General features: G+C 66.4%; 49 protein-coding genes and 4 tRNA genes (1 of these 53 running past the window's edge). 30 read left to right on the top strand and 23 right to left on the bottom strand.

Annotated elements, in window-relative coordinates; all coding sequences use genetic code 11:
* Positions 1-921: the 5' portion of a DNA replication and repair protein RecF gene (recF, locus tag KF785_14265; GenBank protein ID MBX3147925.1), read on the bottom strand. Its footprint begins 174 nt before the window's first position; only the first 921 of its 1095 coding nucleotides appear in the window; it begins with the start codon at positions 919-921; its stop codon lies beyond the left edge, outside the window.
* Positions 922-939: 18 nt separating this feature from the next.
* A complete protein-coding gene (locus tag KF785_14260; protein MBX3147924.1) occupies positions 940-1725 on the bottom strand; it encodes an enoyl-CoA hydratase/isomerase family protein in 786 nt (261 codons plus the stop codon).
* Positions 1726-1832: 107 nt separating this feature from the next.
* Between KF785_14260 and glpK the strand changes: the two genes are divergently transcribed.
* On the top strand, positions 1833-3308 hold the full coding sequence (gene glpK, locus KF785_14255; GenBank protein MBX3147923.1) for a glycerol kinase GlpK: 1476 nt from the start codon (positions 1833-1835) through the stop codon (positions 3306-3308).
* 64 nt (positions 3309-3372) lie between these two features.
* Here glpK and KF785_14250 read toward each other — a convergent pair whose 3' ends face one another.
* From KF785_14250 to KF785_14235, 4 genes are all read right to left on the bottom strand, one after another.
* On the bottom strand, positions 3373-4818 hold the full coding sequence (locus KF785_14250) for a hypothetical protein (GenBank protein ID MBX3147922.1): 1446 nt from the start codon (positions 4816-4818) through the stop codon (positions 3373-3375).
* Between the two features lie 25 nt (positions 4819-4843).
* Positions 4844-6343, bottom strand: a complete 1500-nt coding sequence (locus KF785_14245) for a hypothetical protein (GenBank protein ID MBX3147921.1) — start codon at positions 6341-6343, stop codon at positions 4844-4846.
* Complete coding sequence (locus KF785_14240; GenBank protein ID MBX3147920.1) at positions 6340-8385, bottom strand: hypothetical protein; 2046 nt, start codon at positions 8383-8385, stop codon at positions 6340-6342. Before KF785_14240 ends, KF785_14245 begins: the two co-directional genes overlap by 4 nt.
* Before the next feature lie 63 nt (positions 8386-8448).
* Positions 8449-10017: a hypothetical protein gene (locus KF785_14235; protein ID MBX3147919.1), complete on the bottom strand. Its 1569-nt coding sequence runs from the start codon at positions 10015-10017 to the stop codon at positions 8449-8451.
* Between the two features lie 480 nt (positions 10018-10497).
* Here KF785_14235 and KF785_14230 point away from each other — a divergent pair, with 480 nt between their 5' ends.
* From KF785_14230 to KF785_14210, 5 genes are read left to right on the top strand one after another with little or no spacing between them, the layout of a single operon-like run.
* Positions 10498-11091: a hypothetical protein gene (locus KF785_14230; GenBank protein ID MBX3147918.1), complete on the top strand. Its 594-nt coding sequence runs from the start codon at positions 10498-10500 to the stop codon at positions 11089-11091.
* A gap of 40 nt (positions 11092-11131) precedes the next feature.
* Entirely contained in the window at positions 11132-11557 is a 426-nt protein-coding gene (locus KF785_14225) for a cytochrome c maturation protein CcmE (GenBank protein ID MBX3147917.1), read from the top strand.
* A gap of 28 nt (positions 11558-11585) precedes the next feature.
* The gene (locus KF785_14220; GenBank protein ID MBX3147916.1) at positions 11586-13625 is read left to right on the top strand and encodes a heme lyase CcmF/NrfE family subunit; all 2040 of its coding nucleotides are present in this window, start codon (positions 11586-11588) and stop codon (positions 13623-13625) included.
* Positions 13625-14227, top strand: coding sequence for a cytochrome c-type biogenesis protein CcmH (locus KF785_14215; GenBank protein MBX3147915.1), 603 nt, complete (start codon positions 13625-13627; stop codon positions 14225-14227). Before KF785_14220 ends, KF785_14215 begins: the two co-directional genes overlap by 1 nt.
* The gene (locus KF785_14210) at positions 14227-14712 is read left to right on the top strand and encodes a zinc ribbon domain-containing protein (GenBank protein MBX3147914.1); all 486 of its coding nucleotides are present in this window, start codon (positions 14227-14229) and stop codon (positions 14710-14712) included. Before KF785_14215 ends, KF785_14210 begins: the two co-directional genes overlap by 1 nt.
* Positions 14713-14765: 53 nt before the next feature.
* Here the strand turns inward: KF785_14210 and KF785_14205 are convergent, their stop codons facing one another.
* The 6 genes from KF785_14205 to KF785_14180 all read right to left on the bottom strand — a co-directional run bounded on the left by KF785_14205 (position 14766) and on the right by KF785_14180 (position 22128).
* Positions 14766-16016 carry a hypothetical protein gene (locus tag KF785_14205; protein ID MBX3147913.1) on the bottom strand — a complete coding sequence of 417 codons (1251 nt, stop codon included), beginning with the start codon at positions 16014-16016 and terminating at the stop codon, positions 14766-14768.
* 116 nt (positions 16017-16132) lie between these two features.
* Positions 16133-17848 (bottom strand): hypothetical protein, encoded by a 1716-nt coding sequence (locus tag KF785_14200; protein MBX3147912.1) that lies wholly within the window; start codon positions 17846-17848, stop codon positions 16133-16135.
* Complete coding sequence (locus KF785_14195; protein MBX3147911.1) at positions 17829-18587, bottom strand: ABC transporter ATP-binding protein; 759 nt, start codon at positions 18585-18587, stop codon at positions 17829-17831. The genes KF785_14200 and KF785_14195 overlap by 20 nt, the downstream gene beginning before the upstream one ends.
* Complete coding sequence (locus tag KF785_14190) at positions 18584-20125, bottom strand: transglutaminase domain-containing protein (GenBank protein MBX3147910.1); 1542 nt, start codon at positions 20123-20125, stop codon at positions 18584-18586. The genes KF785_14195 and KF785_14190 overlap by 4 nt, the downstream gene beginning before the upstream one ends.
* Positions 20122-20919, bottom strand: coding sequence for a tetratricopeptide repeat protein (locus KF785_14185; protein ID MBX3147909.1), 798 nt, complete (start codon positions 20917-20919; stop codon positions 20122-20124). Before KF785_14185 ends, KF785_14190 begins: the two co-directional genes overlap by 4 nt.
* Positions 20920-20922: 3 nt before the next feature.
* On the bottom strand, positions 20923-22128 hold the full coding sequence (locus tag KF785_14180) for a hypothetical protein (protein MBX3147908.1): 1206 nt from the start codon (positions 22126-22128) through the stop codon (positions 20923-20925).
* 167 nt (positions 22129-22295) lie between these two features.
* Between KF785_14180 and uvrA the strand changes: the two genes are divergently transcribed.
* The 9 genes from uvrA (at position 22296) to KF785_14135 (ending at position 31342) form a co-directional block, all read left to right on the top strand.
* Complete coding sequence (uvrA, locus tag KF785_14175; protein ID MBX3147907.1) at positions 22296-25151, top strand: excinuclease ABC subunit UvrA; 2856 nt, start codon at positions 22296-22298, stop codon at positions 25149-25151.
* 46 nt (positions 25152-25197) lie between these two features.
* On the top strand, positions 25198-27453 hold the full coding sequence (locus KF785_14170) for a S9 family peptidase (GenBank protein MBX3147906.1): 2256 nt from the start codon (positions 25198-25200) through the stop codon (positions 27451-27453).
* Positions 27454-27583: 130 nt separating this feature from the next.
* The gene (locus KF785_14165) at positions 27584-27844 is read left to right on the top strand and encodes a hypothetical protein (protein ID MBX3147905.1); all 261 of its coding nucleotides are present in this window, start codon (positions 27584-27586) and stop codon (positions 27842-27844) included.
* 39 nt (positions 27845-27883) lie between these two features.
* Positions 27884-28141: a hypothetical protein gene (locus tag KF785_14160; protein ID MBX3147904.1), complete on the top strand. Its 258-nt coding sequence runs from the start codon at positions 27884-27886 to the stop codon at positions 28139-28141.
* Positions 28141-28485 (top strand): hypothetical protein, encoded by a 345-nt coding sequence (locus KF785_14155; GenBank protein MBX3147903.1) that lies wholly within the window; start codon positions 28141-28143, stop codon positions 28483-28485. The genes KF785_14160 and KF785_14155 overlap by 1 nt, the downstream gene beginning before the upstream one ends.
* A 1-nt stretch (position 28486) precedes the next feature.
* Positions 28487-28879, top strand: a complete 393-nt coding sequence (locus KF785_14150) for a hypothetical protein (GenBank protein ID MBX3147902.1) — start codon at positions 28487-28489, stop codon at positions 28877-28879.
* A gap of 65 nt (positions 28880-28944) precedes the next feature.
* Complete coding sequence (locus KF785_14145) at positions 28945-29340, top strand: hypothetical protein (protein ID MBX3147901.1); 396 nt, start codon at positions 28945-28947, stop codon at positions 29338-29340.
* Positions 29341-29347: 7 nt separating this feature from the next.
* Positions 29348-30106 (top strand): PspA/IM30 family protein, encoded by a 759-nt coding sequence (locus tag KF785_14140; protein MBX3147900.1) that lies wholly within the window; start codon positions 29348-29350, stop codon positions 30104-30106.
* 162 nt (positions 30107-30268) lie between these two features.
* Positions 30269-31342 (top strand): DUF1611 domain-containing protein, encoded by a 1074-nt coding sequence (locus tag KF785_14135; protein ID MBX3147899.1) that lies wholly within the window; start codon positions 30269-30271, stop codon positions 31340-31342.
* Between the two features lie 69 nt (positions 31343-31411).
* On the opposite strand, the gene KF785_14130 is transcribed toward KF785_14135, so the two are convergent.
* Genes KF785_14130 through KF785_14105 form a run of 6 tightly spaced genes read right to left on the bottom strand, consistent with a single transcriptional unit; the run spans position 31412 to position 39385 of the window.
* Positions 31412-33316: a response regulator gene (locus KF785_14130; GenBank protein MBX3147898.1), complete on the bottom strand. Its 1905-nt coding sequence runs from the start codon at positions 33314-33316 to the stop codon at positions 31412-31414.
* On the bottom strand, positions 33300-34025 hold the full coding sequence (locus KF785_14125) for a response regulator (GenBank protein MBX3147897.1): 726 nt from the start codon (positions 34023-34025) through the stop codon (positions 33300-33302). Before KF785_14125 ends, KF785_14130 begins: the two co-directional genes overlap by 17 nt.
* Positions 34022-35776, bottom strand: coding sequence for a HAMP domain-containing protein (locus KF785_14120; protein ID MBX3147896.1), 1755 nt, complete (start codon positions 35774-35776; stop codon positions 34022-34024). Before KF785_14120 ends, KF785_14125 begins: the two co-directional genes overlap by 4 nt.
* The gene (locus tag KF785_14115) at positions 35773-36846 is read right to left on the bottom strand and encodes a response regulator (GenBank protein MBX3147895.1); all 1074 of its coding nucleotides are present in this window, start codon (positions 36844-36846) and stop codon (positions 35773-35775) included. Before KF785_14115 ends, KF785_14120 begins: the two co-directional genes overlap by 4 nt.
* A 59-nt stretch (positions 36847-36905) precedes the next feature.
* Entirely contained in the window at positions 36906-38102 is a 1197-nt protein-coding gene (locus KF785_14110) for an HDOD domain-containing protein (protein ID MBX3147894.1), read from the bottom strand.
* Positions 38099-39385 (bottom strand): PAS domain-containing protein, encoded by a 1287-nt coding sequence (locus KF785_14105; protein MBX3147893.1) that lies wholly within the window; start codon positions 39383-39385, stop codon positions 38099-38101. Before KF785_14105 ends, KF785_14110 begins: the two co-directional genes overlap by 4 nt.
* Before the next feature lie 460 nt (positions 39386-39845).
* Between KF785_14105 and KF785_14100 the strand changes: the two genes are divergently transcribed.
* Entirely contained in the window at positions 39846-40133 is a 288-nt protein-coding gene (locus KF785_14100) for a hypothetical protein (GenBank protein MBX3147892.1), read from the top strand.
* 196 nt (positions 40134-40329) lie between these two features.
* Here KF785_14100 and KF785_14095 read toward each other — a convergent pair whose 3' ends face one another.
* Entirely contained in the window at positions 40330-41064 is a 735-nt protein-coding gene (locus tag KF785_14095) for a response regulator transcription factor (GenBank protein MBX3147891.1), read from the bottom strand.
* A gap of 210 nt (positions 41065-41274) precedes the next feature.
* Entirely contained in the window at positions 41275-42324 is a 1050-nt protein-coding gene (locus KF785_14090) for a tetratricopeptide repeat protein (GenBank protein ID MBX3147890.1), read from the bottom strand.
* Between the two features lie 519 nt (positions 42325-42843).
* Between KF785_14090 and KF785_14085 the strand changes: the two genes are divergently transcribed.
* The 4 genes from KF785_14085 (at position 42844) to KF785_14070 (ending at position 47110) form a co-directional block, all read left to right on the top strand.
* Positions 42844-43344: a DUF4402 domain-containing protein gene (locus KF785_14085; protein ID MBX3147889.1), complete on the top strand. Its 501-nt coding sequence runs from the start codon at positions 42844-42846 to the stop codon at positions 43342-43344.
* Positions 43345-43347: 3 nt separating this feature from the next.
* On the top strand, positions 43348-44172 hold the full coding sequence (locus tag KF785_14080; GenBank protein MBX3147888.1) for a hypothetical protein: 825 nt from the start codon (positions 43348-43350) through the stop codon (positions 44170-44172).
* On the top strand, positions 44169-44648 hold the full coding sequence (locus KF785_14075; GenBank protein MBX3147887.1) for a DUF4402 domain-containing protein: 480 nt from the start codon (positions 44169-44171) through the stop codon (positions 44646-44648). Before KF785_14080 ends, KF785_14075 begins: the two co-directional genes overlap by 4 nt.
* Positions 44649-44758: 110 nt before the next feature.
* Complete coding sequence (locus KF785_14070) at positions 44759-47110, top strand: hypothetical protein (GenBank protein MBX3147886.1); 2352 nt, start codon at positions 44759-44761, stop codon at positions 47108-47110.
* 28 nt (positions 47111-47138) lie between these two features.
* Here the strand turns inward: KF785_14070 and KF785_14065 are convergent, their stop codons facing one another.
* The 3 genes from KF785_14065 to KF785_14055 are packed head-to-tail and all read right to left on the bottom strand — an operon-like array spanning position 47139 to position 50923.
* Positions 47139-48980 carry a heavy metal translocating P-type ATPase gene (locus KF785_14065; protein MBX3147885.1) on the bottom strand — a complete coding sequence of 614 codons (1842 nt, stop codon included), beginning with the start codon at positions 48978-48980 and terminating at the stop codon, positions 47139-47141.
* Entirely contained in the window at positions 48977-49654 is a 678-nt protein-coding gene (locus tag KF785_14060; GenBank protein ID MBX3147884.1) for a response regulator transcription factor, read from the bottom strand. Before KF785_14060 ends, KF785_14065 begins: the two co-directional genes overlap by 4 nt.
* Positions 49655-49690: 36 nt before the next feature.
* Complete coding sequence (locus KF785_14055; GenBank protein MBX3147883.1) at positions 49691-50923, bottom strand: GAF domain-containing sensor histidine kinase; 1233 nt, start codon at positions 50921-50923, stop codon at positions 49691-49693.
* Positions 50924-51010: 87 nt separating this feature from the next.
* Between KF785_14055 and KF785_14050 the strand changes: the two genes are divergently transcribed.
* From KF785_14050 to tuf, 10 genes are all read left to right on the top strand, one after another.
* Positions 51011-51838 (top strand): universal stress protein, encoded by an 828-nt coding sequence (locus tag KF785_14050; protein ID MBX3147882.1) that lies wholly within the window; start codon positions 51011-51013, stop codon positions 51836-51838.
* 47 nt (positions 51839-51885) lie between these two features.
* The gene (locus tag KF785_14045; protein ID MBX3147881.1) at positions 51886-52101 is read left to right on the top strand and encodes a DUF2892 domain-containing protein; all 216 of its coding nucleotides are present in this window, start codon (positions 51886-51888) and stop codon (positions 52099-52101) included.
* Between the two features lie 39 nt (positions 52102-52140).
* The gene (locus KF785_14040; GenBank protein ID MBX3147880.1) at positions 52141-53061 is read left to right on the top strand and encodes a universal stress protein; all 921 of its coding nucleotides are present in this window, start codon (positions 52141-52143) and stop codon (positions 53059-53061) included.
* A gap of 158 nt (positions 53062-53219) precedes the next feature.
* Entirely contained in the window at positions 53220-54077 is an 858-nt protein-coding gene (locus tag KF785_14035; GenBank protein ID MBX3147879.1) for a mechanosensitive ion channel family protein, read from the top strand.
* A gap of 99 nt (positions 54078-54176) precedes the next feature.
* Positions 54177-55691, top strand: coding sequence for a cysteine--tRNA ligase (gene cysS / locus KF785_14030; GenBank protein ID MBX3147878.1), 1515 nt, complete (start codon positions 54177-54179; stop codon positions 55689-55691).
* Between the two features lie 154 nt (positions 55692-55845).
* A tRNA-Thr gene (locus KF785_14025) sits at positions 55846-55918 on the top strand.
* Positions 55919-55998: 80 nt separating this feature from the next.
* Positions 55999-56082 (top strand) — tRNA-Tyr (locus KF785_14020).
* Between the two features lie 68 nt (positions 56083-56150).
* Positions 56151-56223, top strand: a tRNA-Gly gene (locus tag KF785_14015).
* Positions 56224-56286: 63 nt separating this feature from the next.
* Positions 56287-56359: transfer RNA gene (locus KF785_14010), tRNA-Thr, on the top strand.
* A gap of 113 nt (positions 56360-56472) precedes the next feature.
* The coding region (gene tuf, locus KF785_14005; protein MBX3147877.1) for an elongation factor Tu at positions 56473-57671 on the top strand (1199 nt) is incomplete at its 3' end.

Genomic DNA, 57671 nt, shown 5'->3' with positions numbered 1-57671 from the left:
AAAGACGTCGTCGAGCAGCAGGGCAGGGGGCTGGCCGTGCGCAGCAGCCAGGGTGTCGCGTTCGCAGAGCTTGAGGGCAATCGCGGCGGTGCGCTGCTGCCCGGTCGACCCCGCCACCCGGAGCGGATGATCATCGAGCTCGAAGATCAGGTCGTCGCGATGCGGACCCAGTGAGGTCGCTCCCAGCGCGCGGTCGCGGCCCCGCTGAGCCAGGAGCAGCGGGGTCCAGGCCTCGACCTCGGCCAGCTCGGCACGACCGCGATAGCGCAGCGTCACCGGCATCGGCTCGCCCAGCTCGGCGCATCCGCTGGTCCACTCGCCCGCAAAGCGCGCAACCCAGTCGAGCCGCTCCCGAACGACCACGGCCCCGTAGCGGGCGACCAGCGGATCGAACGCCCAGGCGGCATCCGGCTCATTGCGGCGGAGCGCGGCGTTGCGCTGTTCCACCGCGGCGCGATAGCGGCGGAGCGCCGTCAGGTACGCACTGCTCGAGAGCGCCAGGACGCGATCCAGGTACTGGCGCCGCTCCGAGGCGCCGCCCGCGACCAGTCCCACGTCGGTCGGCAGGAAGGCCACCGCGAGCCAGAGGCCCAGGGCATCGACCATCCGCTCGGGTACCGCACCGTCGACCGCAATCCGCTTGCGGCGGCCGGTCGTGGCGTAGCCGGCCTCGACGCTGTGGCTGCCGGTGGATCGCTCGAGGTGGAGCCGGCCGTGGAAGGCCGGCGCGCCATGGCGGACCAGGTCCTGGTCGCGGGCGCCGCGAAGACTGCGAAAGAGGACGGGGTAGTAGATCAGTTCGAGCAGATTGGTCTTGCCCTGACCGTTCGGGCCCAGCAGTACGGCCCCCTCGCCAGGCAGTCCCAGGTCGAGGCGCTCCAGGTTACGGAAATCGGTCGCCTCGACCCGGGTCGCACGCATACTGCGAAGATAGTCGGGTCAGCGCCCCGTAAAGTTGGGGGCGCGTTTGGCCAGGAACGCGGCGGCGCCCTCCTGGGCGTCCTCGGTGGCAAAGAGGCTGCCGAAGTGAGCCGACTCGAGGCTCAGCGCGTCGTCGGTCTGGAGGCCCTCCTGAAGGTTGGCCAGCTCGATGCACGAAGCCACCGCGAGCGGGGCGTTGGCCAGAATGGCCTTGGCAATTTTCTCTGCTTCGGCCAGGAGCACCTCGGCCGGGTGCACCCGATTGACCAGGCCGATTCGATCGGCCTCGCGGGCATCGATCATCCCGCCGGTGGTCAGCAGCTCGAGCGCCCGTCCCTTGCCCACCAGGCGGGCAAGGCGGATGGTGCCGCCGTAGCCCGGTGGAATGCCGAGCTTCACCTCGGGCTGGCCGAACTTGGCGTTCTCGCTGGCAATCCGGATGTGGCACGCCATGGCGAGCTCGCAGCCGCCGCCCAGGGCAAAACCGTTGATCGCTGCGATGTAGGGCTTGGCGCTGGTCTCGATGCTGCGGAAGATGCCCGAGCCCTTGGTCGAAAGCCGGCGCGCGGCAACACCTTTGAGATTCTGAAACTCGCTGATGTCGGCGCCAGCCACGAAGGCCTTGGGCCCGGCGCCGGTCAGAATCGCGGCGCGGATCTCGGGCGTCGCGCGGACCAGGTCCACGGCCTGGCCCAGTTCGTCGATGACCTGGGCGTTGAGCGCGTTCAGTTTGTCGGGGCGGTTGATCGTGATGAGCGCGATGCCATCGCGCGGCTCGAAGAGCAGGGTCGAGAAGGTGCTCATGGGCGTCATCGTCAGGGTTGAGAGGAGTCCGGGCTCGGTCGGTGCTATCATAGTTTAGCGGCTGCCGGGCCGATTCCCTACACCCCTGACCTTCGCTCCGGGCTGACATGTCTTCGATCCTTGCGCTCGACCAGGGCACCACCAGTTCGCGGGCCATGGTGATTCATCAGGATGGCACCGTACTCGGTCACGCCCAGTACGAGTTTCCTCAGCATTTCCCCGAGCCGGGCTGGGTCGAGCACGACCCGCGCGATCTCTGGAACACCACGGTTCGCGCGGCGCGCGAGGCGGTGCGCGCTGCGGCTGAGCGGCCGGTCGGTATCGGCATCACCAACCAGCGGGAGACCACGGTGCTCTGGGATCGGCGGACCCTGGAGCCGGTGGCGCCCGCCATCGTCTGGCAGGACCGGCGCACCAGCGCCCGCTGTGCGGAGCTTGCCGCGGCGGGGCGCGAACCCGACCTCCGGGAACGGACCGGCCTCGTGCTCGACCCCTATTTCTCCGCCACCAAGCTCGAGTGGCTACTCGCGCAGAGCGATCTGCGGCTGCGCGCCGAGCGGGGTGAGCTGGCCTTCGGAACGGTGGACAGCTGGCTGATTGCCAAGCTGACGGGGGGCGCGGTCCACGCGACCGACCCGACCAACGCGAGTCGGACGCTCCTGTTCAACCTGCGGCGTCACGGTTGGGATCCCGAGCTGCTCGAGACCTTCGGGGTGCCGGCGTCGCTGCTGCCCGAGGTGCGTCCCTCGAGCGGCGTCATGGGCGAGACCCTGTCGGAAATCTTCGGCGCACCGCTCCCGATTGCCGGGGTTGCCGGCGATCAGCAGGCCGCGCTCTTCGGGCAGGGGTGCGTCGCGCCGGGCATGGCCAAGAACACCTACGGCACCGGGGCGTTCCTGCTCCTCTACGCAGGCAGCGAGGTTCCCGCGCCGCCCGCGGGTCTGCTGGCCACCGCGGCCTGTAACGCCGAGGGCGGGCTGGGCTACGCGCTCGAGGGCAGCGTCTTCATCGCGGGTGCGGTGATTCAGTGGCTCCGCGACGGCTTGGGCGTGCTGGCCACGGCGCGCGAGTCTGCGGACCTGGCGGCCTCGGTGCCCGACACGGGCGGGGTCTACTTCGTGCCCGCATTCGTGGGCTTGGGGTCGCCATACTGGGAGCCGGAGGCGCGCGGCATCATTACCGGCCTGACGCGGGCGACCGGGCGGGCTCATCTCGTCCGCGCGGCGCTGGAGTCGATGGCCTACTCCACCCGTGACTTGCTGCGCACCATGCTGGACGGCACCGGGCTCGAGATTCCGGTGCTGCGGGTCGATGGCGGCGCCGCCGCCAATCCGCGGCTAATGCAGTTCCAGGCCGACCTGCTGGGCGTGCCGGTCGAGCGGCCCGACTCGGTCGAGACCACCGCACTCGGTGCGGCGGCTCTGGCAGGGATCGCCACGGGGGTCTGGCCCTCGATCGGCGATTTCGTGGCCAGCCGGCGCTTCGAGACCTTCCGTCCGGCCGCCGATGCCGCCAGCCGCGACGCCTGGGTTGCGGGGTGGCAGCGGGCAGTTTCGACGGCATTGCACTGGGCCCGGGCCTGACCGGCCCCGCCTTGGCCCGGCGGGGGAGCCACCCCGGCGGGCCAGACGGCTTTGAGCCGTGCGGCTAGGGCGATCTCGGGATGGCGGAGCCGTGGCAGGCCGCGCACATCTCCGGGTTACGGCGACGGAGCCGCTCGCCGTCGAAGCCGGGGCCATGCGGGTTGAAACGGAAGCCGCGCCCGATGGCGGCGTGGCAGGCGGTGCAGTCGCGCTCGGTGTGGCAGGACACGCAGGATTCGAGCGACTGCCGGGCTGCCTGCCCATGGCCGAGAATGAAGGACGCCCTGCCGTCGTGAAAGCTGGAGCCGCCGAGCGAGCGGCTTGCGCCGAGTCCGGCCTGGGCGTGGCAGCTGGCGCAGAACTGCTGGGTGTTGTGGCAGTCGCTGCAGCTGGTCTGTCGGGCAAAGGCGGCGCTCGGGTGGTTGGTCAGGAACCCGGCTGGGTGGTAGTTCCCGCCGGACGGCTGCCCCGGGTCGGGTCGGTGGCAGGCGAGGCAATCCGACCGGACGTGACAGCTGCTGCAGCTTCGCGGCGCAACCCTCGCCTCGGTGGCATGGCCTTCCCGGAACTCGGCGGTGTGCGAAGCTGGCGGGGTCCGTTCGAGCAGGGCGCCGCCGGCGCGGCCGGGTCCGGGCAGGTGCATGGCGGTGACGGCGCGGGGCACCGGCGCAACGTGGCAGGCAGCACAGCTGGGCTGGGTGTGGCAGGTGGCGCAACTGGCAGGGTTGCGCTCTGCCTGGCGGCCGTGAGCCGTGGCAAAGTTCGCGGCGGCGTGCGACGGCGGCGCCGCAAAGGTCGCTCGGTGGACCAGCGATCGTTCGTCGGGCTGCAGGGCCTGGATCGCGGTTACCTCTGGGGCGTTGACGTGACAGTTGAGGCAGAAGTTCTGGGCATGGCAGGTGGCGCAGCTGGCGGCAACTGCCGGGCCTCCGCCCGGGGTCCGGAGCGAGGCAAGTCGGGCATGGCCCTGGAGCGCGAAATCGGGCGCCTCGTGTGAGGGCGGGGCGGGGAACGCGCCGACTCGGCTCACCGGCAGGGCGGTGGCCTCAGCCAGCGGAAGGTGGCAGGTCGCGCACTGTCTGTCGGCAACGGCGAGGTGTTCGCCGCCAGGCTGATGGCAGTCGATGCACTGGGCCACCACGGCACGGTGAACCTCGCCGCGCAGGCCGGCCTGATTGTGGCATTGCGCGCAGCTGACCGAGTCGGCCGTTGCCGCCGCGTGTCGCTGGTGGACGAAGCGCAGGTTGGACGGGGGCGGCCCCGTCGGCGGGGTCCAGTCAACCCGCTGCGCCACCTCGCCATCGTGACACGCCGCGCAGCTCTCCGCGGCCGGCCAGACCGTTGCTTCCGGCTCGGTCACCCCGGCATGACAGGTGGCGCAGGCCAGCGGAAACAGTTTGCCATGCACCGCGTGGTCGAAGCTCGCCCGCAACGAGGCGGCCCGGAGCGCCATTGCGGCCACGACGAGGGCAACCGATACGGCCACCCAGCGGAGGGTGCGCAGCGTCATGGCCGCTCCTCCCGCGGATCCTGGTTCATTGCCGGCCTCCGCGTGGTACCGCGCGCGGCAGTGGGAGCCGGTCGGCGTTGGAGCCGAAGAGAAGCGTGATGCGGGCGGCGATGCGGAGCTGGTCCCAGTCGAGCGCCCGCGCATCGGGACGCTTCCGCTGTTCGTCGTATCGCGCTGCGGTGAGGCCGAGCCGCCACCGGTCGTCAGGTCGGAACTCGACGTCCGCCCCGAATCCCAGCAGCTCCGCATCGTCGTAGCGCAGCTCCAGCGGTCGCTTGGTACGAATCCCGTGCGCGCTGAGCCAGAGCCGGTCGGTCACGGTCCAAGTTACCCGACCGTCGAATCCCCGGGATGACGCCCCGGGCCCGAACTCGGTGCGATAGCCAGCATCGACGCTCCAGTCGCGGGCGGGGCTCCAGGTCACGCCCGTCTCGAATCGCCAGCCTCGATCTTCCACGGTAACGGCTGGCGTGAAGGTTTCCGTGTCGTCGAAGCGGAACCGCTCACCCCGGGCCCGGAGTGTCAGGCGCGAGCCGGGACGGACCGTTCCCGACAGATGCCAGGCGTGATGCGCCACCGGGCTGAAGGCGCCCCAGATGGTCCACAGATCAAAGAAGGGTCGATAGCGGCGGACCCCACCGGTCACACTGTAGCGCGCGTCGATCCAGCTCAGCGACAGGTCTGCGCTGCCCACCTGGCCAAAGGCGAGATCGTACTCGCCCCCTGCGGCAAGCCCGAGCCGACGGTGGGGTCGGAGGGCGACAGAGGCGGCGGCCCGTTCGGACACGAAGTAGTCGACCGCCGGGTCGAGTTCCCGGCGGTACTCCAGCCGCGCGTCGACGGCGTTGCGGTTCCAGCCCAGTTCGAGCCCCGCCACCACCTGCCGATCGCGAGGTTGAAAGTCGTCGAGTGGATTGAGCGCCGGGTCGGTGACCGGAAGCATGGCGCCGCGCGCCAGGCCCCAGCCGGCGTATCCTCCCGCCTCGAGCCCCGAGCGCCGGTGGTGGTAGAGCACCCGTCCGCCGTCGAGCCCGTAGGCTCCGAGCCTTCCCAGCAACAGCTGACGCCCCGCTCGGGCGTTGAGACCGGCCCGGGTGTATTCGAGATAGCCTTCGAGGAGTTGAACCGCGGGTTCGGTACCGGGCCAGATGGCGCTGTCGCCGAGATCGGTGGCCCAGCGTGCGTTGCCACGCGCACTCAGCCCTGCAATCCCAAGCCCCCAGACAGTCAGATCGGCCTGGGTTACCCAGGGAACCCCACGCAGTTCGGCGCCTGGTGCGAAGAACGAACAGGTCCCCTCGCCGCACAGCGCGGCGTAGCCGTCCGGAGTCAGGAACCCGCCGCCCGGTTGCGCAATGGCCTGGTTGCGGGGGATGGTGCCGCTCTCGACCCCGCGCCAGGAAACGCTCTGCAGCCGGCTGTCGAGCCGAACCCGGTAGCCTTGCGCCGCGACCGGTGACCCGCCGGCCGGCGTCAGCAAGCCGAGCAGGGCGAGCGCGGCCAGGCCGAGGCGTCGGGGAGTCATGGGCCTGCCGCTCCGGTCAGCCGCCGACGCAGCTCAGCTGGCGGCTGGAGAAAGTGGCAGGTGGCGCACTCGCGCCGAGGATAGTGATCCTGCGCCTGGTCGGTGTGACAGGTCAGGCAGAAGGAACGATCCGGGGTGAGCCGCGCGACGGTCGAGGCGGTGTGACAGGCATCGCAGCGCTGGTGCGAGGCGGCGACATCGTCCGCATGCGCAGCACGCAGCTCGGTGCCCGTGTGACAGGTGGCACAGCTTCGGCCCACGGTATGGTGATCGCTGTGACAGTCGGCGCACTGACGCACGCCTGCGGTCGGTGCCAGCGTCACGGGCTGCGTGTGGCAGTTGACGCAGCGGATCTCGGTGTGCGTCTGATGCGCAAAATTGACGGTTCTGACTCGGGGCTCTTGCGCCTTGATGCCGATCGGTACCGCCAGCGCGCGGATCGCCGCCAGGTCGCCCGGCTGATGACAGGCGGCGCAGTTGCTCGACTGCGGCGCCTGGTGGTGACAGATCTGGCAGCCGCGCGGGGGCTCGAACGTCAGTGGTGCAGGGTTGGCTCCGGTGGTATGGCAGGTGATGCAGGCAAGGCGGGTATGTCGGGCATGGGGAAAGGAGTCGACGTTTGCGATGAGTGACCCTGGCTCCGGAGCTGGCGGGTCCGGTGCCGGGAGGTCCGGTGGTGGCACATCGCCCTTCCCAGGTGTCTCGAACGACTCTGCTGCGGGTTCGGCCGCTCGCCGGGCCGACCTGGCCACGGGGGCGGGTGTTCGGGCCCCGTCGAAGTGTCCGGTCCCCGATGGAGCGTCAGGTGCGCGCAACGAGGTACGCAAGGCGCGCAGGGTGTCGAACGGGAGCGGCGGGCGGATGCGGAGTGTGCCGAATCGCGCCGTCACGCTGGTGTGACAGGCCACGCAATCGCTGGCGTCGACCCGGGCCGCGTGTTCGTTGTGGCAGACGAGACACTGCTGGCCGACTTGTCCGTGCGCCCGTCCGGTGTGGAACGGCACCTTCTGCCAGTCCGCATGACACTGGGTGCAGGTCTGGCGCGCATCCGCGGGGGTTTCCTGAGTATGCGGGTTGTGGCAGGTGCTGCAGGTGCCGTTGTGGGGGTCGCGTTCAGGGTCGAAGCTGGTCAGGAGCTCCCGCATCGCGTGGCAGGAGAAGCACTGCTGGCTGCCGGGGTGCATTGCGTCTGCGGCATCCGACCGGGTGGCCAGCCTCGGTACCTCGGCAGTGAACTGATGGCACTGGTTGCAGTGGAGTGTGGTCTGGGACGCCATCCGGCCGAGCTTGATGTCCAGATTGGCGTGACAGCCTGCCGTGCCGCAGGTCTCGCTGGCGGGAATGAAGGCGTGCACTTCCTTGCCGTGACAGGTTACGCACAGAACCTTCTCCAACGCGCTCGAATCCGACTCCAGATGGACCCGATGCCCCGCCGTCCCGACGATCCGGGTCCACGCCTCGGGCTGGTCCTGGGCGTGGCAGGATTCGCAGCGCGCGTTAGGCACCGGGGCGTGCGGCGGGATCTCCACCGGTTTGTTGGCGACCCAGAGCACGAGCTGACGGGTGCTGGCGTAGAGCGACTGCTGGTGGCAGTCATGGCACTGCAGCGTGCTGTGCTTGCCGGCGTCGGTCGCAAACTTGTTCCAGGGACCTTCCATGATGTGGCAGCCAACGCAGAAGGCGTTGTCATGCTGCATGAAGTTCCAGCTGACCTGGCCACCCCGAAAGAGCAGCGCCAGCACCAGTAGGGCGCCGGTTCCCATTGCGATCTTGACGCCGCGGTCGCGGCTTGCCAGCCAGTGGCCAATGGCGCTGCGCCGGCGCCAGAACAAACGCACCAGCCAGATGCCGAGGGTCAGACCCACCACGATCCCGATACCCCAGGCCCAGGCCGGTGCGTTGAAAATGGCGCGCAAGACGGTCATGACGCCGCCCGGTATCGGGGGCGGTTCGGCGGGGATGCCTTCGCGGAAGCGGTGGAAACTGGCCGAGTCGGGCGTCTGCTGGACGAGCGCAGTCAGGAACGAAGCGAAGGGCGCCATGCTCAGGGGCATGCCCAAAGCCCCGCGATCTCGAGAGACCGCGGGAAGGGCGATGGCTGGCTGCTACCGGCTCGAGCCGGCGACGGTGATGTCATGCCCAGGTATCGGAGTGCTCGAGCGCCGGAGCCCGTGCGAGTATTTGCCGCCTACCGGCCCGTCCAGAATGGCCTGGACTGCCGGCGACGGCGCAGGCAGCGCGTAGGTCGACTGGATCTCGTTGATCGACGCGATCAGCAGCGCCTCGCACAAGAACGGGTTGTGGATGCCTTTAGAGTTGTCGGCTGTTGACTGGCCGTACTCGCCGCACATCCGGGCGTTGAACTCGGCGCCTTCCGCCGGGCTGATCCGATTGTCGGTCGTGCTCCATTCCTGGGGGTAGAGCTGGCGAACTCTCGGCAGGAGGCCTGCGTCGACTGGGGCCGGTTGCATCGAGCCGTTGGCGTTGCTGTCGGTCCACAGCTGGTTCGCAAGCAGGCGCATCCGGGCCCGGACGGTGTTGAACGCCGCCGACGCCACGGCGGCATTGGCATGACAGCCGGCGGAGGTGCAGGTGGCCCAGGAACGCGCGGTCGGGGTGTAGTTGCAGTTGTCCTCGGCCGTCGGGCGACCCTGGGCGTCGAGGCAGGGGATCGGCCGCATCAGATGACCGGTGGCCTGGAAGGCGGGCCCTCCCTGCGCATCGGGCGCGGTGATACGGTTCAGGTGGCAACCGGCGCAGAGCGTCGGATTCGCCTCCGTGGCATGCGAACTGAAGATTCGATCCTCGGCATAGACGAATCCGGCCGGCCGATATCCCGCGGTGCCAAGCAGGAGTGATCCCTGCGGAGCATGCGGCGAGGAGGTCGCGTTGGTCGGTGCATCGTAACGAAGGTGGCACTTCATGCAGAGGTTCTGCTCGACGTCCGCCGTATTGATCGGGAACCGGAGTTGAGCGGGGTTCTCAGAGCCGTGCGGATCGTGGCAGGTTGCGCACACTGCCACCGGCTGATACGCCGTGGCTTCGCCCTTTTCCATGTAGTTGCCGGTAACGCCCCAGCGAGCCAGCGCCTGCCGGCTCTCGTGGCACCCGGCGCAGGTCGCGTTGGCGGCGCGGGAGGCGTTCACCCGCGCGTGCTGGGACAGCTGCCACTCCTCGACGTAGGGGTGGTGGGTGTCACTGTGGCAATCGGCACAGGTGCCGTTGCCCGTCATCCCGATCCGAGCCAGCGGCCGTACGATTCGTCCCTGACCGACGCCGCGGACGTGATCGAGACCCGGGCCGTGACAGCTTTCGCACTGCACGTCGCCGTAGACGGGATTCCGGGTCGTATTGAAGCCGGCTGCCTGAGTGACCATGTTGCCGCGCTCGGTGACCGCGTGGCAGCTGGCGCATTGAGTTGGGGCGGACGCCGGCAGACCGGCATAGGTCGTGGCGTGTGCCGTCGCTCGCCACTTGGTCTGGAAGTCTGCGTGGCAATTGCCGCAGGTAGTCTGTTTGTTCTCGGTCGAATAGTACCCCAGGAAGCCGAGCGCGGCCGCAGGGGGTTCATTGAAGGGATCGCGATCGCGATAGACGATCTTGTCTGTGGCACAGCCCGCGAGCAGGCCCGCCAGCGGAAGGGTCCGGAGCAGCTTCGACGCGACAGTGCGCATGTGCCGATGTCCCAATGAAGTGCGGCGAGCGGATCCGCCTACCGTATTTCTACTGTAGGAATATCGAGGCAGTTGCGCAATAGGGAAAGGTCAGATTGTGAGGCCAAGCGGGCACTTTTGTGACATCCAGGTCCGCAGAAATTGCGACGAAGACGTTCAGGAATTCGATTGTTCAACAAGTGTCGATCGATTGCTGGATTTGCTACTTTACCTTGAGTCAGCGTTCGGCGGTCATGGCAGCCCCGTCGATCGGATTCCCCAACGGAGCGAGAGCAGATGGCATCGGATTCTCCCGCGACCTGTCCCGGGTGCGGTCAACCCGCCGCAGGTCGGTTCTGTGGCAACTGCGGCGCCGCCGTCTCTTGTGGAGCTTGCGGCGAGGCGCTGGGCCCGGGAGTCCGATTCTGCGGCAGTTGCGGCGCGGCAGCTGGCGCCGGCGCTCCGGCGTCGTCACGAAACGCCTGGCGCGCAGGGCCGGCCGTGTTCCCTCTCGCGCTTGCTGCGATCATGGTCGTGGCGGCCCTGGTGGTCTACCTGGTTCGGCGTGACCCCTCACCGTCGCTGCCCCTCGGCGAGGCGATGGCCTTCGGCCCGGCGAGCGCCGAGCCGGCCCCGCTGCTCGACGGCTTGTCCGGACGGGACCGCTTCGATACCCTGTACAATCGGGTCATGCGGGCCTCGGAGCGCGGCGACGGCGCCACCGTCAACCGCTTCGCTCCCCAGGCGTTGCAGGCCTATCGGGAGCTCGAGGAGCCCGACATCGACGCCCGGTACCACGCCGCCATGCTGCGGCTTCACACCGGCGACCCGGCCGGAGCGGTCGTCCTCGCCGACACCATTACCGGCCTCGCGTCGAGCCACCTCTTCGGCTTTGTGATCCGCGGCACGGTCGCCCGACTCCAGGGCGACAGCGCCCGGCTCTCGACCGAACAAGGCCGGCTGCTCCAGCACTACGATGCCGAGATGGCGGCAGGCCGTTACGAGTACGCGCACCACAAGTTCATACTCGACCAGTTCGTCGGAGAGGCCCGGCAGCGTGCGGCGGGATCAGGAGGTCGCCCGCCGGGTCGATAGGGCTATATTGCACCCTATATCGCAGCAAGGAGGCACACCCATGAAGGCAGGAACCAAGTTCACGCTCGGCGCAGCGATTATCGTCGGCGCGACGGCGCTCCTGATCTACACCGGGATCAGTCAGACCGGGGTCTATTTCCTGAGTCCCTCCGAATTGCTGGCCCGGGTCGAGGCCGACGCCTCCTTTCACGAGGTCGGGCTCAAGGTCGGCGCCAAGGTTGTGCCAGGCTCGATCCGGCGGGACGACGCCAGTCGGCGGATCGAGTTTCAGGTCTCCGACGCGAGCGGCGCCTTTCCCGTCGTCTATGAAGGCCTGGTCCCCGATACCTTTACCGACGAGAATGACATTGAAGTCATCATGTCGGGCAAGCTGGGCCGCGATGGTGTGTTCCACGCGACCGAAGTGCTCGCGAAGTGCGGCTCCCGCTACGAATCGGAATACTCGAAACTGGCTCAGGCGAGCTGACCCCCCGATACTCGGGTAGGCGACGGACATGAATCTGCTTGGTCAGTTCGCCCTCTGGGCCGCGCTCCTTGTATCGGTCTGGACCCTCGTGCTCGCCTTCTCGGGGCAGACGGTCGAGCGCGACGAGGTGGCCCGCGCGGTTCGGCGCGCTCCCCACGCGTCTGCGCTGGCCGTCTGGATTGCCTCGATTGCGCTCTGGAAGGCGCTCTTTGCGCACGACTTCAGCGTCGAGTACGTCTACGCGTACACCTCGCGCAACCTGCCGGACTACTATCTCTTCTCGGCCTTCTGGGCTGGCCAGAAGGGATCCCTGCTGTTGTGGGCCCTGGTGCTGGCGTCGTTTGGTTCGCTGGCTCAGGTCGTCACGCCGCCCCGCTATCGCGATCTCCTCCCGACGGTGGCAGGCGTCACCAGCGGCGTACTGGCGTTCTTCCTCCTGGTCATGCTGGTAGGCGGCGCCAACCCGTTTGGCCAGCTGCCGTTTGTTCCCCCTGACGGGCGCGGGCTCAATCCGCAGTTGCAGAACCCCGGCATGGTGATCCACCCGCCGATGCTGTATCTCGGCTATATCGGCCTCACCATTCCGTTTGCCTTCGCCATTGCGGCGCTCTGGCATCGGCGGCTCGACAGCGGCTGGATCCATGCGATTCGAAAGTGGTCGCTGGTGTCCTGGCTGTTCCTCTCGGTTGGGATCACCATCGGCATGTGGTGGGCCTATGTCGAACTCGGGTGGGGTGGCTACTGGGCCTGGGACCCGGTCGAGAATGCGAGCTTGCTACCGTGGCTCACGCTGAGCGCCTTTCTCCATTCGGTCATGATCCAGGAAAAGCGCGGGATGCTCAAGCGGTGGAATGTGGGCCTGGTGATCGGCTCCTTTCTGCTCAGCATCTTCGGGACCTTCCTGACCCGGTCGGGAGTGATTGCGAGTGTTCACAGCTTCGCACAGTCGAACGTGGGCTACTTCTTCCTGGCGTTTCTGATCGTCGTCGGCGTGCTGTGCTACACGCTGCTCTACACCCGCTGGCCGGCGCTCGAGCCCGAGGCGCAACTCGAGTCTCTCGCGAGCCGGGAAGCCGCCTTTCTGTTCAATAATCTGATCCTGGTCGGGATTGCCTTCTCGGTCCTCTGGGGCACCATCTTTCCGGTCTTGTCCGAGGCTGTGCGCGATGTGAAGATCTCGGTCGGGCCGCCCTTCTTCAATCGTGTCAACGTCCCGCTTGGTCTGCTGCTATTGTTGCTGACCGGCATCGGCCCTCTGATTGCCTGGCGCAAGACCTCGATTCCCAACTTGAAGCGCCAGTTCGCGGTCCCGATCGGCAGTGCGCTGCTTGCCGCTGTGCTGCTGCTGGTTGTCGGCATGCGCGACTTCTACGCCCTGGTTGCGCTGATCATTGCCGCCTTTGTTCTCGGCACCGTGACGCAGGAGTTTGTCCGCGGTACCCGAGCGCGCCGGCGGCTTTACAGTGAGTCCTGGCTGCTCGCGGTCAGCCGCCTGGTGGGCAGGAACCGCCGCCGCTATGGCGGCTACATCGTGCATGTTGCTATCGTCGTCTATTTCGTCGCCTTCACTGGGGGGGCCTTCAAGGTCACCCAGGAAGCGACGCTTCGGGTCGGCGAGTCGATGGAGATGCGGAGCCCCTTTGGCGCAGTCTATCGTCTGACCCATCTCGGTGTTTCCCAGTACGACGCGCTCAACCGCCAGGTGTCCGCTGCCACCCTGGAGGTCCGCCGTGACGGCCAGCGGATCGGAACCGTCGTATCGGAGAAGCGCCAGCACGTCGACAGTTTCGGCAACCCGACCTTCCAACCGTCGACGGAGGTCGGTATCCTGCCCAGCATCCGAGAAGACCTTTACGTCGTCTTTGCGGGCACCGTCGATTTCACCGAGCGCGCTTCCTTTGCCATCACCATCAATCCCCTGGTCTGGTGGGTCTGGTTCGGCGGCGTCCTGCTCGTGGTCGGCGGGCTGATTACGCTCTGGCCGGGCGGTCCCGGGATGGCCCCCCAGGTGACCCGTGTCCGCACGCCTGAGGCTCGGGAGCCGGCGCCCGAGCCGGTGAACGTCTGATGGATCGCCGTCAACTTCTCGGCCTGATCGCCGTCGGCGCTTTGACTCGGCGGCTCGAGGCGGGGAGTGCCCAGACGCCCGGGGCGGCCGATCCGCTGCCGCGTCCGGGCGTGGTGGGCGCGCCGCGCCGAGTCGTCGATTCGGTCCAGAACGATCCGGCGGTGGTTGGGGTCGAGCGCCGGCTCCGCTGTCCCTGCCCGTGCGGGCTCGATGTCTTTACCTGCCGCACCACCGATTTTACCTGCACCTATTCGCCGGCCCGGCACGACGAGGTGGTCGCGCTGTTCCGGGAGGGCAAGAGCCCGGAAGAAGTGGTGGCCGCTTTCGTCGACCGCTACGGCGAAGAGGCATTGATGGCGCCCAAGGCAACAGGATTTGGGGTCGTCGGATACCTGCTGCCGGGGGCAGCGATCCTGACCGGGGCCAGCCTGCTGGGCTGGTACATCCTGCGACGATCCCGGCTGCGCGCAGCGCGCGTCGAGATGGCTGCGGCCTCGGCGGGTTCGCTCGGTCTGGCGCCCGACATCGCGGGGGGCGATGATCGGCAATCGGCCGAAGAGGTGGCACGGCTCCAGCGCGCGCTTCGAGACCTCGAGACCTGATGCTCGAACTCACCGCAATCGTCGTACTTGCGCTCGTGCTCGTCGGCATGGTGGTAACGCCGTTGCTGCGCAGGGCGCCGGATCCGGATGATTTCGACGAGCCCCTGCCGCTCGAAGAAACCCGGCAGGGGCAGGCCCTGCTTGCCATCAAAGACCTCGATTTCGACCATGCGACCGGGAAGATCTCCGAGGACGACTACCTCTCGATGAAGGGCCGGTTCACTGCCGACGCCCTGGCAGCGCTGCGTCAGGAACCCGCCGATCCCGCCGAGCAGCTCATTGCGGCTCGCAGGGCCGCACTTGACGGCACGGTACCGGTCGGGGTTTGTCCGGCCTGCGGACCGCGACCCGAGCCGGACGCCCGGTATTGTTCCGGTTGCGGCATCTCGCTCGAGTCCCCGACCAGTTGCCCAGGTTGCGCAGCCCCGCTGCCTGCCGGTGCCCGCTTCTGTTCCGGTTGCGGCAGCCGGGCAGCCGCAGCGTGACCCGTCCGTCCTCCAACCGTCTCAGAGACGTTTTCCACTGAACCGTTGTCTCGCTACCGCATTTCCAGCTTGATGGCTCCGTTCATCACACTGTTCTCACCTCGCACCACCCAGTTGGCTCCCGACAGGTACGCATTGGCCGCGTTGGCGTCTTCCACGGCGTTCCCGACCGGATCGTCGTTGGTCGCAAAGAAGCTGTACAACGCCTTGAGAATCCGGATGTAGATCGGCGCTCGCTGAAAGATCTTCCCGCCGGGGCCCGTAGCATCTTTGCCGCCGGTGTTGTCGCCGTAGACGAGGCGAATCGATTCGAAGAGCGCGTTGGCCCGGTTCTGGTCGATCTTGATCTGACAGGCCCCGTCGTCATCCTCCACCACGAAGACCCGGAGCGCTTGCCCCGGATGCTGGATCCGGTAGTTGTCCAGCTGGGCCTGACTCATCAGCATCACACTCCCGGACCACTCGGTGCTGTTTTGATCGAAGGCGTATGGCCCCCCCGCGTGCTCGCCGGCGCACTGATAGCTGGTGAGGGCATTCTCCGAACCCGCTTTGCCCAGGACGTGGACCTCGAACTCGGGCGCCCCCTTGAACCAGCCTTCAAAGGTGCCGACAAACTTGCTCCGGGTCATGAAGAGGCCCTGAGATCCGGCCGAGCCGCCGGCGCTGCCATCCCCTCCACCACCTCCGCCCCCGCCTCCGATGAGATCATCACAGGCTATCAGGCACGAGTTTGCCAGCGGACGATCGAAATCGAGCTCGGCGCGGCCGATCATCAGCACCGGGGTCTCGGGGGGCGTGGTCGGACTCAGGCGGTGCCGCCGTCCCGCCAGGTCGAAGGCAACCGGTGCATCGGTGTCGAGCTCGGCGGTGGCAACGAGCAGGTCCTCACCGCCGCTCCAGCGGGCCCGATGCTCAGGAACCGGAAAGTACACCTCGATGGCGGGCCCATCGGCAATGCGCTCGGTCAGGCCGAGCTCGTTCGAGGCCTGCGGCCCGGCCAGATGAGCGCGGGCCCCCGGTGCCCGGCTCAGGAAATGTTGCAGGCTGATCTTGCCTTCCGGCAGCGGTGAGCCGCGCAACTCCTGGAGCACGGTGCGGCGGAAGCCCGGATCGCGCATGGCGATCGCGACCTGCTCGGCAAGCCACTCGTGGCGCTCCCTGAGGCGAGTCAGCTCGGGCGGGTCGGTCCGCGGCACTACCGCTTGCTCCGCATTCGGCTGGGTCGGATGGACGGTCGGTCGGTCGCTGCAGGCGGCAAGGCCCAGGAGCAACGCGGCGGCGAGCCCGGTACGGCGGTACAGCATGGTTCCCCCTTGCTAGTGGTGACCGGCCCGCAGTCGGCGGGTCGGGATCACACACTAGGAAGGGGTGCGAACGAGGCGTGAAGCGAGAAAACGCAACATGGCGCGAAAGAGCGCCGTCAGACTTCCAGGGCTTCGAGGCGCTTGAGGCTGCGCTGCAGCGGAATGATGGTCGCCGCCGCACAGAGCAGAAATACCTTGCCGAGCACGAGCCAGAGTTCGGCCGGCAGCTCCTCCTGCACTTCGCCCATCTGATAGAGCTGCAGGTGCTCCGCCACCGGCCGGGCTTCGATGGCGATGATGCCGGCCAGCAGCAGAATGGACGTCATCATGAAGACCAGTCCGCCGAAACTGGTCGGAATCTGCGCCGCATTCTCGGTGTCGAACTGCGGATAGAGCACACCGAGCGAGAGAGCCAGGGCGCCGGCCGCCATGGTGAAACAGGCGATCGTGACGACCGACAGGAACATCATGAACGGCGAGGCCCGCAGGATTTCGTTGGTGACTACCGTGATGGTCAGCGCCACGACCAGGAGCGGCGCCGTGCCGACCCAGTATTTGCTCCAGAGCATGGCGCGCAGGTCCAGCGGACTCGACTTGAGCAGCCACAGCTGCCGACCTTCCAGCGAAACCGACGGAAAGATGAATCGCGCCGCAATCGCCGCCAGCACGAAGCCGGCGAGCCCCTGATTCAGAAAGACGACCAGGGTCACCAGGATGTACGGCACTTTTTCGCCGGTGTAGAGCGGCAGGGCGCGGATGTTGAAGACGTAGACGATCAGGAGGACGCCCAGCAGGATCAGCTGGCTCCACTGCGTCGTGTCACGGAAAAAGACGCGAAGGTCCTTCAGGACGAACTCACGCTTCGTGACCGGCAGGAAGCGGAGCAGGCGTGACGCAACCCGCTGCCAGGTCTGTCCGGCCGCATAGGTGTCGGCTCCCTCCTGCGCCTTCGAAAAGCCCTTGGGGTAGAGCCGGCTGTGCAGAGCCGCGCCCAGCACGATGAATGCACCCGCCGTGGTCCAGAGGAGGATCAGCGGCAGCGGATCGGCCACCCGGCCGAGCCAGTTCATGATGGCGTTGGCCGCCCATTCGCTGGGCATCAGCGGATGGCTGGGCGCCTGCAGCTCCGCCACGAAGTCGACCAGGTTCCGAAAGCCCTCCGGCCGCGAGAGCTGTTCCGGACGCAGGAAACGCAGCACCAACACCACGCCGCCGACCGCACCGATGGCAATCAGGGTCAGCAGGTCGCGCGCGCGCCGGGCCGGAAAGACGTTGACCAGGAGCAGGGTGATGGTCGACCCCACCACGGTCGGAAGCAGGAAATAGGGAATCAGCGCGCCAAGCGCAGCAATCGGAAAGAGCAGGCCGCCGTCATAGACCACACCGTACGCGGTCAGGATCGGCACCAGGAGGAGCGCGACCATCCAGGAAGAATGAATCAGCGTCTCGACCAGCTTGGCCAGATAGAGTCGGGCCCAGTCGACGGGCGCCGAGACGAGCATGTCGAGGTCTTTGGCCAGGAAGTAGGTCGAGAGGGCCGTGACGAGGTTCGACAGCAGCAGGATGGCGGAAAACGCCAGCAGCAGCATGCTGAGAATCTTGCCCGCGAGCAGACCGCCGATCTCGGGCGTCGTGCCAAGGTAGCGAAGCACCCGGTTGAACACCGCAAACGCGCCGGCCCAGAACCCGCCGCCGATGACGACCAGCAGCAGCACCCGCAGGAACGCATCGTTCCGGCCCTTGACCATCCGGGCTCTGACACTGCGCCATTTGGGCTCGAGGATCCGGATGACGCCGGCCCCGCGGTCAACCTTATCCGTCGAGGACTGCACTCAGCTCTCGCTCTCCCAAGCCGCCGGTGAGTTTGAGGAAGATGTCCTCCAGGCTCGCCGAGCCCGACGCGGTCTGCTCCCGGATCTCGGCCATGGTGCCCGCGGCCGCGATCTTGCCGCCAAAGACGATGCCGATCCGGTCGCACATGACTTCGGCGATCTCGAGCGTGTGGGTGCTCATCAGGACGGTGCCGCCGCGCCCGACAAAACCGCGGAACAACTCCTTGAGGAGCCGCGCGCTCTTGGGGTCGAGGCCAACCATCGGCTCGTCGACCACGATCACATCGGGACGGTGAACCATGGCGCTCGAGATGATCAGCTTCTGGCGCATACCGTGGCTGTAGGACTCGGTCAGTTCGTGCTTCCACGGCGCCAGTTCGAACAGTTCGAGCAGCTCGTCGACCCGCCGCTCGATTTCCGGCCCGGACTGCCCGTACAGTCCCGCCACGAAGCGGAGGAACTCCGCGCCCGTGAGCTTGTCGTAGACGAAGGGACGGTCCGGGATGAACCCGAGGCGCTGCTTGGCCTGCATCGGCTGGCTGACGATGTCATAGCCGGCAACGGTCACCGATCCGGACGTTGGCCGAAGAATCCCGGCAATCATCCGCATGGTCGTCGTCTTGCCGGCGCCGTTCGGACCCAGCAGGCCGTACAATGTCCCGGGCGGGATCTCGAGCGAGATCCCATCGACCGCGGTGAACTTGCCGTACCGCTTCGTCAGATTGGTAAGCTGAATCATGGTTGAGCATCCGACAGAATCGGTTCGATGACGGCGCCACCGACCAGTGGCACCAGGTCGATGGCGCGACCATACCCGCCGGAGACGATGCGCAGCAAGGACGCCGACGCCGGGAACTGCCCGAACGTCGGATCCACGGCCACCCAGGCGTCATCCAGCCGGATCTCGGCCCAGGTGTGCCCATACGTGGTACCGCCGACGACGGCGACCCCCCCCACGACTCGCGCAGTCAATCCGCGCGCCCGCGCCAGGTCGACAAACAGCGTTGCCATGCCCTCCGCCCCGGCGCGCCGCTCGGCGAGGACGCGCTCCGCAGACTTGGCCGCGGCGAGCGACGGGTCAGGCCGAACTTCTCGATGGACCCATTGGGCCAGCGCCTGGACCACGGCGCGGCCGCGCGCCTCGGGGGCGATCGTGGCAGCCCGTGCCGCAACGCTCGACGCCACCGGAGCGAGCTGGGCTGCAGGGTCGAGGAAGCCGCGCCGAACCGAGTCAGCGCCGTTACCGTGCCGACCGATGTCGACGCGATCTCCGTCCGAGGTCTGGCGGCCGCCGGTGAGCCACGTAGTCTGCGGCGCCCCGGCCGTGCCGACGGTCCGAACCCGGTACTCGGCGCTGTCGGAGCGCGGCAGGCGGAGGCCCGCTTCCAGCAAGCTTCGCATGGCGGCGACCCGAGCGCGGTCGGCGAGGTTCCGGGCCAGCTCCGCACGGTAGTTGATGTTGACCAGTTCGAAGGCCGATCGGGTCAGGTGGACACCCAGGGGCGCCTGGCTCGCCACCAGGTTGCCGTTGGCGTCGACCCAGAGCACCTCCGGAGTGCCGCTCCCGGTATGTTCGAGGCGCCACGCGGCCACGGTATCGAGCCGCGCCGGTTGCCAGAGTCGGGTGCTCCGGGATTCGACCGCGCTGTCGGCAAAGACGAACAGCGACTCTGCCGTCGCTGCGATGTCGAGCCGACTGACGGTGCCGGTGGTCAGGTCGAGCAGGTTGGTGGTGCCAGACTGGCCGACCCTGAGACGCCTCGCAAAGGCCAGGCGATAGGGCAGCGTCTCGGGCAGGGCGACGTCGCCGGAGACCCGAAGCGCCCATTCGCTCGAAGGGCCGTCGCGACCGTCCCGCTGCGCCAGGCGGAGCAGGGAATCGCCCTCGATCGTACCGCGAAGTTCGTCGAACTGGCCCCCGCCGGTGACGGTGCGGACGAAACTGATGAGACGCAAACTGCGCGACAGCAGGATGTCGGTGCGGCGGGTCATTCGCCGAATCGAATCGCCCTCGGCAGGCACGTCGAGCGCCATGACCTGGGAAATCCGGAATCCGGTTACGGCCGTATCGATGGTGATACTGGCGTAGCCGACCTGGACGTCGCCGGCCTTGACGGTATAGAAGAACGCGTCGGGGTTGAGCCTAACGGTGGCCTCCGCGATGGTCTCCGCCTCGGTCTTGCCGAACTCGCGGCGAGCCAGCCAGGCCAGCGCGGCAGCCCAGGCGAGCAACATCACTTGTGCCGCGGTACGGCGGGTAAACGCGCCGAGCTTCACAGTCCTGCCACTTCGCGCGCTTTGCGGTGCATCGTCATCGCAATCTCCTGCTGGCCGAGCCGATCGTGGAGTCGGCCGAGCAGCGTATATCCTCGCGGGTCGCCTGGCAGAACCTCGACCGCCCAGTGCAGCAGGGTCTCAGCCTCGGCAAGACTGCCGCTGGTCAGGAGTGCTTCCGCGAGGTATAAAGCGCACTCCGGGTCTTGAGGTGCCAGAGAACGGGCTTCCCGAAGCACCGCAACCGCCTCGACCACTCCACCGAGCCGCAGCCGGATGGCGCCAAGGTAACGATAAGCAGGCCAATAGCTTGCGTCCTTCCGAATCGCTTCTCGGAAGTCGGCTTCCGCAGCCTGCGGTCGTCCTGATTGTGCATAGAGTGCGCCACGCCGGACCAGGATTGGCGCCGCGTTACGGGTCAGTTCGAGCAGGTGGCCAAGCTGCTCCAGCGCCGAGTCGACTTCACCGGCGTCTGCCAGGAGTTCGGCCAGGACCAGGCGGGGTTCGACGGCGTTCGGATGGGCAGCCAGGAACTGGTCGAGTGAGGCGATCGCATCGAGACGCCGACCCCGGCGGTTGAGGTCGCGAGCGCGCTCGACCGTCCGGTCCGGGAGCGGCGCGTCCGGGTCGCTGATCGTCGGGAGTCGCTGCTCAGGCATGTCCCGCCCGAAGGGGCGGAAGGCTGCGATGCCATCGGCCCCGGCGACCGGGAGATCGCCCTCCAGACTCGACGGCTCGAAGCCCTCGAGGAGACCGGGGTCCGCCTCGCCGGCGCGGGAATTGTGGAGCCGTCCCATCGCTTACTCCGCGGCGTGCGTCAGGGGCGGAGCAGAGGCAAAGAAGTCCCGATAGAAGCCATTCTGGTACTGCTCGACCAGGGACTCGACCCGGTCGTATCGGGCCGCCGCCACGATCAGTCCGGCATGGTGTCGCTTGGTCAGCCGCCAGGTGATCTCGGGAGCGTCGTAGCTCGACAGGTCGGGCCATTCCTGCCTGGCAAGCGAAAGGATCAGCCCGGCGTAATGCTTCTTGAACGGCATCACGAGATAGGGCTCGTTCGCTTCACGGCACTCGAGCTTGGCCCATTCGCTCCAGAGGTTGAGGCCGGTGGCCGCCTCGATCATATCGACGATGTGCGCACCGCCGACCCGGGCCGACGTTTCCAGAAAGAAGAAGCGCCCGTCAGGATGCCGGATGAACTCGGTATGCGATACCCCCTGCTTCAAGCCCAACGCCTTGAGCAGTTGCTGATTGAAGGTCAGGAGCGCCCGCTCCTCGCGACTCCGGCGCCGCAGGGTGCGCGACGAGAACACACGGCCTTCATGAGCAGCTTCCAACGGAGGCGTGCCGTACTCGCTTGCCAGCGCGAAGCGGACTCGATGATCGGCCACGATCGAGTCGACATGGAAGACGCCGCCCGGGATGAACTGCTCCAGCACGTAGAAGGATTGCTCGTCGCCGAGGCTGTCGAGCACCGGCCAGAGTTCTTCGGCAGAGCTGAGCTTCCGGATTCCGATGGCCGCCGCCATGAATCGCGGCTTGAGCACATAGGGGCCGGCGTGGGTCTGGAGAAAGGTCTTGATGTCGTCGTAGTTGATCACCGGCACAAACGGCGGAATTGCCAGGCCGGCGCTGCTCGCCTTGGCGCGCATAGCCAGCTTGTCGCGAAAGTACCGCGCCGTGGTATCGCCCATTCCCGGCACCCGCAGATGCTCGCGCAGAGCGGCGGCCTTCTCGACATCGAAGTCGTCGAGGGCCACGATCCGGTCGATCTTGACCGTGCGTGCCAGCCAGCTGACCGCCTTGATCGCGTCGTTCATGTCCCAGCGGTTGTCGACGTCAGGCATGTAGTAGGTGTCGTCGAGCGATTCCCGGGGCCAGTCGGCGCCCTCCAGGCTCTTGGAGGTCAGCAGCAGGACTCGGGCGCCCAGGCGCTTGGCGGCGATCATGAACGCATCGCCTTTGCGATAGCTGGCCAGACAGAGAACGGTGAGAGGACGATGCATGGGCGCTCCGAGGGGAGACACGGCGAGATACCTGCGCGAACCTTAGTCGGATTCTTTGGTCCGTCAACGCGCCGGCGCTGCGATTCGCCGTCGGTACTCCCGGCCCCTTTGCCCTCTGTGGAGGGCAGGATTGAAGGGCGGATGGTTTCGGGCTATGTTCAGGGGCTATGGCGCAAGAATACCTTCGGGTCCGCGGTGCACGCGAACACAATCTCAAGAACATCTCGGTTTCGATTCCCCGCAATCAACTGACGGTCATTACCGGCCTATCCGGATCCGGCAAGTCGTCGCTGGCGTTCGATACCATCTACGCCGAAGGGCAGCGGCGATATGTCGAGTCGCTCTCGGCCTACGCGCGCCAGTTTCTCGGCCTGATGGAAAAGCCCGACGTCGACGCCATCGAGGGCCTCTCACCGGCCATTTCAATCGAGCAGAAGTCGACCGGCAACAATCCTCGATCGACCGTGGGCACCGTCACCGAGATCTACGACTACATGCGGCTCCTCTGGGCCCGTGCCGGCGTGCCGCATTGTCCCAATGACGGGTCGCCGGTTACCCGGTCGAGCGCCAGCCAGATTACCGAGGCGGTCCTCGCCTGGCCGGAAGGCACCCGGGTCGAGGTCCTGGGGCCGATCGTCCGAGGCCGGAAGGGCGAGTTCCGCGAACTCTTCGACGACCTGGCCAAGCGCGGTTTTGTTCGGGTTCGGGTCGATGGCATCGTGTACGAGCTGGGCGCCGTGCCCAAGCTCAACCGCCGTCAGAATCACGACGTGGCGGTCGTGGTCGACCGGCTGGTTGTCCGAGAGCAGGATCGGAGCCGGTTGGCCGACTCGGTCGAAACCGCCCTCAAGGCGGCTGACGGTACGGTCGAGTTCGTACGCTACGACCGGGGCGCCGCGGACGGCGAGTCGATTCTCTTCTCCGAGCGGTTTGCCTGTCCCAAGTGCGGTCTCTCGATGCCGGAACTCGAGCCGCGCCAGTTCTCCTTCAACTCGCCCTATGGCGTCTGCCCCGACTGCCATGGACTCGGCACCCGGCGCGAAGCGGTCGCCGAGTTGGTGCTGGGCGATCCCTCGATCTCGATTCTCGAAGGAGTCGTGTTGCCGTGGGGCGAGCCGAGTGGCTACCTGCGCAAGTCGATCCTGCCGACCCTGGCCAAGGCCTTCAAGTTCGAGCTGCAGAGCCCCTGGAAAGCGCTGCCGGCGGCCGCCAAGGACATGCTGCTGCATGGTGTCTCGAACAAGACCTTCAAGTTCAAGATGGACGGCGGGAAGTTCAAAGGCGAGTACGAGACCGGTTGGGAAGGTATCCTCAAGAACGTCGAGCGGCGCTTCTACGAAACCGGAAGTGACACCGTCCGGCAGCAGCTGGGCGACTTCATGGTGGAGATGCCCTGCCGCACCTGTCAGGGGCGCCGCCTCAAGCCGGAAAGCCTGGCTGTGCTGCTGCATGGCAAGAGCATCGGCGAGGTCGTCGACTACGCGGTCGATGACGCCCTGGCGTTCTTCGACGGCATTCCGATCGTCCGAGGTCGGGCCGGCGCCATCGATCCGGAGGTCGGCGCGCCGATCCTCAAGGAAATTCACGACCGGCTGTCCTTCCTCCGGGACGTCGGCCTCGAGTACCTCACGCTTGGCCGCGGGGCGGGGAGCCTCTCGGGCGGCGAAGCGCAGCGGATCCGGCTCGCCACCCAGATCGGATCGCGCCTGGTTGGCGTGCTGTACATCCTCGACGAGCCGAGCATTGGGCTACATCAGCGCGATAACGACCGACTCCTCAACACGCTGCGAGAGTTGCGCGACCTCGGCAACACGGTGCTGGTGGTCGAGCACGACGAGGACACCATCCGGGCCGCCGACTATGTCGTCGATCTCGGTCCGCGGGCCGGGCGTTTCGGCGGCGAGGTCGTGGTGGCGGGCAACGTCGAGGATGTGGAGCAGCACCCCGACTCGCTGACGGGCCGCTACCTGCGCGGCGAATTGCGGATTCCGGTGCCCGCCACTCGCAGGCCGGTGAGCGCGTCGCGCAAGCTGCGGATTGTCGGAGCCCGGGCCAACAACCTCAAGAACCTCACCGTCGAAGTTCCGCTCGGGGTCTTTGCCGCCGTCACTGGCGTCTCGGGGTCGGGCAAGTCGACCCTGGTCACGGACATCCTTTACCAGTCGCTGGCGCGGCATTTCTATCGTGCCAAAGTGGTGCCCGGAGCGCACAAGACCATCGAAGGCCTGCAGCATCTCGACAAAGTCATCGACATCGACCAGAGTCCGATCGGACGCACTCCGCGGTCCAATCCGGCGACCTATACGGGCTTGTTTACTCCGATCCGGGAGCTCTTTGCGCAGCTGCCAGAGGCCAAGATCCGTGGCTACGGGCCGGGTCGCTTCTCCTTCAACGTCAAGGGCGGCCGCTGCGAGTCCTGCGAAGGTGACGGGCTCGTCAAGATCGAAATGCATTTCCTGCCCGACGTGTATGTCGCCTGCGAAGTCTGCAAGGGGCGGCGGTACAATCGGGAAACCCTGGAAGTGCGGTACCGGGGCAGGAGCATTGCGGACGTCCTCGAACTCACGGTGGCCGACGGTCTCGATTTTTTCAACGCCCAGGGACGAATCCGCGACAAGCTCGAGCTGCTCAACGATGTCGGCCTCGGCTATCTGCACCTGGGCCAGTCGGCCACGACCTTGTCCGGCGGCGAAGCGCAGCGGGTCAAACTCGCCACCGAGCTTTCCAAACGCGACACCGGGCGCACTTTGTACATCCTGGACGAGCCGACGACCGGACTGCATTTCGAAGACGTTCGCTTGCTGCTCGACGTGCTGCACCGCCTAGTCGACAAAGGCAACAGCGTGCTCGTCATCGAACACAACCTCGATGTGATCAAGACGGCGGACTGGATCGTCGACATGGGCCCCGAAGGCGGGGCAAAGGGCGGGCGGGTGGTGGCGGCGGGAACGCCGGAGGCCGTGGCGGAGGTCGCAGGGAGTCACACCGGACACTTCTTGCGCCGCCTCGTCACTGCAAGCTAGGCTTGGACGGTAGCGGGACTGGTCCCGGCCGAACCGTGAGGTCCTTGTGGATAGACGACTGCTCCTGACGTTGCTGCTGCTGGCGCCCACCCAGACCTCGGCGCAGCAGGCCGACCGGGCCGATCCCTCCCGCGTAACGGTGCAGCGGATCTACGGCAGCGCCGATTTCCAGCCCGAGCGGTTCGGCCCGACCCGGTGGCTCGGCGATGGGTCTTCCTACACCACGCTCGAAGCCAGCCCGGCCGGCGGGCGTGACATCGTCCGCTACGATACGGAGACCGGCGCTCGCGACATGCTGATACCGGCGTCGCGTCTGATTCCCCCGGGCGCCAGTGCGCCGCTGGCCATCGACGACTATCACTGGGGGCCGGGCCAGCGAAAGCTGCTCGTCTACACCAACTCGAAGCAGGTCTGGCGTCTCAACACCCGCGGAGACTACTGGGTGCTCGACCGGGCCTCCGGTCGGCTCAGCAAGCTGGGTGGCAATGCGGAGCCATCGACACTGATGTACGCCAAGTTCGATCCCGCCGGCGAGCGGGTCGGCTACGTCCGCAACAACAATATCTATGTCGAAGACCTGGCCACCGGAGCGATTACCCAGCTGACCCATGATGGCACCCGGACGGTCATCAACGGCAACTTCGACTGGGTCTACGAGGAGGAGCTGTCGCTGCACGACGGCTGGCGCTGGAGCCCCGACGGCACCCGGATTGCCTACTGGCAGCTCGAGGCCGATCGGGTCCGTGACTTCCTGATGTACCGGACCACCGATTCTCTCTACTCCTCCATGGTTCCGGTGCAGTACCCCAAGGCGGGCGAGGACAACTCGGCGGTCCGGATCGGCGTGGTGCTGGCAACCGGGGGAGCAACCCGCTGGCTCAGCATAGAGGGCGACCCGCGCAACATCTATCTGGCCCGGATGGAATGGGCCGCCTCGAGCGATGAACTCGTGGTGCAGCGGCTCAACCGGTTGCAGAACCGGCTCGACCTGCTGCTGGCCGATGCCCGGACGGGCGCGGTGCGCACCATCCTGACCGAACAGGACTCGGCCTGGGTCGAAGTGGTGGATGATTTGGTTTGGCTCGATGGCGGCAAGTCGTTCACCTGGGTCAGCGAGCGGGACGGCTGGACCAAGGCGTACGTCGTGTCGCGCGATGGACGCCAGGTGCGCGCCATCACGCCTGGAGCCTATGACGTGATCGGGATCCGAGCGATCGATGAGCGCGGCGGGTGGCTCTATTTCATCGCCTCACCGGACAACCCGACACAGCGCTACCTCTACCGGACCCGCCTCGACGGCAAGGGCAAGCTCGAGCGGGTCTCGCCAGCCGGGCAGCAGGGAACCCACGGCTATAACCTCTCTCCCGATGCGCGCTGGGCCATCCACACCTATTCGAAGTTCGGCACGCCGCCCGTCATGGCGCTGGTGCGCCTGCCGGAGCATCGGACCGTTCGCACGGTGGTGACCAACAGCCGGCTTGCCGCGCAGGTCGACGCCTTGAGGCGGGGGCAAGCCAGCTTCGAGCGGATCAGCATCGGCGGCGGGGTCGAACTGGATGCCTGGGTCATGCGACCGCCGGGCTTCGATTCGACCCAGCGCTACCCGGTCCTCTTTTCGATCTATGGCGGGCCCGGTTCACAAACCGTGCTCGACAGTTGGGGTGGCACCAACTATCTCTGGCACCTGAGTCTGACCCAGCGGGGTGTGGTGGTCGCGAGCGTCGACAATCGGGGCAGCGGAGCCCGCGGCCGGGACTGGCGCAAGATCATCTACGGTCGGTTGGGCGTCATCGAGACGCAGGACCAGGCGGCCGCGGCGCGGGCCTTTGCACGGAAACCGTGGGTCGATCCGACGCGGATGGGAATCTACGGTTGGAGCTACGGCGGGTTCATGAGCCTGAATGGCCTGTTTCAGGCTCCCGACGTGTATTCCACGGCGGTATCGGTGGCGCCGGTTACCCATTGGAAATACTACGACACCATCTACACTGAGCGATACAACGGACTGCCCCAGGAGAACGCGGCCGGGTATGATCAGGGCTCGCCGCTGTCGTACGTCGACGGGATGAAGGGCAATCTCCTGCTGGTTCACGGCACCGGCGACGACAACGTCCACTACCAGAACACTGAGGCGCTGATCGACGCCCTGGTGGCGGCCAATAAGCAGTTTCGGCTGATGTCCTATCCCAACCGGAACCATTCCATCTCCGGCGGCACCACCTCGGTGCATCTGCGGACGATGATTTCCGAGTATCTGGTCGAGAAACTGACGCCGTCGGAGCCGCCCCCCAGCCGGCCGTGAGACTGGGGGCCGGATTCGTCCGGTCAACGTGAAACATTCTGCAACGTCGGGTCGTAAGCAGGACAATCGTCCCGATGTGAGGGCTGCGAAAGCGATGGCCAACCCGGATATCGTCATCCCGGTTTTTGGAATGATCACCGGTATCTTGACGACCGGGTTTCTGGCTTGGGGCTTGGTCAGGGTCTTTCAGGGGCCGGTAGGACAGGCCATGGCCCGGCGGATCCAGGGACGCGGCGGCAATGCGCCCGAGCCGGAGCTGCTCCACGAGCTCGATGATCTGCGGCTTCAGGTCGATCAGATGCAGCAGCGGCTGACTGAGGCCGAGGAACGCCTCGACTTTAGCGAGCGATTGCTGGCGCAGCGGTCCTCGGCAGAGGGCGGACGATCCTGAAGTACGCAGGTCGCAGGGTTCACGAAGGTGGGAGGAACGATGGAAGGCGTACTGGCAATTCTGCTCATCTTTGGCGGCGGTACGCTCGGCGTGCTGGCGTACAGCCCGATCGGGAAGGCCGTTGCGGCAAGGATTCGCGGGGACCAGTCGCCGCCGGAAACCGACCCGGCCGTCCTGGAAGAACTCGATCGGGTCCGGCACGAATTGGCGGAGCTGGCGGAGCGGGTAGATTTCGCGGAGCGGTTGCTGGCCAATCGTGACGAGGCGGCCCGCCCGCAGATTCCGGAGGCGCGCTGATGAGACAGGTCGTGGTCCAGGTTCCCGAGCCTCCCCAGATACCATTGCCGCCCGGCTTTCACGACGGCCCGCCCGAAATAGTCTTCATCGCGGGCGTCATGGTCGTTGCCATTATCGTTGCGGGCATCGTGTTCGGGCCGTTACTCAGGGCCTATGCCCGTCGGATCGACGGGAAGAGCGGTGATGCGCAGCTTGCTGCTGAAGTCGACCACCTGCGAGCCCGGGTTGCCGAACTCGAGCTGGTTCAGGATCGCGTCGCCGAGCTCGAGGAGCGGGTCGACTTTTCGGAGCGGCTGCTGGCTCAGGGTCGCGAGTCGCAGTCTGTCGGCCGGAATCAGGGTTGAGATGTCCTGGTTTCGCAAGAACTTCGGGATGGACGCCATCGACTTCACCATTCATGTGGTGATGACGGGCATGGTGGCCGCCTTTGTAGCCGAAACGGTCCGCGGGCCGATGGACGACGCCATGGTTGCAGCCGTCTTTGGCGGATCGCTGCTGGTCTTCTCGTGGCGCCGGACCCGCGGCCTTGCCAGGCTGGCTCAGACCCCCGAAGGGCTTACCACCGGGCAGATGGCCGCCGCTCGGCTGGAGGAGCTGGAGCAGCGGGTTGCCGATCTCGAAGCGGCGGAAACTCGGGTCCTCGAATTGGAAGAGCGGCTCGACTTTACCGAGCGGCTCCTGGCGCGGACCGCCGACCAGGCGGCGTTGCTGCCGCAGAGGAGCGAGCGCCGCGAGTAGGAAGCGGCTGACCGGCCAACGGCAGTAGATTTGCAGACCCGACCCGAAACGAAGGAGCTCTGCGCATGGTTACGAAGGAGGATCTGCAGACGTTTCTCGACCGGCTGGAAGGTGGCTCGGTCGAGGTGCGTGAGGTCGAACCCGGGCTGTGGCTGGTCCGATCGCAACACGGGTCGGAGGTGGTGGTGACCTACTCGCCGCCGGTCGTGATCCTTCGACTCCGGGTCATGGAAGAGCCGGCAGAGTCCGACCGCCGGACCGGCCTGTTCCGGCAGTTGCTCGAGCTGAATGCCAGCGATCTGGTGCGTGGGTCGTATGGGATCGAGGGAGATCACGTCGTCCTGACCGATGTGCTCGACCTCGAGCACCTCGACTTTTCGGAGTTCGAGTCGAGCTTCGACTCGCTGACGTTGGCCCTGTCATCGCATCTGAGCGCTCTGGCGCCGTACCGCGAAAGGTAAGCCGCGAATGGGTATCTTCGAACGTTTTTCGACCATGCTGCGGTCGAACATCAACGACCTCATCAGTCGGGCTGAGAATCCCGAGAAGATGTTGAATCAGTTGATTCTCGACATGAAAACGCAGTTGGCCAAAGCCAAGCAGGAAGCAGCGGGTGCCATCGCGGACGAGAAGAAGCTGCAGGCCGACGCCGAGGCGCTCAAGAAGCAGGCGGAGGACTGGGAGCGTCGCGCCATGCTGGCGGTTCAAGAGGGTCGTGACGACCTCGCCAAGCAGGCGCTGATGCGCTACAACGAAGCCCTGCAGGGTGCGCAGCAATTGCACGAGACCTGGGTCAAGCATCGGGCCGATACCGAAAACCTGAAGCTCCAGCTTCGCCAGCTTCACGACAAGATCGAGGAAGCCAAGCGGAAGAAGAACATCCTGGTGGCCCGGGCCAAGCGTGCCGAGGCGCAGCAGCGGATTCAGCAGACCATGTCCGGCATGTCGGACAAGAGCGCCTTCGAGTCCTTCGATCGGATGACCGAAAAAATCGAGTCGATCGAACGTAAGGCGCTTGCGGCCGCCGAACTGCAACAGGAGTTCGAGGGCGACGACCTGACCCAGCAGTTCAAGCAGCTCGAGTACCACGGGTCCTCCGACCAGCAGCTGATCGAACTCAAGGCCAAAATGGGACTGCTCAAGGGCGGGTCCGATGAGGCCAAGAAGCTCGGTCGGGGCGAGGCGGTCGTCGACGATCCGGAAGTGCTCGAGGACGATGGCCGGTAACGGCCGTCGTCAACCTCATGAGGGCCATTTGGCCCTATTCGAGGGCCGGCGGCGGTTGCTGCCTTGACCATCTCTCTTTATCGAATACAGTTCTGTATACCAATGAGGTCCGAGCCGGAGATTCCGGCTCGGCAGACCTCGTTCTAAACCTGTGACCCATATATGGATACCCCCCGCTACCTGATCATTGCTGACGGCAACTTCCACCCCCTCGAATCCAAGACCGCGAACTCTGTGATCCGGTATCACCCCTCTCGGGTGGTTGCCGTGCTGGATCGGCGGACTGCGGGGAAAACCGTTCAGGATGTGTTGGGGTTCGGTGGTGCCACGCCGATCGTCGCCTCGATCGAAGAGGGCCTGGCCTTCAAGCCGACGGCGGTGATGATCGGGATTGCCCCGGCGGGCGGGCGGTTGCCGGATGAGTGGAAGGGCTGGCTGATCAAGTCGCTCGATGCAGGTGCCGATCTCGTCAGCGGCCTCCACACCTTCCTGTCCGATGACCCGGATCTCTCGGCGCAGGCCGCGCGGCTGGGTCGGTCGATCTACGACGCCCGGAAGGCGCCGGCAAACCTGCCGATCGCAGCCGGCGAGGCTCGGCTGGTCGATCCTTTCGTCGTGCTGACCGTCGGAACCGACTGCAATGTCGGCAAGATGACAGCGCAGCTGCAACTGGTCGACGGCCTCAAGGCGCGGGGGCTGCGCACCCGGTTCGTTGCCACCGGCCAGACCGGCATCTTCATCGAGGGATGGGGCACTGCGGTCGACGCCGTAGTCGCCGACTTCATTGCGGGTGCGGCCGAGGATCTCGTGCTCCGGGGTGCCAAGGACGCAGATATCGTTCTGGTCGAGGGCCAGGGCAGTATCAATCACCCCGGCTACTCGGGCGTGACGCTCGGTCTGCTGCACGGGTCCTGCCCCGATGCCATGATTCTCTGCCATCAGGCCACCCGGTTGCACATCGGCGAGTACCGGACGACTCCCTGGCTCAAGATCCCGCCGCTGTCGCGGTACGTCGAGCTCTACGAGATGCTCGGCTCGGCAGTACACCCGACCAAGGTGGTGGGCATCTGCCTCAATACCTACGACCTCAATGAAGCGGACGCGCGGAAGGCCTGCCAGGCCGCCAGCGACGAGACCGGTCTGCCAGCGACCGATCCGGTCCGATTCGATCCGGCGCCGTTGCTCAATGCGCTGGTGCGTGAGCGGGAGAACTACCTGGAACGTCGCGCGCGCTGATCTGTTCTGCTTGCGATGACAAGGAAGGGCGTGGCGCAGCAAGCGCCACGCCCTTCCTCGTTCTCCACCCTACGCAGGCTTGTCGAAGATGTCACGCACCGTACGAGTGAACTGCTCCAGCGAGAACGGTTTGAGCAGGAAGGGGTGCTCGCCGATCTCGTCCTCGCTGAGGTCGGCTGCCCCGGACGTCAGCAGGGTACGGATCGTCGGGAAGCGGCGCCGGAGCTGGACCAGGAGGTCTCGGCCGTTACCATCGGGCAGGTTGAGGTCTGCAATGACCAGATCCGGCGGGCGCTGCATCGCGTCGGCGAGCTGGATCGCTTCGGCGGTAGTGGCGGCCGCCACCACCTCGTAGCCGCTGGCCGTAAGCATCGCGTTGCCGACCGCGCGGAGCCGGGGCTGGTCCTCGACCAGCAGGATGGTCTCGGTTCCTCGAGCCTCGGTCCGGACCGGATCGACGTCGTGCGGTGCATCAGCTTGGTGCACACGCGGCAGGTAGACGTGGAAGGTGGAGCCCTGGCCCATGGTGGAGTCGACCGTGATCAGACCCTGGAACCGCTCGATGATTCCGTGGCACGTGGCGAGCCCGAGTCCGGTTCCGGTGCCGCGCGGCTTGGTGGTGAAGAACGGCTCGAAGATCCGGGCGCGCACTTCGTCCGGGATGCCCGTGCCGGTATCGGTCACTGAGAGCCGGACCCAATCGCCGGTTGCCAGGGCCGCCGCGGCATCCGGCCGGCCGTCTGGAACATTACCGGTGGCGATGGTAACGACACCGCCTTCCGGCATCGCATCGCGCGCATTGACGACCAGGTTGGTGAGGACCTGCTCGAGCTGGCCGCGGTCGGCGACCGTCGGCCAGAGGTCGGGCTCCAGGATGGTGCGGCACTCGACCGTGCTGCCCGATAGGCGTCCAAGCGTGCGCTCGAGATCTCTTACGATTCCGTTCAGGTCCAGCGTGGTTGGCTCGGAGGGTTGCCGCCGCGCAAACGACAGCAGCTGGCGGGTCAGCGCCGCACCTCGGTTCGCCGTGGCCGCGATGCTCTCGAACGTGGACCGTATCACCGGATCGAGCCCAGGTTCGTGAAGTCCGGTCTCCGCCTCTGCCAGGATCACGGCGAGCAGGTTGTTGAAATCATGGGCGACACCCCCCGCCAGGCGGCCCAAGGCGTCGAGTCGCTGGGCATCATGAAGCTGTGTCTCCAGGCGTCGTCGCACCGTGGTGTCTTCGTACATCGCGACCAACGCCCCCGGCATGTCGGGGTGATCGGCCAGCCGTGCCGCGCTCAGGCGCAGCTCGACGACCACGTTGTCCGGGCGGCGATACTGCAGGTCGACGCTGGTCAGTCGCTGCCCCTGCAGCACACCGCTCAGCAGCCGATGCGATGGGCCCTCCGCCGTATGGTCGAGCTGGGGCATGGACTGACCGATGATCTGGGCTGCCGGGACCCCGAAGACCTGTTCTGCGGCGCCATTCCAGAGCCGTACCGTCAGATCGTCATTCAGGACAGCGATCGGGAGCGGTGAGGCGTCGAATACGGCGCTCAGCAGACGCTGGGTCCGATGGAGCTCGTCGCGCGCCTGGCGGAGCCGCCACCGTCCTTCTGCGGTACGCAAGGTACGCACGAGCTGGTCGGGGTCCACCGGCTTGAGCAGGTAGTCGCATTCCTCCTCGCGCAGCGCACGAATCGCGCTTTCCACGGTTCCGTTGCCGGTCAGGATGACGACCTGCATCTCCCCGGAATAGGCGTGCAGGCGGACGGCCAGATCGATCCCGTCCATGTCGGGCAAGCGGAGGTCCACTACCGCGACCGGCGGGGTCTGCGCCGACTCCTGGGCCAGGGTCAGCGCCTGGCTGCCGCTTTGCGCCGTGAGCGGTGCGAACCCGTGGAGTGGAAGAATGTCTTCCAGCGTCCGGGTCAGGTTCTCGTCGTCGTCAACGACCAGGACGGGAACGTGATCAGTGCCGGTCGACATGGAGCACTTCCAGCAGGCGGTCGATGGGTAGCGGTTTGGTGAACGCGGCGTCGATCAGGCCATCGGGCGCATCCTCCATGGTCCGGTCCAGGTGATCCTTGTGGCCGCTGTAGAGGATGAGCAGGACGGACGGGTCGACCTCGCGGATCGCCAGGATGCCGGCCTTCGGATCGACGTGGTTGAGCCGCAGGTCGAGCAGGACGGCGGTTGGCCGGTCGGACGTCATCCGGGCCACGGCTTCGTCCACGGTGCGCGCCTTGACTGGCGTGAGGCCCTTGGTGGTGAGCAGCTCGCACAGGGTGTCGAGGAACTCTGGCTCGTCGTCGACGACCAGAACGGAGCGGATCTCGTGCCGTGCCCTCTCGAGGAACGCCAACAGCGCCGACAGCTCGACTGGTTTGCGCAGAATCTGCAGCACCCCGGCCCCCTCGGCCTCGGCGATCAGTTCCTGCGCAGCAAAGGCCGTCATCAGGATGATCCGGGTACCCGGCCGGTCTTGCTTGATTGCCTGGAGGGCTTTGACGCCGTTCAGGCGGGGCATCCGGATGTCCATCAGGACGACGTCGACGGATTGCTCGCGTGCCAGGCGGACGGCATCCTCACCATCGAAGGCGCGGGAGGTCGCCCAGCCGTTAATTTCGAGGATATCGCAAAGCGTCTCGACCATTCCGCGGTCGTCGTCGACGACGAGGATCCGTTTGGCAGTCATCCGGCGCTCGGTACGGTCAGAGTAAACGTCGTCCCGCGTCCGAGCGCTGTCTCGAAGGCGAGATCGCCGCCATTGGCGCGGGCCAGGCCGCGCGAGACGGCGAGGCCTAGCCCGATACCCCGGGCCTTGGTGGTGAACAACGGTTCGAAGATGTGTTCGCGATTCTCGTCGCTGATGCCCGGGCCGGTGTCAGCGACCTCGATGACTACGCAGCCTCCGTCGACCCGAGCGCGGATCGTCAGCGTGCCACCGTTTGGCTCCATGGCCTGGACCGCATTGCTGAAGAGATTGATGACGACCTGGCCGATCTGCACGGAGTCGACCAGCATGGTCGCGGCCCCGTCGATCCCCTTCACGACGGTCACGGAGGCCGGAATCGAGACGCGGGTCAGGGCGTCGTCGATGAAGGCGTCCACGGGGACCGCGCTTCGCTGGGGCGGATTGACCCGAGCGTAGTCGAGCAGGTCTGCGACAATCTTCTCCGAGATCCGGATCTGGTTTCGGATGATGCCGAGGTACTCACGCACCTTGGGCGTCGCGTCGCGCTGGGTTGCCTCGAGGTAGTAGACGGCATTGGTCATCACGCCGAGCGGGTTGCGCAATTCGTGCCCGACGCTGCTGGACAGCTGCCCCAGCGTTGCGAGTCGCTCTTTGCGAACCAAGTCCTTCTGTGCCGCTTCCAGCTGGGCCAGCGCGTCGGAGAGCTGCGCGGTACGGGTGCTGACCTGACTTTCGAGGGTTTCGACGCCGGTGCGCACCTGGTCCGTCATCGCGGTGAAGGCGCGCGCCAGGGTCCCGATCTCGTCGCGCCGTGCGACCGGCATCGGGGGTGGCGTAAGGCTGCCGCCCCCGGCAATTGCCTGGGCGGCCCGGGTCAGCGAACCGAGCGGCTCGGTGATGGTGCGGGCAACCCACCAGGCGAGGGCAGCACCCAACCCCGTGACGAGGAGGCCGATGCCGAGAAACCCCTGCGCCAGCGACCGTGCCGGCGTCAGGGCCTGATCGGCGGGCATCTCGATCGCCACCGCCAGCGGCAGCCCGGCAAATGGCTGACTCCCCGCGACCCGGAGCCGTCCCTCCCGATCATACTCCCGACCCTCGCTTGCGGGGGGTGGCCGCTGTACGACGCGCCGCAAGTCGGTCCAGACCGACCCGTCCTGATTTCCGAGCAACAGGACCGCCTCGGGCCCGATCATGTTGGTCAGTTGCGCGATGGCCGTCGCGGCGGCCACAAGACGCGTCGTTTGGACCAGGTGACCGACGGTCGTGTCGCCGGTTCGAACCGGCACGCTGACCTCGAGGAAGACAGTGTCGTGCGCCACGAAAAGCGGGCCAACGGTCGCCGTGTCCGCTCGCCGGTACGGCGGCATCGGTGCGAGGTCACCCGCAGCCGCCACGATGTCGCCGGCCGGGCTCCCCAGGCTGACGGTATTGAGCGGATTGTTTGCCGGTGCCAGGGCACGCAACGTTCCCTCGAGCCCCTCGGACCTCTCGCCGGTTCGGAGCGCCGTCTGCAGCAGGGGATCCGTTGCGGCGGCGGTGAGTCTGCTGCGCGCATCGAGGAACCCGGGGGTGGCCATGGTGACGAACTGCCGGGCTACCGACTGCAGGCGTGCGACCGCAGCTTCCTTGGCGCTGCGACGCACCACCTGGTGGGCGATGATGCCGAACGCCGCAACGACCAGGAGGAGCATCGCCACCATCGCCACGATGAACCGAAGGCGAAGCGAGCCGTACCGGGGCCCGCTCATGCGGGGCCCGTGCCCGTGGTCACGTAGACAGCACCGGCGATGGGCAGGTCGGCCCAGTAGTTGTTGATGCGCGTCACCAACCCCTCGGTCGCCTCCTGCCCTCGAGCAATCAGCAGTTTGCCGTCCGCCGTGCGGACGTCGGTTACGAAGATCATGCCCGGCTGCACCGCGTCGAGTGTGACCTCCCGGACCGGCGGGGCCTCCTGCTGCGGCTGGTGGAGCGCGTGGAGGCGGGCCAGCAGGTCGGGATCGTACCGGTCGATGTGACTGGTGAGGCGGCGCACCGCCTCCTCAGGCTCGACACTCGCTGTGAGCAAATCGTCGAAGGCAAAGGCGAGGGTCAGCAGCCGGGCGCCGAGCGGCGTCTCATCGGTACTCGATCCGGCCGGTCGTCCGATGCCCAGCAGGATGGCGCGCACCGCATCGAGGCGCGGAATGTTGGCAATGATCCGCGCGGCGACGCGGGGGATTTCGGCGACCGCTGCGGTTTCCTCCTGGGTCAGCCCGGCGCCAGTTGAGAGCTTGTCGACCACAGAAGGGGCCAGCGAGATGGTACCGATCTGAGAGACCATGGCGGCGACGTCGACGGCCCACCAGTTGGGAACTTCCAGGTCTCCCGCGATGTCGTGAGCGAGCCGCTTGACTCGACTGGCCCGCCCGAACGCGCCCGGCTGCGAGATGGCCAGGATATCGACCAGCGCGGCGACGCTCCCGTGCAGGGTCCGTTCGAGCAAGACCCGCTCGCCCACCACCAGGTCGTGCTGGATGCAAGCCGCATCGAGCGCACCGATCAATGTCTCGGATGCGCACGGCTTTTCCAGGAACCGGAAGATGCTGCCTTCGTTGACTGCGTCGATTGCTGCGGAGAGATCCGCTTGTCCCGTGAGCAGGATCCGGACGGCGTCCGGCTGCATGGTCCGGATGGTGCGAAGCAGGCTGACACCGTTCATGCCCGGCATGCTGTAGTCGGAAATCACGACCGTGAACTGGCGCTCGGCGGCGAGCGCGATTGCCTGATTGCCGTCGGCCGCGCCGGTGACGTCGAAGCGCCGATGCAGCAGTCTGCTCATCGCTTCCAGCAGCTGCGGGTCATCATCCACGAAGAGGATGGGGGGGCGTCCGCCGATTGTCATGGTGCGAGTACCAGGTCCGCCGCCAGCTCGCGCCAGCGGGGAATGGCATCGCCGAAGCCGCGGGCCGCGAGGGCCGCCTCGTCGAGCTCGGCCGGATGGCGGCGGGCCTCCCGGCCCTCGGAGGTTTGTTCCCGGACCAGCACGTCGGCCGCATGGATAACGATTGCGAGCCCGGCTGGGTCGGGGTCCAGGGCGGGCGCGTGGTGAAACCGCGCCGCGCCGATGATCGACCACGGCAGTCCCCAGAGTCCGAGCGCATACGCGCCCAGGTTGGCGTGCGTGGTGCCGAGCACGGCTTGTTCCGCTTCGTGCATGGGAATGCCGTGGGCGTCGGCATGCTCGACGACTGCGTCGTAGCGATCCGGACCGCGGCTGGCGAGCAGGAGGCGTCCGACATCGTGCAGCAGGCCGGCCGAGAAGGCCGCCTCCATGTCGCCGGGGGCAGGCGCAAGCCGACGGGCCAGCGCACCCACCGCAATTGCATGGGCTTGTTCACGTTTCGGGTCGAACGCAATCGGCAGCGCGAGCTCTTCGATCGAACGGAAGACCCCATGCACCATGGCGAGCGACTGGATCAACCGGCTGCCAAGCAGGCTCACGGCCCACTCGATGCTCATCACTTCACGGCTAGGTCCGAAGAACGAGGAGTTGACCAGCTGCAGCACTTTGGCCGCGAGAGAGGCATCGCGCTCGACCACGGCCGCAACGTCCGTGACCGTCACTTCGTCCTGGGACAGGAGTTCAGTGAGCAGCCGGTACACGGCAGGAACGGTCGGGAGCGTCTCGGCACTGCCGACGATTGCCTCCTGGATCGGATCGGTGATCAGGTCGCGCAGCAGGCAGGCACGGTCCAGCACCGCCTGGAGCGCCGCCGCCTCGCAGGGTTTGGCGATGAACTGGTGTGCCACCCGGGTGGCCATCAGCGCGTTCCGGGCATCGGTCTGACCGGTCAGAACGAGGCGGACAGTGCCAGGCCACTGCTCGGCAATTGCGCCAAGGAAGGTGGCGCCGTCCATTTCGGGCATCCGCATGTCGCTGACCACGATGTCGAACGGTGTGCGGTTGCACTCGAGGAGCGCATCGGTCGGGCTGCTGATGAAGACTGCCTCCCATTCGTCTCGTCTGCTGCGCAGCACTCGGCGCATGCCTTCGAGGATACGGGGTTCGTCGTCGACGAAGAGGATCCGCCTCATGATGCCTCCGACGGCGTCCACGCTCTCGGGAGGCGCAGGTAGAAGGTCGTTCCGCAACCGAGCACCGTGTCGAAGCGGACCGAGCCGCCGTGCTTCTTGACGACGACATCGTGGACCAGCGGGAGACCCTGCCCGGTGCCCCGGCCGACTTTCTTGGTGGTAAAGAACAGGTCGAAGATTCGCGGCTTGATGGCGTCGGGAATGCCAGGGCCGGTGTCGCTGACCGAGATCTCGACGTCCGAGTCGACCACCCGAGTCCGGACCGTGATCCGGCCCCGCTCGTCGCCGGTGCCATTAGGTCGCGCGTCGGCCACGGCGTGGGCGGCGTTGATGACGAGGTTCAGCACTGCCTGTTGTACCTCGCTCCGGAGGCAGGCAACCGGCGGCAGCTCCGGGTCGAGGTCGGTATCCATGGTGGCGACATACTTCCACTCGTTGCGCGACAGGGCAAGCGTGGCGGTGATGAGTTCGTTCAGGTCGGTGGCCTCCCGTTCGCCGGATCCCGGATGGGCAAAACTCTTCACGCCGCTCACGATCTCGCCGACCCGGCGCACCCCGTCTCGCGCCTGCTGGATCGCACGAGGAATCTCAGCGGTGAGGAAGGGGAGGTCGATCGCGTCGCTGATTCGCCGCAGGCGCTCGGCCTCCGCCGGATCGATTCCGGCGCGCTCGAGCACATCCGTCTGCTCGTTCACGAACGCCATCAGGCGGCGGAATCCCTCCGCCAGAAAGCGGAGGTTGTCGCCGGCGTACTGCGTCGGGGTATTGATCTCGTGGGCAATGCCGGCAGCAAGGTGGCCGATGGCTTCGACCCGATGAGACTGGGTCAGCTGATGCTCCAGCAGACGCTGGTCGGTAATGTCACGAAAGACGCCGACGGACCGGACTTCGGCGCCCGCCTCGTCGTGGATGAGCCGCCCCCAGATGGCGACCCAGCGGATCTCGCCCCCGGGCCGGACTGCCCGGACGTCGAGGGAAAACGGCTTGCCCGAGCGACGAGCGGCGTCAATCGTGTCCAGGAAACGCTTCCGGTCATCGGCGTGGATCAACTCGGCAGCCTGATGGAGGTCGGTGACCTCGCCATGCCCCGCAAGGAGATCAGCCGCATGTCCCCCCCAGAGCAGTCGGTCCACTCCCGTGAGGCGATACCACATGCCGAGCTGCGCAGCTTCCATCGCCGCACGGAGGAGTTCCTCGTGCGCGATGGCCGTCGCGGTGTCAGGGACGGCCGCAGCCGGCGCTGAAGTCTTCTGATGTGCAAGGGCCGTATCGGCCACGATCATACCTCGCTCGATTCCGGGTGCGGCGCGGATCGGAGCCCGCCGGACCCGGCGGGATCGGTATTAGTATCGGCTCGGTCAGGACAAGATTGAGCGTGACCCGGTCGCAACACGCGACACGGGGGCGGAAGCCTCGATTCGGCAGGCAAAAGCTTCATAGCGACCGCGGTTTGCCTCGAACGGGTAATGTCATACTTGATGCGCAGAGACTGCCTGCGATCTCGCCGCAATGTACGACAACGAGCAGGGGAGTCAACGGGCCCGTGCGCGAAAACGATCCCTTTGAGGGTGATGCGTTCGTGCAATAGGGCCGAATGGCCCTAGTCGAACGGTACAGGTTGGGTTAGAGCAGGGCCCCCGAGTCGGCGCCGTCTGCTCGCTGATGAACGCGGCGAGGTGGAGAACAGCTTTCCTCGAGGAAGCGCAGGTTGTCGCCGCCCTACTGCGTCGGGGTGTTGATCTCATGAGCGATCCCGGCTGCGACGTGACCGATGGCCTCGACCCGGTTGGTGTGAGCCAGCTGCTGCTCGAGCAGCCGCTGGTCGGTGACGTCGCGAAAGACGTCAACCGACCGGACCGCAACGCCTGCGTCGTCACGGAAATGGCGACCCCAGATTGCATCCCAGTGTACCTCACCGCCCGGTCGGACGATGCGAATGTCGAGCGAGAGCGGTCGTCCGGAGAGGCGCGATGCATCGATCGTGGTGAGAGCCGGTTCCGATCATCGACGTGGATCGTCTCGGCGACCTGATCCAGGTCAGTAATCGCCTCATGACCGGCGAGCAGCTCCGTCGCGTGCCCTCCCCAGTGCATCCGGTTATCGGGAATGTAACGCAACCACCGTCCCCATTTGCGCGGCTTCCATCACCGCGTCGAGGAGCTCCTCAATGAGATGGTATCGGCTCGGCCAGGCCGAGATTCGAGGGCGCCTCCCGAGGCCGGCGCCCTCAGCGCGGGATGGGACGGTTTGACGACAGCGAGCCTCCCGGGACGCTCGACACGCGTGGGTCCGCGTCGAGCCGAAGGCTGTACCCGACGCCTCGGACCGTTTCGATGTGCGGGTTGGCAACGATGCTCCTGAGCTTTCGGCGCAACTTGCTGACCTGAACGTCGACGACATTGCTTCCCGGATCGCCCTGCTGCTGCCAGACCTGCTCGATCAGGCGGCTCCGGCGAATCACATGACCAGGATGAAGCATGAAGTACTCCAGCATCCTGAACTCGAGCGGGGTCAAGGACAGTTCGAGGCCGTGTGCGGTGACGCGATGGCGCAAGCGATCGACCTTCAGCGGTCCGAGCAGCAGCGTGTCGAGTCGATCGGAGCTGTGGCGCCGCTGCAAGGCGCGCACCCGCGCCAGCAGCTCGTCAATCCGAAACGGCTTGGTCAGGTAGTCGTCCGCTCCGGCTTCGAGCCCCGCCACAATCGCTTCGTGTGCATCCGGCGGCGCAAACAGGAGAATTGGAGCGGTGCAGCCCTCGCGGCGCAATCCTCGGATGGCGTCGACCCCGGTGCCGTGCTCGAGGTCGGCGTCGATCATCACGACATCATAATCCGCCTGCTCTACCAGGCTGGTGATGTCGCGGTGGCTCCGGGCAACGTCGACGATGTACCCGCCGTCGCTCAACTCATGGGTGAGCCCCGCCATCATGGGCAGGTTCGATTCAGCGAGGAGCAGCTTCATGATAACGGCCTTTCGCCTCGAGTGAATCGTGCGTGGCTCGATGCGCAGGGCACTTGGCGAGGGTGAATCGGAATGTACGAAAACCGTCATGGGTGTCAACCGTTTAGGCGCGATGATGAACCACGAAATCGGTGATGCGTTCCTGCAATAGGGCCGAATGGCCCTATTGCGCTTCAATGCGTGGTTAGAAGCCGTGCCCATCGGGACCCTTCATTCGAGCTCCGCGAGTCGGCGTGCGACGTCGGCCAGGTCGTGCGACGCGCTCAAACGCGCGAAGACGGATCCGGCGGCTTCATAGCTCGCTTTCGCTTCGGCCAGTCGACTCGTCGCTGCGAGCAGATCTCCCAGTTCGCGTCGTGCCTCGCCATCGGTGAGCGGTGTCTGACTCCGGTCAGCCATTGTGACCGCGGCCTTGAGGAACGACTCGGCCGCCTGATAGCGATTGAGCGAGGCATTGATACGGCCGAGGATCCGACAGGCGCCAGCCATGTCGACGAGCGTGCCGGTCTGCAAGAACACGGCATACGCCCCGGTCGCATCGTCCAGCGCGCGATCGAGAGCCCCCTCCGCGTGGAGCAGCTCCGCACGATTGAGCCGACAGAGGCCCGCCAATCGTCCGTCACCCGCACGCTCCGCAGCTGCCAGGCCTTCGCCGAAATGGTGATGGGCCACGTCCGCCTTGCCCCGGTCCGAGGCAATCATCGCCAGGTTGTGATGCACCATGGCCAATCCCGCCGTGTCTCTGTGGCGGGCCAGACAGCTCAGGGCCTTGCTGTAATGGCCCTCGGCCTCATCCCAACGGCCCTGAATGCTGGCGACGATGCCGAGGTTCTGCTCGATCCTGCCGGCGAGATCATCGGGAATCCCCTCGATGGCCAGAGCCCCCAGAAAGGTCTCGCTGGCATGCTCGAGGTCGCCCATCTCGAGTTGGATGCAGCCGATGGTGTTGCTGGTTTCGACCTGCAGGCGAGCGCGGTTGGTGCGGAAGGCGCACTCCCGACTCCGCTCTGCCAGGCTGCGGGCCTCCCCCGGATACCCGGCTCGGAAGCGGAGCTCGGCGAGTCGGCGCAGGGCGTCCGCCCCCACAGCGTGGTCGCCGTCCTGATGCGCCCTAGCCGCCGCACGGCCAAACTGCTCGGCTGCGCGCTCGAACCGGCCGCCGGCGACGAGCTTGAGGCCTTCGTCCACCATGACGGAGGCAGGCTCGGCTTTCCACGGTGCCGCAGCAGCAGGTTCGGTCGGGTCGATTCGGTCAATCATGGTCGCTCGCTCGTGCGCACTGTTCCGGAACCGCCGGGCGTCAGGCGTCGAGAGCCACTCGGGCAATGCGGGTGCCGACCTCGCCCTTCACCTGTCATCTGACGGAGATCGAGGGGCGACTAGGGCCATTCGGCCCTATCGAAACGCGAAATGAACTGCGCTACATGAACGAAACATGAAGCTGCTGTCATAGATGAAGAAATGATGATGCAGGCGTAACGAAGAAGTGCGAGTGCGGTTGTCGCGAATTGCTGGCGCGGCGTGCAATCTTCGCGCTGCGTCGGGCCACCCGATCAAGACCCGCGAGATGAAGCCGGTGCTCGCTGCGCATTCGAGGGGGGATGCCCTGGCAACGCTGGGCCTTTTGTGCGCGTCGATCGGAGCCGCGCGGCTCTGGCACACCGGTTGCGCGTACGGTTCGTGATGCGCTGCCCGCGCTGACGCGGACGGGGCGGTGGCCGCACCTCCGCTGCCGAGCGATCGGGACGGTGTGATTCCGGACAATCTCAGGAGGTACTCGTGCAGCTGAAACGATGGATCGGGCTGATCACCCTTGTCATGACCGTCAGCGGCGCGGACCGCATCATGGCCCAGAACTCCGCCGTTGCGAACGTCACAGCCAGCGTCCAGCAGCCGATCACGGTGACTGCGACGGCCGATCTCGATTTCGGGCTGGTGTTTCCTGGGCTGGACCGAACCGTGGCCGTGACCGACGCTGGTGCCGCACGGTTCACGGTCCAAGGGCAGGCCAGCGCGAACATCAATCTCACATTCGCCCTGCCGGCCAACATCACGAGCGGAGCGAACAATCTGCCGATCGCAAGCTGGCAGGGACGGCACAACACGGCCAACTCGGCGGCGTCTGGTACTGACTTTACCCCGGCGCCTGCCGCGACCTCGGCCTCGATTCCGGTGGGCGGGTTCCTCTATGTGTTCGTTGGCGCAACCGCTCAGCCGGCGGTGTCGCAGGCCGCGGGGACGTACTCGGGAACCATGACGATGACCGTCGTGTACTTCTGACCGATGCGGCGTATCGGTGTCGCCACTCTGATTGCCAGCGCGTTGCCGGCGACGCTCGCCGCGCAGGCCGTGCTGATCGCACCGCAGGCGGTGGTGGTCGATCGCGGTCAGCGCGCCGGGACCTTCACGGTCGTCAACATCGGTGAGGATCGGGTTGAAGTCGATCTGTCGACTCTGTATGGCGTGCCGGTAACCGATTCCGCCGGAAACCTCCTGCTCGATACCAAAACGCCAATCACCGACTCCACCCCGTCCGCGGCAGACTGGATCGAGATGTTTCCCCGTCGTTTCGCCCTGGAGCCTGGGGCGCGGCGTACGGTGCGCCTCCTGGTACGCCCGCCGGACGGCGTGCCCGAGCGGGAGTACTGGGCCCGGCTGGTCGTGGCCTCGCGGGCCACGCCTCGGGTGGCACCGGTTGCCGCTGTCGAGGCCGTCAACGTGGCGATCACGCTGGAGGTACGGAGTGTCTTTCCGTTTCTCTTTCGGAAGGGCACCGTGGCGACCGCACTCGAACTTGGAGAGCCCACAGCGGTCCGCGGGGCCGACTCGATCACGGTGCGTGTGCCGCTCACCCGTCGAGGCAACGCTGCCTGGGTCGGGACCTTGCGGGCCACGGTTGAAGATCGAAGCGGTCGTGTCGTCCGTGAGACAGAACTGCCTCTGGGAGTGTACCACACGCTCCATCCGCGTCTCGTGCTGCCAGCCGCCGATCTGCCTGATCAGGACTACCTGATCCGGATCGAGGCAGTCGGGCGGCGCAATGATCTTCCGACGTCGTTCGTCCTGCCGACGGCGCCGGTCAGGCGCGTCGTGGAACTGCGACGATGACGGTGCCGGCGAGGACGCGTCGCGGGTGCCTCGCCGCAGCCTTGGCGTTGGCCACGTCGGGCCCCCTCGATGCGCAGGTGACCCAGCGAGCCAATCTCGAGTTTGGTTCGATCATCTCGGGTACGACGACCAGCGTCGGGCCGGCTGAGACGGGTGCCGCCAGCTGGCGGATCCATTTCACGCTGCTGGCCCTGGTCCCGTCGTTCGACCTCACGCTGCCTGCCAGTCTCAGTCGGGTCGGCGGCGGTGCCACCATGCCGATTTCGTTCTGTGCCACCTGCGGCCTTTATCGTGCGAACAACACCACGCCGGGTGGCACGACCTTCAATCCCAACGGATCGGTCTCGCTCGGCCTCATCTCTCTTGGCACCAACATCTATGTCTGGCTCGGTGGCTCAGTCTCGCCCCCGCTCAGCCAGATGGCCGGCAGCTATACGGGTACGATGGTCCTCACCGTGTACGGCGTCACGCTCTAGCGGGAACCCGAATGGGGATGCCTGGTCGGTACGCAGCGTGGCGGCGGGTGGCCCCATTCGTTCTGTGTCTGGCGTGTCGGCCCGCGGGTCCGATCCCGTTGCCGGCCCCTGTGCTTGGAGCGGTCGAGGCCGCCCCGCCTGGTGACCCTGTCCTGGTCGAAGTTCGCCTCGGCACCGTGGCCGCCACGACGATCGAGGCGCGACAGGTCCGAGATACACTGTACCTTCCGATTGCCCCGGTATTCCAGCTCCTCGAAGTGCCTCGTCCGCCCGACGGCTATCGCTCGCTCGACGAACTGGGCCGGGTCCTCAAGACCGTGCTGATCTACGACGAGTCGCAGGCGCTGGTGCGGGTGGCACCATCTGCCGACCTGCCCGTCGTACGACGCATCCTTCGCGCCGCCGCCCGGGAACGATTGCGTGACTCGGCCAGCATTCCGCCGGCGGCGTTCGCAACCGAGCGTTCCGGGTGGAGCGGTGTCGCGATGGACTACGACGTTCACACCACGGGCCGCACCCCGCTTGACCATACGACCTATCGAGTCGGCCTGGCCAGCGCACTGCTGGGTGGGGTGGCCGTCAGTCGGTTACGCGGCATCAGCGGAAGTGACGGATCAGTCGACCTCGAGTGGCACCGGACCTGGCCCCAGAGTCGCTGGCTGACCGGTCTCCGGGTCGGGGATGTGGCGACCCAAAGCGTGCGGACCGAGCGGGTGCGCGGCTTCTCGCTGACGAACCGCCCACCCTTCCGGCCGCTGCTGCTCGAGGCACTGCCGTTTTCCGGGACCCTGCCGCCGGGTTGGAGCGTCGATGCCTACCGCTCCGGCCGCCTGATCGGCTTTGATTCAGCCGGATCCGGCGGCCGCTATCGCATCATGGTGCCGGTGCACTATGGCGAGAATCCGATCGACCTCGTCGCCTACGGACCCAACGGCGAAATTCGGGAGCTCAACCAGAGCTTCCGCGCCGTGCCCATGCTGCTCCGGAGCGGAGCGACCGAGTACAGTATGGCGGTAGGGGCGTGCCGTGAGATGCCCTGCCGTTGGCTGGGCAACGCGGATCTTGCCGTTGGCGTAACCTCGCGGCTGTCCGCTCGTGCCGGCCTCACGATCCGGGCGGATGATACAGCCATGGCATGGCGCCCCTACGGGACCCTGACCGCTGCGCCATTCAACGCGCTTGGCTTCGACCTCGAGCATCTGACGGGTCTGGTCACCCGAGCGGCCGCCCGGTATGAGCCGAGTCTGCATCGCGCGCTTACGCTTGACCTGCTGGACTACGCCGGAGGTACCGGCGTCCGCCGCGAGTGGCGACTTCACGGGCGGATCGGCTCGCGAGGGCGCGGCACGGTCGGGGCCGAAGGCATGGTCAGTCGCGCCCTGGGTGATTCCGGAGCGACAACTACGGTCCGGGCGGCTCTGGCGATGCCGCTATCACAGGTTCACGTGCGGCCATTCGTTCGGCTGAGTTGGGGCTCGCTCGGTGGGGAGCAATCGGCCTTCGGTCTCGAGGGAACGATCCTGCCCGCTGCGGGGTGGCCGGCGCTGCTGCGCCGGCTCTGGCTCCGCGCCGAGGCCGAGTCAAACATGGACGGGCAACTTCGCCGGTCGAGTCTCGCGGCCATGACCGGGCTCGGCTCCCTCGGGCGCCTGGAATCGATGGTGATCTGGGAGCGGGGCCGCAACGGCCCGGCCTTTTCGCTCGGGCTGGTGACCCAGCTGTCCCAGCTGCGCTATGCGGTGCGCGGTATTGCCGATCCGGGAAGCTCGGGCCGGATGGATCAGGTTGCCGGTGGGTCGGCTGTCTGGGACCGGAAGGGAGGGCGAGTCATGTGGTCGGCGGAGCCGGCGATCGATCGGGCCGGCGTGGCGGGTGTTGTCTTCCTCGATCTCGACGGCAACGGTACCCGGAGCGCGGACGAGCCGCTGCTGCCCGACACCCGACTGTTCACGGCGGGCCGAGCGCTGGTCACCGATCGTTCCGGGCGGTTTGAATTGTGGGGCGTCCAGCCCTTCGAGCCGATTCATCTGACCGTCGACAGCGCGAGCCTGGCCGACCCTCAGTGGATTCCCGATCGTGCCCGGCTGGCGGTCGTGCCGCGGCCGGGTGAGATCGTCAGCGTCGAGATCCCGATTGTGGCTGGTGCCATCCTCGAAGGGCGACTCGAGTGGAGCGGGGAGGCAGGCACACTGGTGGGCCGGATCGGGATGCAACTCGAACACGAGGCGTCGGGTCAGCGAATGCGGATCGAACCCTTCTCGGATGGCTCCTTCTATCAGATGGGACTTCGGCCCGGCCGCTATCGCCTTTCAATCGAAGGCGCGGTCGCTGCAGCCCTCGGTGTGATGGCGGATCCGGTAACGTTTGAGCTGGCAGCCGGAGCAGGAACTGACACCCGGTCAGTGGGGCAGGTTGTCCTGGCGCTGCGACCCCGGGAGGACGCAGTAGCCGCGCAGCGCTGAGGCGCTTGCTGCGGACCCGTCACCGCCGTCATACCCGTCCGCCGAGGACGCGGAGCGCGTTGACAATGACGGCGACGTCGATCGCCTCCTGCAGTAGCGCACCGACTGTTGGCGTGATCTGACCTGCCGCCGCAAACCCCATCGCCACCAGCGACAGGCCAAGCCCGACACCGATACTCTGTCGGGTGATCCGCATGGTGCGCCGGGCAATGGCAACCGCCTCCGGGATCCGCCGCAGGTCGTCGGTCAGCAGCACGACGTCGGCGGCCTCGGCGCTCAGTCCCCGTGTCTCTGTCGCGATCGCCAGGCCGACATGCGCAGCAGCAAGGGCCGGCGCATCGTTGGCTCCGTCGCCCACCATCAGGACCCGGTGCCCGTCGCGTTCGAGGGCAACGATGCGAGACAGCTTGTCCTGGGGCAGCAGGTCACCCTCCGCTTCGCGGATTCCCAGTTCCCCAGCAACGGCTGTGGCGTTGGCGGTACGGTCGCCCGAGAGGAGAACGGTGCGCCGAACACCGGCGGCCCCCAGGGCGTGGACCGCGGTTCGCGCCTCGGACCTGATCCGGTCGGCATAGTGGACCAGGCCGGCGGCCCGGCCATCGATCACGACATAGGCCTGAAGGCCCGGATCCCCGTCGTAGGCGAGGAACGCCGCCGCCGCCTCCGGTTCGCGGGTCCGAATCAGCTTTTGCGCACCAACCGTAATCGTCCGACCCTCGACCCGCCCTGTTACGCCGCCCCCCGGCGCGTCCACGACGTCGGTTGCTTCCGGCAGCGCGCCGTGCTCCCGGATCGCGGCGGCGCTCAGTGAGCGCGCCAGCAGATGTCCCGATCCCTGCTCGACCGCGCCGGCCAGTCGGAGCAGCGTCGAAGCGGTGAATGGCGGCAGCGCCGTGATCCGGTCGACTTCAGGCTTTCCCGCGGTCAGGGTGCCGGTTTTGTCGAAGACGGCTGTGTCCACTGAGGCGAGCCGCTCGAGTGCCACCCCGTTGCGAACAATGATCTGCCGCCGGGCCGAGCGGTTGATACCGCCCAGCATGGCAACCGGCGCGGCCAGGATCAGCGGGCAGGGCGTGGCAACGACGAGCACCGCAAGCACCCGAACCGGGTCGCCCGACAGGGCGTAGGCGGCCACGCATACCAGGAGCGTTACCGGTGTAAACCAGACCGCCGCGCGATCGGCAAGGCGCTGGATCGGCGCCTTGCTTGCTTCCGCGGTGCGCACCAGCTCGACGATCCGGTGGTAGTGGCTGGCGTCGGCTGGGGCGGTGACCTCGATGGTGACCGGGCTTTCACGGGCAATCGACCCGCTCAGCACGGTCATTCCCGGCTGCGCGTCGACTGGGGCGGCTTCGCCGGTGATGGTGGAGACGTCGAAGCTGCCGGCTCCCTGGCGCACCGTACCATTGCAGGGCACCATCTCGCCCGGCCGCACCAGGAGCACGTCGCCCACCCTGACGGCGCCGACGGGTCGGTCCTCGAGCGTTCCGTCCAGGAAGACATGGGCGGTCCGGGGCGCCATCGCCTCGAGTGTCGCAACGGCCTTCGATGCGCGCCGAGCAGCGCCGGCCTCGAGCGCCTCGCCTCCGGTCTGCATGATTACGATGACCAGGCCGGCGACCGGTTCCGCCAGGACTACGGCGGCGATCAGGGCCAGCGAGGCAACCAGGTCGGCTGCGAACCGGCCGCGGAGGGCCCCGCGGAGCGTACCGAGCACGATCGGCGCGCCAAGCCCGATCAGGCCGATGGTCCAGATCTGATGTCGGACGGTGACGTCGGCGCCGAGGGCGGTTGCCAGGATCCCGGCGACGAGGAAGAGTGCTGCCGCCGCCGGGTGCGCCGCCGATCGTGCGAAGCTGCCTAGTGTCACTCCTCAGCCGTGCGAAGACTGAAGCCGACACCGCGAACCGTCACGATCTGCGGGTCGCTGGCATGTTTGAGAAGTTTGCGCCGGAGGTTGCCGACGTGCACGTCGACCACGTTGCTCTCCGGGTCGAAATGCATATCCCAGACCTTCTCCAGCAGGGTGGTGCGCCGGACAACCTCGGCGGGATGCAGCATAAAGTACTCGAAAAGCTGAAACTCTTTGGCGGTCAGATCGATCCGCTTGCCCTCGACACTGGCCTGGTGCTTGATGCGGTCGATCTCGAACGGCCCGACTCGGATCACATCCAGCCGCTCGGCGCCTCCTCGGCGGTGCAGCGCCCGAATCCGGGCGAGCAGTTCATCGAACTGAAACGGCTTGGTCAGATAGTCGTCCGCTCCGGCATCGAGACCTCGGACGACATCTTCGCCCGCGTCTCGAGAGGTGAGCATCATGATCGGGGTGGTGCGTCCTTCGCGGCGCAGTTCCAGGGCCACCTGAAAGCCGTTCTTCTTCGGCAACATTACGTCGAGCAGAATGACGTCGTAGTCGTAGACGTGCGCGAGCATGGTGGCTTCGTCGCCATCGGGAGCCACATCGACGACGTAGCCCTCCTCCTTGAGCCCTTGTTCGATGAATCCGGCCACTTTCCGATCGTCTTCGACGAGGAGGATTTTCATGGGTACGCGTCGATGTTGCTGGTGGAGTTCGAGGGTCTAAGGGTGCGTGCCGGGTACGCCCGGCAACCGCAGGACAAACCGGCCGCCGCTTTGCGGTATGGCCCAGAGGTCGCCGCCGAGCAGCCGTGCCAGCCGGCGCGACAGCGCCAGGCCGACTCCATGGCCGGGGTCGGAGCCGTCCATCGCGCCCGCACGGTAATAGATATCAAAGATATGCTCCGTCTGGTCGGCCGGCACGCCAGGGCCCTGGTCCAACACTTCGAACTCGACGACACTGCCACTGATCGCCGCGGTTACCGTCACGCGGGTGCCATTCGGTGCGTAGCGGACGGCGTTGCTGAGCACGTTGACGAAGATCTGTTCGACGCGGTGGGCATCGGTGCGGCACAGCACCGCGGTGCCCGGGTCGAGACCGACGAGTGAAACCTGCCGCTCGTCGGCAACCGGGGTCACTCGCTGCAGGGCCGAGCGCACCAGGGCGGCACAGTCGACATCCCGGATGATCGGCTTGAGACGATCCTCATCGAGCCGGTTGAGATCGAGCAGGTCATTGATCAGCGCAACCGCGTGTTCCGCGGCCTCGAGAATTTCGATCGATCCGCGCGGAACGGCCGCGGGATCCTTCTTCCTCACCATCAGCTCGGCCCATCCGTACACCGCAGCGAGAGCATTGCGCAGCTCGTGATTGATCATCGCGAAGAAGCGCTCGCGGCTCCTATGCAGTTGCTGCACTTCTTCGAGGAGCCGGATGGTCCGCTCATGCAGCTGGGCGTTCTCGACGGCGGAGGCCACGATCGAGGCCAGCAACAGGGCAATGTGGACGTCCTCGTCGCTGAATTCGGCGGCGCCCTGCTTTTCCGTCAGGTATAGGTCGCCGACGATGCCGGCTCGGCCGACGATCGGTACTCCCAGGAACGAGTGCATCGGCGGATGGTTGGGCGGGAAGCCGACTGCGGCAGGATGACGTTGCAGGTCGGGCAGGCGAATCACCTGGCCCTCGCGGATTACCAGACCGAGGACACCGTGACCGATGGGGGGCGTTCCGATTCGGGCGCGTTCGTCGTCGGTGAGCCCGGCCGTCGTGAACGATTTGAGAGTACGGTGGTCCGGGTTAAGCAGGCCAACCGCCGCGTACTTGGCCTCGAGCAGGCTGCGCGCCAGCTCCGCGATCCGGGGCAGCGCGGTCTCGAGGCTGAGCTCACCCACCAGCTCCGGCGTGGCCCGGACCAGCTGCTCGATACGATCGCTGGGGTCGTTGCTTGGAGCCATGGCTTCTATCATAAGTTATCGGCGGCCGTCTCGACAGACGGAACCACCCCAGGCAACTTCGAATGGGCCAGCCCTCGTTCTGCATTCATGAATTCTTCACGGTTCGGCGTCTACCTTGGCCTTCGACCGCACGGCGAGGAGCAGGTGCTCGGAGACAGAATCCTGGTGGCCAGCGATGATTCGGAGGAGGGTCGCTATGCGACCGAGGTGGCCTCACGGCTCCGAGGGGAGCATGCCGCGCCCCTGGCCATCCTGCGCGTCGACCAGTTCGCTCCCTCGGCTGCGCCAGGGGGGTCGAGCCCGGGCGCGTTGGCGGGCTGGCTCGAACGACAACCCCGAAGCGCGACGTCGTGGATTGCACAGGGCGTTCCGGGTATCGAGATCAGCCGCTTCGGGGATCGGCACCGGGCTTCATTGATTGTGCTGGGCCGTCGCGATCGAGCCGGCCGGCAACCTGCGTCCCTCGGTGAGACCGCGGATGCCGTGGTACGGCGGGCCGGCATTCCGGTCCTCTCGGTCCCGAAGGGGAGCTGGCCCTTCCGTCGTGGCCTGGTGGCGCTCGACGAGACACCGCGTTCGCACCAGGTGCTCGATCTGGCCCTCCGCTGGAGCCGGGAAATCGACCTCCCCCTCGTCGGCGTCACGGTGACGCAGAACGGTGCCGGCGCGACCCGGCGGTCCGTCGCGGTGGCGGCCTCCGCGGCAGGCATGGCCGGCACGCCACCCGCCATCCAAGTCTCACTGCGTACCGGCAGTCCTGCCGTCGAGATTCTGGAGGAAGTCTGCGCGGCCGAGGCAGGTGTGCTCGTCATCGGCTATCGTCGGGGAGGGCCGCCCAAGGTCGTGGAACCGACCGAAACGGCACGCAGTCTTTTGCTGGCCGCACCGTGTGCGGTACTCACGGTGCCATTGTAGCAGCTCGCGCGGAGCTGCCCGATCCTTCGCCTGGAGGGCATCGTCACATGGTACGCAACGTTGGCACGATCGATCGCGGCTTACGGCTGGTCATCGGGATCCTGATTCTCGGGCTCTACGGTGCTCTCGAACCGCCCTGGCGCTACGTTACGCTGTTGGGCCTGATCCCCATCGGAACGGCCCTGACCGGCAATTGCCCGATGTATACGTTGTTTCGCATCAACACCTGTCGAACCGGCGGTTCCTCTGGTCCTTCCCAGTGACCTGAACGCGTCGGCCAGGAAAAGGGGGAGATGATGACGATGAAATCGGTGGTCGTGGCGCTCGATGGCTCGCTGTTCGCTGAAGCGGCGCTGCCCGTGGCGGCGCGCCTGGCACGCGAGGCGAAGGCAGGCCTTACTCTGCTCAGGGTTCACGAACAGGCGACCACGCTCACCCCGATCGAGGGGGCGCCGATGGTTGGCGTGCCGGATGAGGAGCAGGCTCGAGCCGAAGACCGGGCGTACCTGTCCTCTGTGGCGCGTTCGCTGGGCACGGTGGGCGGGTCGGACGTGAGCTATCGCCTGATCGACGGTGTGGCGGGTGAGGCGCTGGTGCGCGAACTCGATCGAATCCGCCCCGACGTTTTCGTGATGTCGACTCACGGGCGGGGGGCCTTGGCCCGTGCCTGGCTCGGCAGCGTCGCGGATTACGTGATTCGGCGGACGTCCACGCCTGTGCTTCTGATTCGGCCCAAGGACGGCAAGCCGGTGCTTCCCGAGCAGGCCCCCTTCGACCGTTGTTTGGTGCCACTCGATCAGTCCGAAGGTTCCGAGGCGATTCTGACGCCGCTGATTCCATTCGCCCTGGTAACCCAGGCTCATCTCACTCTGCTTCACGTCAATGAGCCCGCCGTCGGTGTGGTCGGTTCGATGCCACCGTACCCGATCGTGTTCTCCGATGAGGAAATTACGGCACGGCGGCAGGCGTCCGAGCGATACTTGGAGGGTGTGGCCGAGCGACTTCGGGGGGAGGGGCTTCGGGTCAGTACCAAGACCATTATCGGTACCTCGGCGGTCCCGAGCATCCTGGATGAAATCAGGGCCGAAGGCTACGACTTCGTGGCCATGACTACCCAGGGCGCCACCGGTTTCCGCCGACTGCTTCTCGGGAGCGTCGCTGGCGAGATCATTCGAGGCGCCGGCGTGCCGGTGCTGGTCGTGCGTCCGGAGGACAAAGGCTGACTCATTGCAGCACGCAGGGGCCGAGGGGTGCCGTGGCAGCAGCAACGGCACCCCTTTGCCATTTTGACGATCGAGCCGGTCGCCCCTAAGCTTTGGGCATCATGGACCTTACTGCAATTGACTGGCTTGCCGATCTGCTCGGGACTGAGCGGGGCCATATGGTCCGCAAGGTCCTGCAACTCGCGGTGCTGCTGCTGCTCGGCTGGGCCGGCTCCGGCCTGGTGCGCCTGGTGGCCCGTCGGATCGAGCTCGCGGCCGACGATGGCGACCCAACCGTGCTGTCAGCCGGGGAGAAGCGCGGGCAGACCATTGCCCAGCTGGTCCGCAGTGTCGGGCGAGCGGTCATCATCCTGGCCGTCTTCTTGTCGAGCCTCAACCTCTTTATCGATATCCGACCCCTCCTGGCGGGCGTCGGGATTCTCAGCCTTGCGGTGTCGTTCGGTGCGCAGAGCCTCGTCAAGGATCTGATCTCCGGCTTCTTCATCCTGCTCGAGAATCAGTTCGTCGTCGGCGACGGAGTGCGCATCGGCGAGCACAGCGGCACCGTCGAGCAGGTCTCGCTGCGGGCCGTTCGGATCCGAGATTTGCACGGAGCCCTCCATATCATTCCGAATGGTTCGATTCCCTGGGTCGTCAACACCAGCCGAGGCTGGTCACGAGCCGTGGTCGACGTCCCGGTCAGCTATGGCACCGACGTCGATCACGCCTTGGCGGTGGTCCGGGACGAGCTGGTCAAGTTTCAGGTTGATCCGGCTTGGAAGGCCCGCTTTGATGGCGGTTCGGAGGTGGTGGGCATCGATCGTTTTGGCGACAATGGCGTCGTGATTCGCACGCTGATTCGAACGATTCCGGGGCAGCAGGGGCCGGCCTTCCGCGAGTTCTCGCGCCGTCTCAAACTGCGGCTGGACGCCGAGGGCATTCAGATTCCGGCCGCGCAGCGGACCATCCTGATGCAGCCGCCACCCCCTCCGGGAAACCCGCCGCCGAGTCACGCCGCCCCGCTCGGCGAGGGGTAAGCCCGCCTCGGCAGCGGCGGCCTGTTCCTCTTCGGCATGGATTGCTAGCTTCCCGCCTCGCGTTGCGGCTGGGATTCGGGCCAAGGCGGAGGAACAGACGTGGGGCTGTCACTTTTCAATACGTTGACTCGTCGAATCGAGCCGTTCGTGCCAGGGGCGCCACCTCGGGTCACGCTCTATTCCTGCGGGCCTACCGTCTATAACTACGCTCACATCGGGAACTTCCGGACCTTTCTGTTCGTCGACCTGCTCAGGCGCTGGCTCGAGGCCAGCGGGTACCAGGTCTTTCACATCATGAATCTCACCGATGTGGACGACAAGATCATCCGAGTGGCCGGCGAACAGGGGGTGGGCATCGATCAACTGGTCGCCCCCTATGTGACGGCCTTTTATGAGGACCGGGACTACCTGCGCATCGTTCCGGCCCATGCCTACCCGCGCGCGACGGCCTTCGTGCCGTCGATGATCCGGCTGGTGTCCGGTCTGCTGCGCAACGGGACGGCCTATCGAGGGGAGGATGGGTCGGTCTATTTCGGGATCGACCGCTTTCCGGCATACGGTCGGCTGTCGCAGCTCGACCGCCGCGAGTTGAAGACCGGGGCGAGCGGTCGGATTACCTCCGACGAGTACACCAAGGACAACGCCCAGGACTTCGTGCTCTGGAAGGCGGCCAAGCCGGAGGACGAGAAGGTCGGCGCCGCCTGGGATGCGCCGTTTGGTCGCGGCCGCCCCGGGTGGCACCTCGAGTGTTCGGCCATGGCGCTCGAGCTGGTGAGCCACCGCTACGGCGAACAGGTGCTCGACATTCATACCGGCGGAGTCGACCTGATCTTTCCTCACCACGAGGATGAAATTGCCCAGAGCTGCGCCTATACCGGCGAGGATCTGTTTGCCCGGTACTGGCTCCACGGTGAGTTTCTCAACGTTCGTGGCGCCAAGATGTCGAAGCGGTTCGGCAACATTACGACGCCCCGAGATCTGCGCGAAGACGGGGTCGAAGCGGCAGCCATCCGTCTCCTCATCTATCAGACCCACTATCGCCAGCAGCTCGACCTGACTGATGATGCGCTGGCGGCGGCGCGGGAAGGCGCTCGGCGTCTCGGTGAGTTTGCCGATCGCCTGGAGCGGGCCGGCCAAGGGAAGGGCGGAGCCGACTCGCCCTGGGCCGAGCCCAGCCGGGCGCTCGAAGCGGGTCTGACGGCGGCACTCGACGACGACCTTAACGCCCCCGAGGCAGTCGGCTGTGTCTTCGAGTTTGTGCGCGAAGCCAATCGGCTGCTCGATGACGGAGTGGCACCGACGGCGGCAGCCCGGCAGGCCTGGGATCTCGTCGACCGGGTCCTGGCGGTTGCCCATCGGGCTCAGGCGCGGGCGGAGATCCCGGCGTCGGCCACTGATGACGACGAGACCCTCTTGGAGCCGACGGGTCCCAGCGGCATCGAGGGCCGACTTCGCTGGGCAACCCGCTGGGCGGTACGGCGCCGGATAGCCAAGGGGGCCAAGGATTTCGCCGAGGCGGACCGGATTCGCCAGCTCCTGACAGCCGAGCGGTTCGAGATCCGGGATCGGCGCGACGGCAGCGCGGAACTGATCGACCGGGGCTCGGGAGCCTGATTCGGGGTTTGTTCGAGGGTCGGTTTGGGGCTCTGAGGAGCCCGGTCCGGAGGCTGGACCCCGTTTCGGGCGGGATCGATTGGTTGACCGTTGACGATTGCGCTAAGTCAAGGTAAGATAAGGGTCTGTCAACTTTCTGCGGGCTTTGGGGTCCGCTGGCGTAGCTCAATTGGCAGAGCAGCTGATTTGTAATCAGCAGGTTAAGGGTTCGAGTCCCTTCGTCAGCTTGAGCGCGCAGAACGGAAGGTATACGGAACCCCGCTTTCGGTCGAGCGGGGTTCCGTGTCGAAAAGCGGTGAGTCGGGACGGTGGGGTGGCCGAGTGGCTAATGGCAGCAGACTGTAAATCTGCCGGGCTTCGCCCTACGTAGGTTCGAATCCTACCCCCACCATTGAGGCAGTGATTGCGGGACGGTTCGCCCGGGCAGACGAACGGTAGGTTGGCAGGTGCGGTCCAAGCGCGGGTGTAGCTCAGTTGGTAGAGCATCAGCCTTCCAAGCTGAGGGTCGCGGGTTCGAGTCCCGTCGCCCGCTTGGGACGAACAACGCAGGACGCGCGATGCGGGTGGTCGCGGCAGGTGCGCAAAAAGGAATGGCGCTCGCGTAGCTCAGTCGGTAGAGCACATCCTTGGTAAGGATGAGGTCACCGGTTCGATCCCGGTCGCGAGCTTGCTGGGCCTTCATGGAGTGGTGGTGGCGGGTGCCCGGGGCACGATCCGGATGCCGCGCGCCGAGGGGAGCGGCAGCTCCGGTACAAGGACCTCACTGACGGAGTAACGGGTCATGGGCAAGGCGAAATTCGAGCGGAACAAGCCGCACGTCAACGTTGGAACGATCGGGCACGTTGACCACGGGAAGACGACGACGACGGCGGCGTTGACGAAGATCGCGGCCGACAAGGGGCTGGGGGCGTACGTCCCGTACGATCAGGTGGCGAAGGCGTCGGAGAGTCAGGGGCGTCGGGATGCGACGAAGATCCTGACGATCGCGACGAGCCACGTGGAGTACTCGACGGCGAACCGGCACTATGCGCACGTGGACTGCCCGGGGCACGCGGACTACGTGAAGAACATGATCACGGGGGCCGCGCAGATGGACGGGGCGATCCTGGTGGTGAGCGCGGTGGACGGGCCGATGCCGCAGACGCGGGAGCACATTCTGCTGGCGCGGCAGGTGAACGTGCCGTCGATCGTGGTGTTCCTGAACAAGTGCGATCTGGTCGAGGACGAGGAGTTGCTCGATCTGGTGGAGCTCGAGGTGCGGGAGCTGTTGACGAAGTACAACTATCCGGGGGATGACACGCCGGTGATTCGGGGCTCGGCGATCAAGGCGATCGAGGGCGACGAGAAGTGGGTGGCGAAGATTCAGGAGTTGTACGACGCGTTGGATACGTTCATTCCGGAGCCGGTGCGCGAGATCGACAAGCCGTTCCTGATGCCGGTCGAGGATGTGTTCTCGATCACGGGGCGGGGGACGGTGGCGACGGGGCGAATCGAGCGGGGCAAGATCAAGGTGGGGGAGGAAGTGTCCTTGATCGGGTTCGGGAGCGAGAAGAAGAGCGTGGTGACGGGCGTGGAGATGTTCCGGAAGCTCCTGGATGAAGGGGTGGCGGGGGACAACGCGGGGCTGTTGCTGCGGGGCGTGGAGAAGACGGAAATCGAGCGGGGGATGGTGTTGGCGAAGGCGGGGAGCATCACGCCGCACACGTCGTTCGAGTCGGAGATCTACGTGTTGACGAAGGATGAAGGGGGGCGGCATACGCCGTTCTTCAAGGGATACCGGCCGCAGTTCTACTTCCGGACGACGGACGTGACGGGGAACATCGAGTTGCCGGCGGGGGTGGAGATGGTGATGCCGGGCGACAACGTGCAGATGAAGGTGGAGCTGATCACGCCGATCGCGATGGACGAGGGGTTGCGGTTCGCGATTCGCGAGGGTGGTCGGACGGTCGGCGCGGGCGTCGTCACCAAGATCCTCAAGTA

It is taken from the genome of Gemmatimonadales bacterium (genome assembly GCA_019637315.1).
GTDB lineage: Bacteria > Gemmatimonadota > Gemmatimonadetes > Gemmatimonadales > GWC2-71-9 > SHZU01.
Note: the sequence above shows the minus strand (reverse complement) of the source record. Positions and strands in the feature narration are given on the sequence as shown.

Bases quoted from the DNA above. Each gene is read 5' to 3' on its own strand.
- KF785_14260 (MBX3147924.1), bottom strand. From the start codon at position 1,725: ATGAGCACCTTCTCGACCCTGCTCTTCGAGCCGCGCGATGGCATCGCG.
- glpK (MBX3147923.1), top strand. From the start codon at position 1,833: ATGTCTTCGATCCTTGCGCTCGACCAGGGCACCACCAGTTCGCGGGCC.
- KF785_14250 (MBX3147922.1), bottom strand. From the start codon at position 4,818: ATGACGCTGCGCACCCTCCGCTGGGTGGCCGTATCGGTTGCCCTCGTC.
- KF785_14245 (MBX3147921.1), bottom strand. From the start codon at position 6,343: ATGACTCCCCGACGCCTCGGCCTGGCCGCGCTCGCCCTGCTCGGCTTG.
- KF785_14240 (MBX3147920.1), bottom strand. From the start codon at position 8,385: ATGGCGCCCTTCGCTTCGTTCCTGACTGCGCTCGTCCAGCAGACGCCC.
- KF785_14235 (MBX3147919.1), bottom strand. From the start codon at position 10,017: ATGCGCACTGTCGCGTCGAAGCTGCTCCGGACCCTTCCGCTGGCGGGC.
- KF785_14225 (MBX3147917.1), top strand. From the start codon at position 11,132: ATGAAGGCAGGAACCAAGTTCACGCTCGGCGCAGCGATTATCGTCGGC.
- KF785_14220 (MBX3147916.1), top strand. From the start codon at position 11,586: ATGAATCTGCTTGGTCAGTTCGCCCTCTGGGCCGCGCTCCTTGTATCG.
- KF785_14215 (MBX3147915.1), top strand. From the start codon at position 13,625: ATGGATCGCCGTCAACTTCTCGGCCTGATCGCCGTCGGCGCTTTGACT.
- KF785_14210 (MBX3147914.1), top strand. From the start codon at position 14,227: ATGCTCGAACTCACCGCAATCGTCGTACTTGCGCTCGTGCTCGTCGGC.
- KF785_14205 (MBX3147913.1), bottom strand. From the start codon at position 16,016: ATGCTGTACCGCCGTACCGGGCTCGCCGCCGCGTTGCTCCTGGGCCTT.
- KF785_14195 (MBX3147911.1), bottom strand. From the start codon at position 18,587: ATGATTCAGCTTACCAATCTGACGAAGCGGTACGGCAAGTTCACCGCG.
- KF785_14185 (MBX3147909.1), bottom strand. From the start codon at position 20,919: ATGGGACGGCTCCACAATTCCCGCGCCGGCGAGGCGGACCCCGGTCTC.
- KF785_14180 (MBX3147908.1), bottom strand. From the start codon at position 22,128: ATGCATCGTCCTCTCACCGTTCTCTGTCTGGCCAGCTATCGCAAAGGC.
- uvrA (MBX3147907.1), top strand. From the start codon at position 22,296: ATGGCGCAAGAATACCTTCGGGTCCGCGGTGCACGCGAACACAATCTC.
- KF785_14165 (MBX3147905.1), top strand. From the start codon at position 27,584: ATGATCACCGGTATCTTGACGACCGGGTTTCTGGCTTGGGGCTTGGTC.
- KF785_14160 (MBX3147904.1), top strand. From the start codon at position 27,884: ATGGAAGGCGTACTGGCAATTCTGCTCATCTTTGGCGGCGGTACGCTC.
- KF785_14155 (MBX3147903.1), top strand. From the start codon at position 28,141: ATGAGACAGGTCGTGGTCCAGGTTCCCGAGCCTCCCCAGATACCATTG.
- KF785_14150 (MBX3147902.1), top strand. From the start codon at position 28,487: ATGTCCTGGTTTCGCAAGAACTTCGGGATGGACGCCATCGACTTCACC.
- KF785_14145 (MBX3147901.1), top strand. From the start codon at position 28,945: ATGGTTACGAAGGAGGATCTGCAGACGTTTCTCGACCGGCTGGAAGGT.
- KF785_14140 (MBX3147900.1), top strand. From the start codon at position 29,348: ATGGGTATCTTCGAACGTTTTTCGACCATGCTGCGGTCGAACATCAAC.
- KF785_14135 (MBX3147899.1), top strand. From the start codon at position 30,269: ATGGATACCCCCCGCTACCTGATCATTGCTGACGGCAACTTCCACCCC.
- KF785_14130 (MBX3147898.1), bottom strand. From the start codon at position 33,316: ATGTCGACCGGCACTGATCACGTTCCCGTCCTGGTCGTTGACGACGAC.
- KF785_14125 (MBX3147897.1), bottom strand. From the start codon at position 34,025: ATGACTGCCAAACGGATCCTCGTCGTCGACGACGACCGCGGAATGGTC.
- KF785_14120 (MBX3147896.1), bottom strand. From the start codon at position 35,776: ATGAGCGGGCCCCGGTACGGCTCGCTTCGCCTTCGGTTCATCGTGGCG.
- KF785_14115 (MBX3147895.1), bottom strand. From the start codon at position 36,846: ATGAGCAGACTGCTGCATCGGCGCTTCGACGTCACCGGCGCGGCCGAC.
- KF785_14110 (MBX3147894.1), bottom strand. From the start codon at position 38,102: ATGAGGCGGATCCTCTTCGTCGACGACGAACCCCGTATCCTCGAAGGC.
- KF785_14105 (MBX3147893.1), bottom strand. From the start codon at position 39,385: ATGATCGTGGCCGATACGGCCCTTGCACATCAGAAGACTTCAGCGCCG.
- KF785_14100 (MBX3147892.1), top strand. From the start codon at position 39,846: ATGAGCGATCCCGGCTGCGACGTGACCGATGGCCTCGACCCGGTTGGT.
- KF785_14095 (MBX3147891.1), bottom strand. From the start codon at position 41,064: ATGAAGCTGCTCCTCGCTGAATCGAACCTGCCCATGATGGCGGGGCTC.
- KF785_14090 (MBX3147890.1), bottom strand. From the start codon at position 42,324: ATGATTGACCGAATCGACCCGACCGAACCTGCTGCTGCGGCACCGTGG.
- KF785_14080 (MBX3147888.1), top strand. From the start codon at position 43,348: ATGCGGCGTATCGGTGTCGCCACTCTGATTGCCAGCGCGTTGCCGGCG.
- KF785_14075 (MBX3147887.1), top strand. From the start codon at position 44,169: ATGACGGTGCCGGCGAGGACGCGTCGCGGGTGCCTCGCCGCAGCCTTG.
- KF785_14060 (MBX3147884.1), bottom strand. From the start codon at position 49,654: ATGAAAATCCTCCTCGTCGAAGACGATCGGAAAGTGGCCGGATTCATC.
- KF785_14055 (MBX3147883.1), bottom strand. From the start codon at position 50,923: ATGGCTCCAAGCAACGACCCCAGCGATCGTATCGAGCAGCTGGTCCGG.
- KF785_14050 (MBX3147882.1), top strand. From the start codon at position 51,011: ATGAATTCTTCACGGTTCGGCGTCTACCTTGGCCTTCGACCGCACGGC.
- KF785_14045 (MBX3147881.1), top strand. From the start codon at position 51,886: ATGGTACGCAACGTTGGCACGATCGATCGCGGCTTACGGCTGGTCATC.
- KF785_14040 (MBX3147880.1), top strand. From the start codon at position 52,141: ATGAAATCGGTGGTCGTGGCGCTCGATGGCTCGCTGTTCGCTGAAGCG.
- KF785_14035 (MBX3147879.1), top strand. From the start codon at position 53,220: ATGGTCCGCAAGGTCCTGCAACTCGCGGTGCTGCTGCTGCTCGGCTGG.